Origin of the sequence: Glutamicibacter sp. AOP38-B1-38 (assembly GCF_052377485.1) — a bacterium.
GTDB lineage: Bacteria > Actinomycetota > Actinomycetes > Actinomycetales > Micrococcaceae > Glutamicibacter.
The window spans coordinates 1-53,918 of sequence record NZ_JBQSWU010000028.1; the positions used below are offsets into that span (position 1 = coordinate 1).

General features: G+C 61.1%; 55 protein-coding genes. 38 read left to right on the forward strand and 17 right to left on the reverse strand.

What is annotated here, in order from left to right:
- Positions 1-58 precede the first annotated feature (58 nt).
- Genes ACT3TP_RS15065 through ACT3TP_RS15075 form a run of 3 tightly spaced genes read right to left on the reverse strand, consistent with a single transcriptional unit; the run spans position 59 to position 2,870 of the window.
- The gene (locus tag ACT3TP_RS15065) at positions 59-922 is read right to left on the reverse strand and encodes a hypothetical protein (RefSeq protein WP_444615604.1); all 864 of its coding nucleotides are present in this window, start codon (positions 920-922) and stop codon (positions 59-61) included.
- Positions 919-1,608 carry a response regulator transcription factor gene (locus ACT3TP_RS15070; RefSeq protein WP_096286217.1) on the reverse strand — a complete coding sequence of 230 codons (690 nt, stop codon included), beginning with the start codon at positions 1,606-1,608 and terminating at the stop codon, positions 919-921. Before ACT3TP_RS15070 ends, ACT3TP_RS15065 begins: the two co-directional genes overlap by 4 nt.
- Complete coding sequence (locus ACT3TP_RS15075) at positions 1,596-2,870, reverse strand: sensor histidine kinase (RefSeq protein WP_096286219.1); 1,275 nt, start codon at positions 2,868-2,870, stop codon at positions 1,596-1,598. The genes ACT3TP_RS15070 and ACT3TP_RS15075 overlap by 13 nt, the downstream gene beginning before the upstream one ends.
- Before the next feature lie 122 nt (positions 2,871-2,992).
- Between ACT3TP_RS15075 and ACT3TP_RS15080 the strand changes: the two genes are divergently transcribed.
- Complete coding sequence (locus ACT3TP_RS15080; protein ID WP_444620903.1) at positions 2,993-3,610, forward strand: GNAT family N-acetyltransferase; 618 nt, start codon at positions 2,993-2,995, stop codon at positions 3,608-3,610.
- A 10-nt stretch (positions 3,611-3,620) separates the two neighbouring features.
- Here the strand turns inward: ACT3TP_RS15080 and ACT3TP_RS15085 are convergent, their stop codons facing one another.
- Positions 3,621-4,379, reverse strand: a complete 759-nt coding sequence (locus ACT3TP_RS15085; protein ID WP_444620905.1) for a FadR/GntR family transcriptional regulator — start codon at positions 4,377-4,379, stop codon at positions 3,621-3,623.
- 188 nt (positions 4,380-4,567) lie between these two features.
- Between ACT3TP_RS15085 and ACT3TP_RS15090 the strand changes: the two genes are divergently transcribed.
- From ACT3TP_RS15090 to ACT3TP_RS15110, 5 genes are read left to right on the forward strand one after another with little or no spacing between them, the layout of a single operon-like run.
- A complete protein-coding gene (locus ACT3TP_RS15090; protein WP_444620906.1) occupies positions 4,568-6,088 on the forward strand; it encodes an ABC transporter substrate-binding protein in 1,521 nt (506 codons plus the stop codon).
- A gap of 33 nt (positions 6,089-6,121) precedes the next feature.
- A complete protein-coding gene (locus tag ACT3TP_RS15095; protein ID WP_096286227.1) occupies positions 6,122-7,069 on the forward strand; it encodes an ABC transporter permease in 948 nt (315 codons plus the stop codon).
- Positions 7,069-7,920 carry an ABC transporter permease gene (locus ACT3TP_RS15100; protein ID WP_096286229.1) on the forward strand — a complete coding sequence of 284 codons (852 nt, stop codon included), beginning with the start codon at positions 7,069-7,071 and terminating at the stop codon, positions 7,918-7,920. The genes ACT3TP_RS15095 and ACT3TP_RS15100 overlap by 1 nt, the downstream gene beginning before the upstream one ends.
- On the forward strand, positions 7,920-9,662 hold the full coding sequence (locus ACT3TP_RS15105; RefSeq protein ID WP_096286231.1) for a dipeptide ABC transporter ATP-binding protein: 1,743 nt from the start codon (positions 7,920-7,922) through the stop codon (positions 9,660-9,662). Before ACT3TP_RS15100 ends, ACT3TP_RS15105 begins: the two co-directional genes overlap by 1 nt.
- A gap of 28 nt (positions 9,663-9,690) precedes the next feature.
- Complete coding sequence (locus tag ACT3TP_RS15110; RefSeq protein ID WP_096286233.1) at positions 9,691-11,106, forward strand: amidase; 1,416 nt, start codon at positions 9,691-9,693, stop codon at positions 11,104-11,106.
- A gap of 36 nt (positions 11,107-11,142) precedes the next feature.
- Here ACT3TP_RS15110 and ACT3TP_RS15115 read toward each other — a convergent pair whose 3' ends face one another.
- Genes ACT3TP_RS15115 through ACT3TP_RS15125 form a run of 3 tightly spaced genes read right to left on the reverse strand, consistent with a single transcriptional unit; the run spans position 11,143 to position 14,220 of the window.
- Entirely contained in the window at positions 11,143-11,922 is a 780-nt protein-coding gene (locus ACT3TP_RS15115; RefSeq protein WP_444620907.1) for a FadR/GntR family transcriptional regulator, read from the reverse strand.
- 50 nt (positions 11,923-11,972) lie between these two features.
- Positions 11,973-12,743 (reverse strand): SDR family NAD(P)-dependent oxidoreductase, encoded by a 771-nt coding sequence (locus ACT3TP_RS15120; RefSeq protein WP_096286237.1) that lies wholly within the window; start codon positions 12,741-12,743, stop codon positions 11,973-11,975.
- Positions 12,744-12,771: 28 nt separating this feature from the next.
- On the reverse strand, positions 12,772-14,220 hold the full coding sequence (locus ACT3TP_RS15125) for an aldehyde dehydrogenase family protein (RefSeq protein WP_444620908.1): 1,449 nt from the start codon (positions 14,218-14,220) through the stop codon (positions 12,772-12,774).
- A gap of 231 nt (positions 14,221-14,451) precedes the next feature.
- Between ACT3TP_RS15125 and ACT3TP_RS15130 the strand changes: the two genes are divergently transcribed.
- From ACT3TP_RS15130 to ACT3TP_RS15140, 3 genes are all read left to right on the forward strand, one after another.
- Positions 14,452-15,093, forward strand: a complete 642-nt coding sequence (locus tag ACT3TP_RS15130) for a GntR family transcriptional regulator (RefSeq protein ID WP_444620909.1) — start codon at positions 14,452-14,454, stop codon at positions 15,091-15,093.
- Positions 15,090-16,202 (forward strand): 3-isopropylmalate dehydrogenase, encoded by a 1,113-nt coding sequence (locus ACT3TP_RS15135; RefSeq protein WP_096286243.1) that lies wholly within the window; start codon positions 15,090-15,092, stop codon positions 16,200-16,202. The genes ACT3TP_RS15130 and ACT3TP_RS15135 overlap by 4 nt, the downstream gene beginning before the upstream one ends.
- A gap of 154 nt (positions 16,203-16,356) precedes the next feature.
- Positions 16,357-17,190 carry an SGNH/GDSL hydrolase family protein gene (locus tag ACT3TP_RS15140; protein WP_444620910.1) on the forward strand — a complete coding sequence of 278 codons (834 nt, stop codon included), beginning with the start codon at positions 16,357-16,359 and terminating at the stop codon, positions 17,188-17,190.
- A 74-nt stretch (positions 17,191-17,264) separates the two neighbouring features.
- Here the strand turns inward: ACT3TP_RS15140 and ACT3TP_RS15145 are convergent, their stop codons facing one another.
- On the reverse strand, positions 17,265-17,687 hold the full coding sequence (locus ACT3TP_RS15145; protein WP_105552733.1) for a VOC family protein: 423 nt from the start codon (positions 17,685-17,687) through the stop codon (positions 17,265-17,267).
- A gap of 209 nt (positions 17,688-17,896) precedes the next feature.
- Entirely contained in the window at positions 17,897-18,319 is a 423-nt protein-coding gene (locus ACT3TP_RS15150) for an acyl-CoA thioesterase (RefSeq protein ID WP_105552734.1), read from the reverse strand.
- Positions 18,320-18,560: 241 nt separating this feature from the next.
- Here ACT3TP_RS15150 and glsA point away from each other — a divergent pair, with 241 nt between their 5' ends.
- From glsA to ACT3TP_RS15185, 7 genes are all read left to right on the forward strand, one after another.
- Positions 18,561-19,589, forward strand: coding sequence for a glutaminase A (gene glsA, locus ACT3TP_RS15155; protein ID WP_105569547.1), 1,029 nt, complete (start codon positions 18,561-18,563; stop codon positions 19,587-19,589).
- Positions 19,590-19,927: 338 nt separating this feature from the next.
- Complete coding sequence (locus ACT3TP_RS15160; protein ID WP_096286253.1) at positions 19,928-20,482, forward strand: alternate-type signal peptide domain-containing protein; 555 nt, start codon at positions 19,928-19,930, stop codon at positions 20,480-20,482.
- A 25-nt stretch (positions 20,483-20,507) separates the two neighbouring features.
- Entirely contained in the window at positions 20,508-21,095 is a 588-nt protein-coding gene (locus tag ACT3TP_RS15165; RefSeq protein WP_096286255.1) for a SipW-dependent-type signal peptide-containing protein, read from the forward strand.
- On the forward strand, positions 21,092-21,661 hold the full coding sequence (locus tag ACT3TP_RS15170; protein ID WP_444620911.1) for a signal peptidase I: 570 nt from the start codon (positions 21,092-21,094) through the stop codon (positions 21,659-21,661). Before ACT3TP_RS15165 ends, ACT3TP_RS15170 begins: the two co-directional genes overlap by 4 nt.
- A 179-nt stretch (positions 21,662-21,840) precedes the next feature.
- Positions 21,841-22,335 (forward strand): hypothetical protein, encoded by a 495-nt coding sequence (locus ACT3TP_RS15175; RefSeq protein ID WP_444615614.1) that lies wholly within the window; start codon positions 21,841-21,843, stop codon positions 22,333-22,335.
- The gene (locus ACT3TP_RS15180; protein WP_444620912.1) at positions 22,332-22,907 is read left to right on the forward strand and encodes a hypothetical protein; all 576 of its coding nucleotides are present in this window, start codon (positions 22,332-22,334) and stop codon (positions 22,905-22,907) included. Before ACT3TP_RS15175 ends, ACT3TP_RS15180 begins: the two co-directional genes overlap by 4 nt.
- 1 nt (position 22,908) lies before the next feature.
- A complete protein-coding gene (locus ACT3TP_RS15185; protein ID WP_444620913.1) occupies positions 22,909-24,045 on the forward strand; it encodes a signal peptidase I in 1,137 nt (378 codons plus the stop codon).
- Positions 24,046-24,079: 34 nt separating this feature from the next.
- Here the strand turns inward: ACT3TP_RS15185 and ACT3TP_RS15190 are convergent, their stop codons facing one another.
- Entirely contained in the window at positions 24,080-24,685 is a 606-nt protein-coding gene (locus tag ACT3TP_RS15190) for a TetR/AcrR family transcriptional regulator C-terminal domain-containing protein (protein WP_105569554.1), read from the reverse strand.
- Between the two features lie 144 nt (positions 24,686-24,829).
- Between ACT3TP_RS15190 and ACT3TP_RS15195 the strand changes: the two genes are divergently transcribed.
- Both ACT3TP_RS15195 and ACT3TP_RS15200 read left to right on the forward strand, forming a co-directional pair.
- Positions 24,830-25,807, forward strand: coding sequence for a nitrilase-related carbon-nitrogen hydrolase (locus tag ACT3TP_RS15195; RefSeq protein WP_444620922.1), 978 nt, complete (start codon positions 24,830-24,832; stop codon positions 25,805-25,807).
- A gap of 7 nt (positions 25,808-25,814) precedes the next feature.
- A complete protein-coding gene (locus ACT3TP_RS15200; RefSeq protein ID WP_444620923.1) occupies positions 25,815-26,819 on the forward strand; it encodes an agmatine deiminase family protein in 1,005 nt (334 codons plus the stop codon).
- Between the two features lie 56 nt (positions 26,820-26,875).
- On the opposite strand, the gene ACT3TP_RS15205 is transcribed toward ACT3TP_RS15200, so the two are convergent.
- Positions 26,876-27,931 carry a DUF3039 domain-containing protein gene (locus tag ACT3TP_RS15205; RefSeq protein WP_096286271.1) on the reverse strand — a complete coding sequence of 352 codons (1,056 nt, stop codon included), beginning with the start codon at positions 27,929-27,931 and terminating at the stop codon, positions 26,876-26,878.
- A 193-nt stretch (positions 27,932-28,124) separates the two neighbouring features.
- Here ACT3TP_RS15205 and ACT3TP_RS15210 point away from each other — a divergent pair, with 193 nt between their 5' ends.
- A complete protein-coding gene (locus ACT3TP_RS15210) occupies positions 28,125-28,556 on the forward strand; it encodes a helix-turn-helix domain-containing protein (RefSeq protein WP_096286273.1) in 432 nt (143 codons plus the stop codon).
- 172 nt (positions 28,557-28,728) lie between these two features.
- Here the strand turns inward: ACT3TP_RS15210 and ACT3TP_RS15215 are convergent, their stop codons facing one another.
- Positions 28,729-29,904, reverse strand: a complete 1,176-nt coding sequence (locus ACT3TP_RS15215; RefSeq protein WP_096286335.1) for an FAD-dependent oxidoreductase — start codon at positions 29,902-29,904, stop codon at positions 28,729-28,731.
- A 118-nt stretch (positions 29,905-30,022) separates the two neighbouring features.
- On the opposite strand from ACT3TP_RS15215, the gene ACT3TP_RS15220 reads away from it, so the two are divergent.
- The 3 genes from ACT3TP_RS15220 to ACT3TP_RS15230 are packed head-to-tail and all read left to right on the forward strand — an operon-like array spanning position 30,023 to position 32,729.
- Positions 30,023-30,766 carry a sulfite exporter TauE/SafE family protein gene (locus ACT3TP_RS15220; RefSeq protein ID WP_141393529.1) on the forward strand — a complete coding sequence of 248 codons (744 nt, stop codon included), beginning with the start codon at positions 30,023-30,025 and terminating at the stop codon, positions 30,764-30,766.
- A 43-nt stretch (positions 30,767-30,809) separates the two neighbouring features.
- Positions 30,810-32,066 carry a hypothetical protein gene (locus tag ACT3TP_RS15225; protein WP_141393530.1) on the forward strand — a complete coding sequence of 419 codons (1,257 nt, stop codon included), beginning with the start codon at positions 30,810-30,812 and terminating at the stop codon, positions 32,064-32,066.
- Between the two features lie 9 nt (positions 32,067-32,075).
- Positions 32,076-32,729, forward strand: coding sequence for a GOLPH3/VPS74 family protein (locus ACT3TP_RS15230; protein ID WP_096286279.1), 654 nt, complete (start codon positions 32,076-32,078; stop codon positions 32,727-32,729).
- 11 nt (positions 32,730-32,740) lie between these two features.
- Here the strand turns inward: ACT3TP_RS15230 and ACT3TP_RS15235 are convergent, their stop codons facing one another.
- Entirely contained in the window at positions 32,741-33,409 is a 669-nt protein-coding gene (locus ACT3TP_RS15235; protein ID WP_444620915.1) for a GntR family transcriptional regulator, read from the reverse strand.
- Positions 33,410-33,567: 158 nt separating this feature from the next.
- Here ACT3TP_RS15235 and ACT3TP_RS15240 point away from each other — a divergent pair, with 158 nt between their 5' ends.
- From ACT3TP_RS15240 to ACT3TP_RS15270, 7 genes are all read left to right on the forward strand, one after another.
- Positions 33,568-34,689 (forward strand): type III polyketide synthase, encoded by a 1,122-nt coding sequence (locus ACT3TP_RS15240; RefSeq protein WP_444615617.1) that lies wholly within the window; start codon positions 33,568-33,570, stop codon positions 34,687-34,689.
- Complete coding sequence (locus ACT3TP_RS15245) at positions 34,686-35,399, forward strand: methyltransferase domain-containing protein (protein WP_096286285.1); 714 nt, start codon at positions 34,686-34,688, stop codon at positions 35,397-35,399. Before ACT3TP_RS15240 ends, ACT3TP_RS15245 begins: the two co-directional genes overlap by 4 nt.
- The gene (locus ACT3TP_RS15250; protein WP_176484173.1) at positions 35,392-36,519 is read left to right on the forward strand and encodes an FAD-dependent oxidoreductase; all 1,128 of its coding nucleotides are present in this window, start codon (positions 35,392-35,394) and stop codon (positions 36,517-36,519) included. Before ACT3TP_RS15245 ends, ACT3TP_RS15250 begins: the two co-directional genes overlap by 8 nt.
- Before the next feature lie 115 nt (positions 36,520-36,634).
- Positions 36,635-37,930: a 23S rRNA (adenine(2503)-C(2))-methyltransferase RlmN gene (gene rlmN / locus ACT3TP_RS15255; protein WP_255248436.1), complete on the forward strand. Its 1,296-nt coding sequence runs from the start codon at positions 36,635-36,637 to the stop codon at positions 37,928-37,930.
- Between the two features lie 212 nt (positions 37,931-38,142).
- Complete coding sequence (locus tag ACT3TP_RS15260; protein WP_096286289.1) at positions 38,143-38,631, forward strand: carboxymuconolactone decarboxylase family protein; 489 nt, start codon at positions 38,143-38,145, stop codon at positions 38,629-38,631.
- Positions 38,628-39,815, forward strand: a complete 1,188-nt coding sequence (locus ACT3TP_RS15265; protein ID WP_096286291.1) for a pyridoxal phosphate-dependent aminotransferase — start codon at positions 38,628-38,630, stop codon at positions 39,813-39,815. The genes ACT3TP_RS15260 and ACT3TP_RS15265 overlap by 4 nt, the downstream gene beginning before the upstream one ends.
- A 196-nt stretch (positions 39,816-40,011) precedes the next feature.
- A complete protein-coding gene (locus ACT3TP_RS15270; RefSeq protein WP_444620924.1) occupies positions 40,012-40,284 on the forward strand; it encodes a DUF2695 domain-containing protein in 273 nt (90 codons plus the stop codon).
- Here ACT3TP_RS15270 and ACT3TP_RS15275 read toward each other — a convergent pair.
- The gene (locus ACT3TP_RS15275; RefSeq protein WP_176484179.1) at positions 40,281-40,976 is read right to left on the reverse strand and encodes a DedA family protein; all 696 of its coding nucleotides are present in this window, start codon (positions 40,974-40,976) and stop codon (positions 40,281-40,283) included. The two genes, ACT3TP_RS15270 and ACT3TP_RS15275, sit on opposite strands and share 4 nt — an antisense overlap.
- 322 nt (positions 40,977-41,298) lie before the next feature.
- Here ACT3TP_RS15275 and ACT3TP_RS15280 point away from each other — a divergent pair, with 322 nt between their 5' ends.
- The 4 genes from ACT3TP_RS15280 to ACT3TP_RS15295 are packed head-to-tail and all read left to right on the forward strand — an operon-like array spanning position 41,299 to position 44,691.
- Positions 41,299-42,216: an ABC transporter ATP-binding protein gene (locus tag ACT3TP_RS15280; RefSeq protein WP_096286297.1), complete on the forward strand. Its 918-nt coding sequence runs from the start codon at positions 41,299-41,301 to the stop codon at positions 42,214-42,216.
- Complete coding sequence (locus ACT3TP_RS15285; protein WP_096286299.1) at positions 42,213-42,968, forward strand: ABC transporter permease; 756 nt, start codon at positions 42,213-42,215, stop codon at positions 42,966-42,968. The genes ACT3TP_RS15280 and ACT3TP_RS15285 overlap by 4 nt, the downstream gene beginning before the upstream one ends.
- Complete coding sequence (locus ACT3TP_RS15290) at positions 42,965-44,089, forward strand: sensor histidine kinase (protein WP_176484175.1); 1,125 nt, start codon at positions 42,965-42,967, stop codon at positions 44,087-44,089. The genes ACT3TP_RS15285 and ACT3TP_RS15290 overlap by 4 nt, the downstream gene beginning before the upstream one ends.
- Positions 44,086-44,691, forward strand: coding sequence for a response regulator transcription factor (locus tag ACT3TP_RS15295; RefSeq protein ID WP_096286303.1), 606 nt, complete (start codon positions 44,086-44,088; stop codon positions 44,689-44,691). Before ACT3TP_RS15290 ends, ACT3TP_RS15295 begins: the two co-directional genes overlap by 4 nt.
- Here ACT3TP_RS15295 and ACT3TP_RS15300 read toward each other — a convergent pair.
- Positions 44,688-45,188, reverse strand: coding sequence for a DUF456 domain-containing protein (locus tag ACT3TP_RS15300; protein WP_096286305.1), 501 nt, complete (start codon positions 45,186-45,188; stop codon positions 44,688-44,690). The genes ACT3TP_RS15295 and ACT3TP_RS15300 overlap by 4 nt on opposite strands.
- A gap of 66 nt (positions 45,189-45,254) precedes the next feature.
- Here ACT3TP_RS15300 and ACT3TP_RS15305 point away from each other — a divergent pair, with 66 nt between their 5' ends.
- Positions 45,255-46,067 carry an enoyl-CoA hydratase/isomerase family protein gene (locus ACT3TP_RS15305; protein ID WP_096286307.1) on the forward strand — a complete coding sequence of 271 codons (813 nt, stop codon included), beginning with the start codon at positions 45,255-45,257 and terminating at the stop codon, positions 46,065-46,067.
- Between the two features lie 35 nt (positions 46,068-46,102).
- Here the strand turns inward: ACT3TP_RS15305 and ACT3TP_RS15310 are convergent, their stop codons facing one another.
- On the reverse strand, positions 46,103-47,650 hold the full coding sequence (locus tag ACT3TP_RS15310) for a long-chain-fatty-acid--CoA ligase (RefSeq protein ID WP_096286309.1): 1,548 nt from the start codon (positions 47,648-47,650) through the stop codon (positions 46,103-46,105).
- A gap of 268 nt (positions 47,651-47,918) precedes the next feature.
- Here ACT3TP_RS15310 and ACT3TP_RS15315 point away from each other — a divergent pair, with 268 nt between their 5' ends.
- Positions 47,919-48,641, forward strand: coding sequence for a VOC family protein (locus ACT3TP_RS15315; protein ID WP_444620917.1), 723 nt, complete (start codon positions 47,919-47,921; stop codon positions 48,639-48,641).
- Positions 48,642-48,779: 138 nt separating this feature from the next.
- Positions 48,780-49,769 (forward strand): aldo/keto reductase, encoded by a 990-nt coding sequence (locus tag ACT3TP_RS15320; RefSeq protein WP_444620919.1) that lies wholly within the window; start codon positions 48,780-48,782, stop codon positions 49,767-49,769.
- Positions 49,770-49,773: 4 nt separating this feature from the next.
- On the opposite strand, the gene nirB is transcribed toward ACT3TP_RS15320, so the two are convergent.
- Positions 49,774-52,383 carry a nitrite reductase large subunit NirB gene (gene nirB, locus ACT3TP_RS15325; RefSeq protein ID WP_444620920.1) on the reverse strand — a complete coding sequence of 870 codons (2,610 nt, stop codon included), beginning with the start codon at positions 52,381-52,383 and terminating at the stop codon, positions 49,774-49,776.
- A 360-nt stretch (positions 52,384-52,743) separates the two neighbouring features.
- Here nirB and nirD point away from each other — a divergent pair, with 360 nt between their 5' ends.
- Entirely contained in the window at positions 52,744-53,121 is a 378-nt protein-coding gene (gene nirD, locus ACT3TP_RS15330; RefSeq protein WP_096286317.1) for a nitrite reductase small subunit NirD, read from the forward strand.
- A gap of 571 nt (positions 53,122-53,692) precedes the next feature.
- Positions 53,693-53,918 (forward strand): hypothetical protein (locus ACT3TP_RS15335; RefSeq protein WP_444620921.1); only part of this gene is annotated, 226 nt, incomplete at its 3' end.

Consider the following 53,918-nt stretch of genomic DNA (forward strand, 5'->3'; position numbering starts at 1 on the left):
CCGGCCGGGCATACCCGCGGCGCCCCGAGGCCAGCTTCGTCCTACCGGAAGATAACGCCTATTTCGTTGGCGTTGTCGCTTCCGCCCCGGGGCGCAGGACCACGTTCCCGGCCGAGACCTCAACCTGAACCTGGTGCTCCGAGGCGGAGTTGACGCTCAGGCCGTTCTCCACGCCGCCGGCCGAAACATCCTGGAGCACGTTGTATTCGGTATCCGGCAGGGTCAGTTGCAGCATCCCCGCGCTGACTTCTGCCTGGACGCTGCGCGGCGCGCTGCCGGTGAAGGTGCTGTCGATGCGGCCGGCGGAAACATCGAAGTTCGCGCTCTGCACGTCAGCCATGTCGATATCGGTTTTCCCGGCGCCCAGTTCCACGCTCAAGCCCTTGGCCGAGCCGGTAGCATCCAGGGTGCCGCCGCTCATCTCCATGACCAGGTCGTTGAAGTTGCCATTGACCGAAAATTCTCCGGCGGACATCTTCAGGTCCGCATCGAGCGTGCCTTCGTTGAGCGAACTAGGCAGCGTCAGCGTGACCTCGTTTTCATCCCAGTCGCAACCGGTGAAGCACCAGTCGCCCCAGTCGTTGGGCGAACTGACCAGCAAGGTGCCGGCGTCGCGGCGGAGTTTCCATTCGCCGCTGCGTGCGCTGCGCACTTCCAGCGTTGCCTCGGGAACGTTGGCGAAGAGCACGGTGAACCTTCCGGCATCCGCGTCTACCTCCAGTGCGGTGACGCCAGCGGCGCCGACGCTCTGCGAGCTGCTGGAGTTGGCGAGGCTGTGTGAAGCACGCCAAGCCGAGGTGGCGATCACCCCGAGGATGACCAGTGCGCCGATGAGGCCCAGCACCAGGGTCAAGGTTTTCTTCGAACCGGCGGGTTGCGGATTCTGCGGTGCAACCGGCGCGTTGATGGTTGGGGAGTTCATGGGTTTGTCCTGTCGCTGCGAGTGGTGCCCAAAGTTTGGATATGAGCCAGGGCGGCGAGCACACGCCGGTTTCCCGTCCCATCTGCCTCGAGTCCAAGCTTCTGGAAGATCGAGGTAATGTACTTTTCAACGCTTGCCTCCGAAAGGAACAGCAAGGCGGCAATGGCCTGATTCGATTTGCCTTCGGCCAGCGCCGTCAGCACGCTGCGTTCCCTATCGGTCAACCGCTGCATCCGGTCATCGTGATTGCGTCTGGTCAACAGCTGTGCCACCACCTCTTGGTCGAGTACCGTGCCGCCGTCCGCGATCTGCTCCAGGGAAGCAATGAATTCGGTGACATCCGCAACGCGGTCCTTGAGCAGGTAGCCCAGGCTTCCGGACTGCATGGAGATCAGCTCCGAGGCGTAGCGTTCCTCCACATACTGGGAGAGCACCAGCAAGGGCAGCTGCGGGTAGTTCTTGCGTACTTCAAGCGCGGCGCGGATTCCCTCGTCGGTGTAGGTCGGAGGCAGCCGCACATCCAGGATGCAGATCTGCGGGAATGCCGAGGCCTCGGCTTGGGCCAGGAAATCCATAAGTCCGCCGGTGTCGGGCAGGTCCGCGACCACTTGATGCCCGGAGTGGTCCAGCAGCCTGACCAGGCCTTCGCGCAGGAGCACCGAGTCTTCGCAGATCAGGACGCGCATGGCACGTTCACCTCCACCGCGGTCGGGCCGCCTTGCGGGCTGTCCAGGCGCAGTGTGCCCCCGGCAGCCAGGACGCGGTTGTTGATCCCATCCAGTCCGCCGCCGGGCAGGATCTGTGCCCCGCCCACCCCGTTGTCCTCGATGCGCGCGAAGAGCCAGCGCCTGCCGGCCTCCTCGCGTTCGCGCACCGTCACGCGGCAGGTCGCCGCCCGGGAATGCTTGGTCGAGTTGGTCAGCGCCTCGGCAATCGCGAAGTACACCGCCGATTCGCTGTCCCGCGGGTAGCGTCCGGAAAGCTGCACATCGAGTTGCACCGGAATATGGCTGCGTCCGGCCACCGCGGACAGGGCCGCATCCAATCCGCGGTCATCGAGCACCGAGGCGTAGATCCCGCGGGTGAGCTGGCGCAGCTCGGTGATCGCCGACTTGGTCGAGGCATGCGCCTCGGCGATCAGCTCCTTGGCCTGCGCCGGGTCCTTGTCGATCTGCTGATGGGCCAGGCCCAGGGTCATGCCCACCGAAACCAGCCGGGGCTGGACCCCGTCGTGCAGGTCGCGCTCGATGCGGGTGCGTTCTACCTCTGCGGCACGCACCGCGCCTTCGCGCTGGACCGAACTGGTCCGCACCCGTTCGGTCATGGCCGATTCACGGGCAATCGCGCCGATGATGGCGCAGGTGACCGCTCGGTGCAAGAAGGCCAGGCCGACTATCACCGCCGCACCCAAGAGAGTGAAGAGGAACAGCCAGGGGGCCTGGGAGGCCGGAACCAAGAGTCCGAAGGGACCGGATACGGTGTCGGCATCGCTCAGCGGAGCGAAGCCGACGATGGCGGTATGCACCGTCCACTGCAACGCGCCGATCATCAGCGAGCCGAAGATGCAGGAGAGCACGAAGCTGCCAAAGGAGGCCCACATGCGTCCGCTGGCGAGGTTGCGCCCCAGCGAGCGGAGATATTCGCCGAAACCTTCGCGGCGTCGTGGACGCCAGGATAAGGTGGCGACGTTCAGGTCATAGAGCCCGGAGACGCGCTGTATTTCGAGCCAGGAGAGCCCGAAGAGCGCGTAGAGCAAGCCGATGAGCACGATGATGCCGAATCCCAGCAGGAATATCAGCGCGGCACCTGCTGCGAGCCAGCCGAGCAAGAGCCAGGAGATGGCGGTGCCGACGCTGCCCAGAACTGCCAGGTGAAGAATCGTCAGTCCGATTCTCAACGGTGGCCGGACGGTGTTCTCGTCCGGGAGAAGCTTTGGTGATGAAGTCATAGCTCAACAGTATGCTGACGTGGCTTCCGGCAACATCGAGAGATCCGGAGAAGAAGAGTAGGGAAAACCCGAATGATTCTCTTGGGGTATCGCCAAAGCACTCGGGGGTGCAGGATGGATTCATGGAAGCCAAGTCGCAGAGTCCGGCAGCAGGCAAGGCCAACTGGGAAGTGCTGCCGCTGACCGCGGATCGTTTTGCGGATTTCGCCGCAGTGGTCAATCCCGGCGGACGCGAGAAGCATTGCTGGTGCCTTTCGCATCGCCTGGGAGCCAAGGAAATTGAGCTGCTCGGTGCCGGGGACCGGGCAGCGGCGATGCGCGCCCTGAGCGCCGAACCCATCGCGCCGGGAGTGCTGGCTTACCGGGATTCGGTACCGGTGGGCTGGTGCAGTATTTCCCCGCGCTCGCAGATCCCGCTGCTGGAGCGTTCCAAGCTCATTCGACCGGTGGATGACGTAAAGGTGTGGAGCATCATCTGCGTGGTGGTCCGCAGCGGCTACCGCCGGCAGGGGGTGAGCACCGAAATGCTAACCGGCGCCCTGCGCTACGCCCAGGCGCTCGGCGCGCCCGCGGTGGAAGCCTACCCGGTGGATCCCGCGGGGCGCATGGATCTGACCATGGCGTTTGTGGGGACGCGGAAAATGTTCGAACGCGTGGGATTTGAGCTGATCGGGAGCACGGATGCGGTGGCCAGTCGAATGCCGCGGCTGATCATGCGAAAAGACCTCACCGCGCACTGAGCCCCACCTGCTAGGCGGGGTTGACCAGCGCCTGCAGACCGCGCAGGCCCTCTTCATCCAGGCTGTGCTTGAAGTAGGAGGAGATGGCCGTCTTGGCCGCGTTCCCCGCGGCGGCGGGCTCGCCGGCGGCGATGGCCTCGAAGATGGCGCGGTCCAAGGCCACGACCTTCTTCATTTCACGCCGCTCATTGTCCGAATGGCTCATTTGCTCATTCATGACGTTGAGGATGGCTCCCGATACCGCCTCGCCGCAGATCCGCAGCAGCGCGTTGCCGCTGGCTTCCCAGACGGCCGCGTGGAAATCCAGGTCGGCCCGGTTGAAGGAATCCGATCCGGTTCCCGCTTCCACCTCCATCCGTTCGATGGCGTCGCGCATCGCGGCCAGCTGCTCGGCATTGTGCATGACCGCCGCCAATTGGCAGGCCGAGCTTTCCAGCACGATGCGGAACTGGACCAGTTCGGAAAGCGACAAGGAGGCAATGCGCGCCATATTGGCAAAGGAGCGTCCGAGATTATCCGGGGATACCGGCAGCACGATCGGGCCGCTGCGGCTGCCGGGCCGAGAGGCGATAAGCCCTTGGCTTTGCAATACGCGCAGTGCTTCGCGCACCGTTGGCCGGCTCACGGAGAATTGCACCATCAGCTCGCGTTCGCTGGGAAGGTGCTGCCCGGGTTCGATTTCCTTGGAAAGAATCGCCTCTTCGATTTGCTGCACAACTCGCTCGTAGGTCAATGTCGGCACGGCCGGCGTGAAAGTCAGCTTGCTCATGTGGAGCCTTCCTTTGATTGCGAGGATGAGTGCGTTATGGACAAAGCTAGCGCAGCTGCCCCGGCCGCGCGGTCTCCACCAAATATGTCGTTTACTGGTAAGACCAGAAAACTTAGTAGAAATATCAGCATATATGGTGTTGTATGGATCACATCACTCAGTTGTCACTTTGACCCGATGGAGATCTCATGAGCGCGAAAAAGAACTACTGCCGATTGGCTGCGGCCGTCATGGTCGGTTCCCTGGCCCTGACCGCCTGCTCGGCGGGATCCGGCGGATCTTCTTCGGAGGGCTCGGCGGAAAACACCTCGGTCACGGTGGCGTTGACCGGCGAACCGGTCAACCTCGACTTCACCACCACCGCAGGCGCCGCCATCCCGCAGGCCCTGATGTCCAACGTGTATGAAGGCCTGGTCGAGATCGACCAGGCAGGCAAGATCCAGCCGCTGCTCGCCGAATCCTGGGAGCTGAGCAACGGCAACAAGACCTACACCTTCAAGCTTCGCGAGGGCGCAACCTTCTCCAACGGCGAGGCCTTCACCGCCGAGGACGTCAAGTTCAGCATCGAACGCGTCCAGTCCGACGCCTGGGTCTCCAGCCTGAAGAAGAAGATGGATATCGTCGACTCGGTGGAGGTCAACAGCGACACCGAGGTCGCCATCACCCTCAAGCAGCCAAGCAATGCCTGGCTGTTCGATATGGGAACCCTGGTCGGCGCCATTTTCGATCCGAGCGGAGTCGATGACCTGGCGGGGACCGCCATCGGCACCGGCCCCTACGCGATCGACGCATGGAATCGCGGCCAGTCCATCGAGTTCGCGACCCGCGAGGACTACTGGGGCGAAGCTCCTGCAGTGGAGAACGTCTCGCTGCGCTACTTCGCCGATGCGGTGGCCACTACCAACGCGCTGCAGTCCGGAGACGTGGATGTCGTCTACAACATGCAGTCCCCGGAGCTGCTCTCCAGCTTCGAGTCCGATGGCAAGTACCAGGTCCTCGACGGCACCTCAAACGGTGAAATCGTGCTGTCGATGAACAACAACATGGCCCCCTTCGACGACGTGCGGGTGCGCCAGGCGGTGATGCATGCCATCGACCGCCAGGCCGTGGTGGACACCGCCTGGAACGGCTACGGCACGGTGGTCGGCGGCCCGGTCCCGACCACCGACCCGTACTACGAAGATCTCAACGACGTCTACCCCTACGATCCGGCCAAGGCCGAGTCCCTGCTGGCGGAAGCCGGCGCCCAGGACCTGGACATCACCTTCACCGTCCCGACCCGCCCCTATGCCACGGCGGTCTCCGAAATTGTCGTCTCCCAGCTGGCAGACGTGGGAATCAACGCGAAAATCGAATCGGCGGAATTCCCTGCCGTCTGGCTGGACGAGGTCTTCACCAAGCAGGACTACCAGATGTCCGTGGTGCTGGCCGTGGAAAGCCGGGACGTGCTGGCCATGTTCAACAACCCGGACTACTACCTCGGCTATGACAACTCGAAGATCAAGGACCTCGCCGCCGAGGCCGACGCCGCCGATGAAGCCGGCTACGTGGACGGGATGAAGCAGGTGGTGCGCACCATCGTCGATGACGCGGCGGCAAACACCCTGTTCATCTTCCCGAACATCGTCGTTGCCAAGGCGGAGGTCAGCGGAATCCCTGCGAACTCCGTCACCGAGGCGCTGGATCTGACCAACCTCGGCTGGAAGTAATCCGCAGCAGCGCTTCGGCAGAGAGGAACGCACTTGGGTATCCGATTACTGACTAACCTTGTGAGATTTGCTGTCACCTACGTGATTGCGACTGTCGCGGTGTTCTTCTTCATGCGCGCAATTCCCGGGGACCCGGCGCAGATCGCCTTGGGCGTGAACGCCAGCCCGGAACTGCTGGCCAAGACGCGAGCCGAGTTCGGCACCGACCGTCCGCTGATTGTGCAGTACTTCGACTGGGCGCTCGGGTTGCCGGCGGGGAACTTCGGCACCTCCTACGTCACCCGGCAGGATATCAGCCCGCTGATCATCGACCGGGTCCAGGTGAGCCTGATCCTCGTGGTGCTGGCGATGCTTGTCGCGCTGCTGATCGCCGTGCCTTTTGGCACCTATGCGGCGGTCAAGCACCGCAACCCCAGCGGCATCATCATCAGCGGGGTCAGCCAGCTTGGCGTCGCGATTCCCAACTTCCTTGCGGGCATCTTGCTGGTGGTCGTCTTCGCCGTCGGGCTCGGCTGGCTGCCGGCCAACGGCTGGACGCCGCCGGGCGAGGACTTCGGCGATTTCCTGGCCCGCGTGCTCCTGCCCGTGCTCGCCCTGGCCTCGGTGCAGGGCGCGATCCTGACCCGCTACGTCCGCTCGGCGGTGATGGAGGTGATGAGCGAAGACTACCTGCGCACCGCACGGTCCAAGGGGCTGGGCAAGCTCGAATCACTGGTCAAGCATGGCTTGCGCAATGCCTCCATCCCGGTGCTGACGGTGACCAGCGTGCAGCTGGCCGCGCTGATCATCGGCGCCGTGGTGATCGAACGGGTCTTTGTCATCCCCGGATTGGGATCGATGCTGCTGGACGCGGTAGGCAACCGCGACCTGCTCACGGTCCAGTCGGTGGTGATGGTGCTGGTGGCCATCACGCTGATCATCAACCTGGTGGTGGACGTGCTCTATACGATCCTGGATCCCCGCATTCGAAAGGGAGCGTAATGGCTGCCGAACAAGTATTAGTGGAGAAAACCCGCCGCAAGCTCTCGCTCACGCTCATCGTGGGCGGATCATTGGTGGCAGTTGTGGTGCTCGCCGCCCTCGTCTCATTCTTCTGGACCCCCTACAACCCGGTCCAGGCATTTCCCGCGGACCGCTTGCAAGGTTCCAGCGCCGCGCACCTGATGGGCACCGACCGCTACGGCCGGGATGTGTTCTCCGGGGTGCTCTACGGGGCGCGCATCACCTTGCTGGTCGGGCTGGTGGCCGTTGGCATCGCGCTGGTCATCGGCACGCCGCTGGGGATCCTCGCCGGCATGCGCGGCGGGATCACCGAAGAGGTGACCATGCGCGGCGCGGATATCCTGCTGGCCTTCCCCGCCCTGCTGGTGGCCATCATGTTCGGCGCGGTCTTCGGCGCCAGCACGCTCACCGCGATGCTCGCCATCGGCATCGGCTCGATCCCCGGGTTCGCCCGCGTGGCCCGCAGCGGAACCCTGCAGGTGATGAGCACCGAATACATCATGGCCGCCAAGGCCGCCAGCCAGAGCGGCTGGAGAATTGCCCGGCGCCACGTGATGCCCAATATCGTGGGCATGGTGGTGGTGCAGTGCTCGGTTTCCTTCGCCATCGCGGTGCTGGCCGAGGCGGCCTTGTCATTCCTCGGCTTGGGCACCCCGCCACCGGTGCCCTCCTGGGGGCGCATGCTGCAAGAATCCCAGCAGTTCCTAGGCACCTTCCCGATGCTGGCCGTCTGGCCCGGTGCCGCGATCGCCGTCGCGGTGCTCGGCTTCACCCTGCTCGGCGACGGGCTACGCGACCGCTTTGACCCGAAACTGAACGGAGAGCGCTGATGATGGCGAAGCATGCAGAGGCCGCCAAATTGCTGGAGGTCAAAAACCTGTCCATCGGCACCAAGACGCGCACCCTGGTCAGCGACTTCAACCTGAGCATGGCGCCCGGAGACCGGGTGGGCCTGATCGGGGAGTCCGGCTCGGGCAAGTCCATAACCACCTCGGCGCTGATGGGATTGCTCCCCGAAGGGGTCACCGCGCAAGGCTCAATTCACCTCGCGGGCTACGCGGGAAACCTCCTCGAGGCCAGCGACCGGGAATTGCAGAAGATCCGCGGCAAAGACATGGCCATGGTCTTCCAGGAGCCATTGACCGCGTTGAATCCATTGATGAAGGTCGGCCCGCAGGTCGCCGAGATCATGAGCAGCCATAGGACCGTGCCTTCAAAGGCCGCGGCCCGCGCGCGGGCGGTGCAGATGCTGGAATCGGTGAAGCTCCCGGACCCGGAACGTGCGGCGCGCTCCTATCCGCATCAGCTCTCCGGCGGCCAGCGCCAGCGCGCCATGCTGGCGATGGCGCTGGCCAACAACCCGGGCCTGCTGCTCTGCGACGAACCGACCACCGCCTTGGACGTCACCGTGCAACGCCAAGTGCTTGACCTGATCCTGGAATCGGTGACCGAGCGCGGCACCGGGCTGCTGTTCATCACCCACGACCTGTCGGTGGTGGCCAACGTCTGCGACCGGGTCCTGGTCATGAACGACGGACGGGTGGTGGAGGAAGGAAGCACCGAAGAGGTCTTCAGCAATCCGCAGCACCCCTACACCCGGGGACTTCTTGCCGCCTCCGATCTGGACGCCACCGACGCCCAGGGGCGTCTGTACACCGTGGCCTCGGCCGCCGCCTATGTGCCGCCGAACGTGCGGGAGGAGCCGGCCCCGGCGGAAGCTGCCCAAGTAGCGCCAGAGCCTGCCGCCCAGGAGAAGCCTGCCGAAAAACCGGTGATCAGCGTTAAGGACCTGCATCGGATCTACCCGGTGAGCCGTTCCACCCTCTTCGGCAAGCCCTCCGAGGTCCACGCCCTGCGCGGAGTGTCCTTCGAGGTGGCCGCCGGCCAGCGCTTCGGGGTAGTGGGCGAATCTGGATCGGGCAAGTCGACGCTGCTTCGCATTCTGGCGGGCCTTGACCAGCCTTCCTCCGGTAGCGTGCAGGTCGCGGGAAACCAGGTCTCCGGTGCGAAAGAACGCGATCTGCTGCAATTGCGCCAGCAGCTGCAGATCGTTTTCCAGGACCCCATGGGATCCCTGGATCCGCGGATGCGGGTCCGCGACATCATCGCCGAGCCGCTGCTCGCCCCGGGGCAAAAGGTGGACAGCGCCAAGCTGCGCAAACAGGTGGCCGAAATGCTCGGAGCCGTGGGGCTGCCGGCCGACGCGGCCGAACGCTTCCCGCACCAATTCTCCGGCGGGCAGCGCCAGCGCATTTCGATTGCCCGCGCGCTGATCTGCGAACCGCGGGTGCTCGTGGCCGACGAACCGGTCAGCGCCCTTGACGTCTCGGTTCGGGCGCAGGTGCTGAACCTGCTCTCCGACCTGGTGGATGACTACCAGCTCACCCTGGTCTTCGTCTCCCACGATTTGGGGGTGGTGCGTTATATCTGCGACAACGTGGTGGTGATGAACGAGGGGCAGATTGTCGAAAGCGGCACTACCGAGCAGATCTACGACAACCCGCAGCATGACTACACCCGGACATTGGTGAACTCCTCGATGTCCCTCCAAAACGAGCTGGCACTGCGCTAGAAGCGCTTGTGCTTTTTGAAAGGTCCAGATGTCTCAGCTATCGAACCGCACCACAGCGCTGCACCAGCTCTCCGCCCGCGAGCTCGGCCAGGGGTATGCGGCCAAGGAGTTCTCCCCGGTCGACGTCGCCCAGGCGGTGATCACCCGGATCCAAGAACGCGAACCGGTGCTGAATGCCATGTATCAGTTCGATCCGGAAGACATTCGCTCCCAGGCCCGGTTGAGTGAAAAACGCTGGGCAACCGGGCGGCAACGCGGTGCCCTGGATGGGGTGCCGGCCACGGTGAAGGAGAACGTGGCCCGCGCGGGAATTCCCATGCCTTCGGGGACCGCACTGGCCAACCCGAAGGTTCCGCGCGCCAACGCGCCGATCACCGACCGAATACTGGAAGCCGGATCGGTGATCCTCGGATCCACCACAATGCCGGATTGGGGCATGCTCTCCTCGGGAGTCTCCAGCCTGCACGGCATTTCGCGCAGCGCCTGGAATCCGGCCTGGACCACCGGCGGCTCCAGCGCCGGGGCCGGGTCGGCGGCCGCGGCCGGGTACGGTCCGCTCCATGTGGGAACGGATATTGGCGGCTCGATTCGGCTGCCCGGCGGCTGGCAGGGGCTAGCCACGCTCAAGCCGAGCGCCGGACTGATTCCGCTGGATGCCCCGTACATCGGACGGGCCGCGGGACCTATGGCGCGCACGGTGGATGACCTCGCGGCGTTCATGGCCATTCTCGGCCGGCCGGATATCCGCGATTATTCCGCGCGGCCCTATGCGCCCATGGACTTCGAAACCGCGCGGGATAACGTGCGGGGGTTGAAGGTCGGGCTGCATACCGAGGCGAACGCGGGAGCCGAGGTCGATCCCGAGGTTCTTGCGGCCGTGCAAGCGGTCGCGGAGACCTTTGCGGAAGCCGGGGCCAACGTGCAGCGGCTGGATCCGTTTATCGATCAGGGAATGCTGGACCGGCTGGACAGGTTCTGGCGCACCCGCTCCTGGGCCGACTACCGCGAGCTTTCCGAAGCAGAGCAGGGGAAGGTCCTGGACTACATCGTGCGCTGGTGCGCCGGCGGCTCCGGATTTGATGGTGCGGACACCATTCGGAACTTCGGCGCGATCGACCAGATGCAACGAGCCACGATCGCCGCAACCGCGGGCTTCGACCTGGTGATCTCCCCGGTCTCGCCGATGGCCGCCTTCCCCGCAGAGCTGCCGATGCCGGTGGCGGATCCGGATGAGACCATGAGCCATATCGCCTTCACCGTTCCATACAACATGTCTGGCCAACCTGCGGCCACGGTCAATTGCGGGTTCACCGCCAACGGGCGGCCCATCGGGGTACAGCTCTCCGGCCGGGTCGGCGCCGATGCCGACCTGCTGCGCGCGGCCCGCTGGTATGAGGGGCACCGCCCGGCGCAGGCAACGCCGAATTGGCTGGCCCTGGACTAAGCCCAGCGGGCAAGGCGGAGCCTTCCTGAGGTTGTCTCAAGGCACACTTGGGCTGCCGAAGGACGCCAAGGCCGCCAAGGCTTCGCGCTCTTCGGTGCCCAGCAGGTGCCCGTAGTATTCGAACAGGCTGCTGCGCGCCAGATGCTCCGCCAGGTGGGCATCCTGGTTCTGGATGGCCGCGAATACCTCGGCGTGATGATCGATAGTGCGCAGCATGAGCGCATGGTCATCCGAGCTTTGCTCGATGCGCGAGGCGATGAGCTGTTCAATAGACTGCCTTACGGCTTCACCGGAGATCTGCAAGAGCGCGTGGCCGCTGGCCTTGGCGACCACATCATGGAAATCGAGGTCAGCTTGGCTGAAGGCCGTTTGGCCTTGCAGGCGTGCGGCCCGCATGCGCGCCATCGCCTTTTCCAGCTGCAAGAGGTCGGCATCCGTGCGCCTGGTCGCGGCGAGCGAGTTCGCCGAGGACTCCAGGGTCATGCGGTAGATGAGCAGATCTGCGAGGCTGGAGGCGGAGGTATGGGTGAGCCTGGTGATCATTTTGCGCAGCGGCGTGGCCGTAGGGGACAGCACCACCGCTCCGCGGGGATCACCCGGGCGGGAGGCGATCATGCCGCTGCTTTCAAGCACCCGCATGGCTTCGCGCACCGAGGAGCGGCTGACCTGAAATTGGCCAACCAGTTCGCGCTCGCCGGGCAGATGGTCGCCGATTTTCAGCTCGCCGGCAAGCACCTGATTTTCGATATGGCTGACAATCGCCTCGAAGGCGCGGGTTTTCACCGCCACCGGCGCTTCGGGTGTCTGCGGCATCATGAATTCCTTTCCCGGAGAGCATTCAATGCTCAATTCGTTTTGGGTGGAGCTTAGTTTGGCGGGGTGAAGCGTCCGTCGATCGCGGTCCAACCACCGTCGACCGTCAGCACCGAGCCGGTGACAAAACTCGAGGCCGCCGAGGCCAGATATACGATAGCCCCGGCCATTTCCTCGGGTTTGGCCCAGCGCCCCAGTGCGCTCTTCTCGGAATAGGCGTTGTACCACTGTTCATTCGCCTTGATCTGGCTGGTCAACGGGGTCTCCACGACCCCGGGGGCAATGACGTTAACGCGCACCGACTGAGCGCCGAACTCGGCCGCGGCGGTGCGCACCAGCTGGACCAGCGCCGCCTTGGTGGCCGCGTAGACGCTCTGCCCGGGCTCGACGACCGTGGCACGGATGGAGGCGATGCCGATAATCGATCCACCCCCGTTGTCCGCCATCCGCGGTGCGAAGGCCTGGAGCAGCGCGAAGGAGGCGCGCATATTCAGATTCACCACGCGATCAAATTCCTCCATGGAGTAGTCCACGATCCGCTTGCGAACGTTGGTGGCTGCGGTGAAAACCAGCGCGCTGATGTCGCTGTATTCGGCGGCCGCCGCCCGTACTGCCTCGAAATCCAGGACATCGAGTTCCACCGCGGAAGCGTTCGCGCCGAGTTCGCTGGCGGTGACCTGGACCGCGGCCAGATCACGATCGGCGCAGATGACGGTGGCGCCATGAGCGCCGAGGGCCAGTGCGGCCTCGCGGCCAATGCCGCTGCCGGCGCCAATCACCAGGACGCGGCGGCCGGAGAACTGAAACAACTGCGTGTAATCCATCGGTAAATCTTTCTCTGCTAACGGTTGGTTACGGCCTGATAATGGCCATGCGGGTGACGGTGAATTCCTCCATGGCGAAGCGCGGACCCTCGCGGCCAATGCCGGAATCCTTGACCCCGCCATAGGGCATGATGTCTGAACGGAAGCCAGGAATTTCATTGACCACCACTCCGCCGACTTCCAGCTCCTCGATTGCCCGGAACGCGGTCTTCAGGCTGGTGCTGTAGATCGCCGCCTGCAGGCCATAGCGCGAGTCATTGACCAGTTCGAAGGCGGTGTCCAGATCCGGGACAGTGCGCAGGCAGATCACCGGCCCGAAAATTTCCTCGCACCACAGCTGCGCATCGGTGGGCACGCCGCTGAGCACCGTGGGCAGGATGGCCCCGTCGCGCACCTCGCCGCCGCTAAGCACCTGCGCGCCGCGTTCGACGGCGGCGTTGATCCAATCCATGATGCGTTCGGTGGAGGCTTCGTTGATCACCGGCGCCACCCGGGTGTCGGCCGAGCGGGGGTCGCCCACGATGACCTCACAGATGCGGGCGAGCAGTTGCCGTTCAAACTCCTTGGCGATTTTCTGATCGAGGAGCACGCGCTGCACCGAGATGCAGGCCTGCCCATTGGCGTAAAAGCCACCGCGAAGCACCGCATCCACCGCGTCCGGGATCACCGCGTCTTCGGCCACAATGAAGCCGGTGTTGGAGCCCAGTTCGAGCACCGCCTTGCGTGGTGCCGCGTTTTTGGCGATCTGGTGGCCCACCGCGGCCGAGCCGGTGAAAGAAACGACGGCCGAGCGCGGGTCGCCGACGAGTATCTCCCCGACGTCAACCCCACCGGTGACCAGCTGCACCGCCGCGGCACTGACCCGATGCTCGGCAAGCGCCTCGCGGATCAGATGGACCGCCGACAAAGTGGCCAAAGGGGTGTTGGGAGCGGGCTTGAGAATGATGGGGCAGCCGGCCGCGAGGGCCGGGGCCAGTTTGTGGCTTGCCAGCAGCAGCGGGTAGTTGAATCCGGCGATGCCAATGACAATTCCTGCCGGCTTGCGGGTCCAATAGCCAATCATTCCCGCACCGGATGGCTGAAGATCTAGGGGAACCGTTTCGCCATGGGCGTGGGCGACCTCTTCGGCCGCCGCAGCCCAGGTCGTCAGCGTCCTTGCGACCTCAACGCGGCAATCGACCAGCGGCTTGCCGGTTTCCAGTACCAGCAGATTTTCCAGCTCTTCGCGATGGGCGGCAAGTTTCTCGTGGACCGCAAGCAGAATCGCCCGTCGGATTCCGGTGCTCAGCCGCGCGACTTCCTTGGCGACTGCTTGCGCCGCATCGAGTGCTCGGCTCGCATGCTCGGCGGTGCCCACAGGTGCCTGGGCAACGAGCGATGAATCGTAAGGGAAGACGACTGGTGCGGAGCTTTCGCACGGAACCCACGCATCACCAATGGGCAAGCCATCCGGGAAGGCCTTTGAATAAGTGGACACCGTTCCTGCTTTCGCGTCGTCGATTATCAGAAGCTCTACTGGTCTGACCAGTAGATGACCAAAGCTAATCAGTGATCTACCTCGCAGTCAATGGATTTTTCCTAAAAGGCACCAACTATTGCGAAAACTGCTGAATTCATTGACATGTGGTGGTGCACCGGGAACAGTGATTCTCACCAAATAACTTCTGGATACCAAAATTGCGGGGGACCGCCGGAGTGCGAGGCGGTGATGATGACGTCCGACTGGCGGAGCAATGTCTCCCTGGCCCGGGAAACCGCGGGAGTAATCAGCGAACGCGTATTCTCCGGACGCTACCTCCCCGGACAGGTTCTTGCGCAGAGCAAATTGTCCCAGGAGCTGGGCTTGAGCCGCACTCCATTGCGGGAAGCCTTGAGCCTGCTTGAGCGCGAGGGAATCATCTGCATCGACGCTGCCGGGCGCGCAATGGTGCGGATGATGGCCGGAAGCCAACTCCGCGAGGCGCTGGTCTTTCGCGAAGCGCTCGAGTCGGCGGCGTGCAAATTGCTGTGCGGCCAGCTGCCCGAAACGGTGCTGGATGAACTTCAGCGGCTGATTCAACAAGCCCGCACCGGTGATCAACGCTCGATGTCCAGATTCCATCTGGTGCTTCTCGATGCTTCGAACAACAGCTACCTGCAAAGCTTTTCAGGCTTGGTGCGGATGACCGAAGAGGTTATCCTGCCCGGCCACGGACGGCGTGGGCAGGCACTTCAAAATTCGCTAATCGACTTAACGGAGCTTGTCCTCGCTCTACGCGAGGGTGCTAGCGGCAAGGCTCTGCAGCATCTCTCCGAGTACTTCGATAAACAACTAGCTCTCCTGGACAATCCTGAAAGGCATTCCTTATGAAAACCTACAATATTGCAGCGATTCCCGGTGATGGCATCGGTCCCGAGGTCATGGACGGGTCGTTGAAGGTATTGGCGGCGGCTCAGCAGGCGTTTGGGTTTGCGCTAGAGCTGACCAAATATGAGGCGGGGGCACAGCATTACCTGCAGACCGGAGAATTGTGGGGCCCTGAACTTGCCGAACAACTTCGCGGTCACGAGGCAATTCTTTTCGGCGCCATGGGTGACCCCGCGGTGGAACCCGGGATCCTTGAGCGCGGCTTCATCTTGGCTATGCGCCAGGAATTCGAGCAAGCTGTGAACCTGCGTCCGGTCAAGCTCTATCCGGGTGTGGCAACGCCCATTGCGGGGCTGACTCCCGAACGCTGCGATCTGGTGATCGTCCGGGAGAACACCGAGGGCGCCTACGTAGGCCAGGGGTCCACCATTCATGCAAACACCGAGCACACCGTGGCAGTGCAAGAATCGGTCAATACCCGTGCAGGCATCACCCGAGTCGTCGAATACTCATTCAAACTAGCCGCCAGCCGGCGCGGAAAACTCACCCTGTGCCACAAGAAAAATATCCTGATCGAAGCCGGCAAGCTGTGGCAGGAAGTGGTCACTCAGGTCGGTGCACGCTACCCGCAGGTCGAAGTGGACTATGTGCATGTAGACGCAATGTGCTTCCACCTGCCGGTATCCCCGGAACGATTCGACGTGGTGGTCACGGATAACCTGTTCGGCGATATCATTACCGACTTGGGCGCGGTGATCCAGGGCGGACTCGGTGTGGCAGCCAGCGCGAATCTCAACCTCGACGGATCCGCCCCAAGCATGTTCGAAGCCATCCACGGTTCGGCCCCGGACATCGCTGGCAAGGGGTGGGCTAATCCCGTCGGCGCAATTTTATCCGCCGCTATGCTGTTGGCCCATCTGGGCGAAACTCAAGCGGCACTGGCCATCGAATCCGCCGCGGTGCGCGTGCTCGGACAGCTCCCGGTGCTCGCCGGCCCGGATATGGGAATGGATACCACAGGGATCGCCGAGGCGATTGCGCTTCAGGTATCGCAGGACTTCGAGCAGGTGGGCGGCCAGTCGGTGATGAAATGTTTGGCCGAGGTGCGCTGAACGAGCTGTGCGGACCCGCGCTGTTCACCCGCCCGGAACGGGCCTGCTTGGCGATTCCCGCGCACCAAGGTGAGCCCGAACGACATGTGGCGGTAAGGATTCGTTTGCCGCTAAGTCATTGGCTGGTCAATTGCCGAGAGTAGCGTAGCCAGTCATGAGTCGGCTATTTGTAGCAATCGGGGATTCGTTCACCGAGGGTGTGGGGGACTGGGAACCTCGCCTGCCCAACGGTGTGCGTGGCTGGGCGGATCGCGTGGCCAAGCAGCTCTCCAAAGAAGATCCCGGGTGGCGCTACGCCAATCTTGCTATCCGCAGCCGCCGGCTGGACCGGATCATCGAAGAGCAGATCGAACCTGCCCTTGCCATGAACCCGGATGTCATCAGCTTCTATGCCGGTGGAAACGACATTCTGGAGTTCCGCAAGGACCTGGATGTGGTGTTGGCAAATTACACGGCCGCGGTCGAGCGGCTGGCAACCTCTGGCGCCCAAATTTTGCTTTTTACCGGCTTCGATATCCCGGTGCACCCGATGCTTGCTCCGTTTAAGCGGCGTAACTGGAAATTCAACGATCGTGTCCGGGAACTAGCACGTCAGCACGGGGATACGGTCACGTTGGTGGACTACTGGGAATGGGAGGTCTACAGCGATCGGCGCATGTGGGACGTCGACAAGCTGCATATGAACCGGGCCGGGCATCGTTACATGGCCATCAGGGTGCTAGAGATCCTAGGGGCCAATCACCAGCTTGCATTCGAAGACTTCGGCGATATCGAGCGGGTATCTCCGGTGCAGGCGGTGCGCCGCGACGTGGAGTGGCTGCGCCAGTGGGTCCTGCCAATGTTCGGTCGCAGGCTTCGTGGGGTGACCTTGGGTGATGAGCTCGAACCGAGATGGCAGCAGCCGATACGTCCGGCGGACGGCATGAAGAAGCTATACCGCAAGGGGCTGCAGAAAAAGGCCAGGCGGCACGCCAAAACGCCGGATTAGCCAGATAAGCAAGCAGGGGTCCCGCCGCCGCCCCAACGGACCAGCGGCAGAACCCCTGCTTGCTGATTATTGAACTAGCCGCCAGGATTCTCCATGGCTTCTGGGCTCATCCATGCGATTTCCCAGACGTGGCCGTCGGGATCTTTCACGGCCGCTTGGTACATTCCCGGGAACGGCTCGTCAGCCGCGCGGTAGATGCTCCCGCCGCCGGTCTGGGCATTGACTACGAACTCGTCCACGCCCTCCCGGGTGTCAGCCGAGATGGCGTTGAGCGTCTCGCGGTGCGGTGCGCCCAGTGCGGGCACATCTCCATCGACCAGGAAGCTGGCAAAGAATTCCTGGACCAGCACCATCACGGTGATGTTATCGCTGATCATCCAGGAGGAAGCGTTCTCGTCAGAGAAGACCGGGTTCTTCTCGAACCCCAACGAAGCGTAGAAAGTGTCCGCCTTGGCTAGGTCAGCGGTGGGTAAATTGACGAAGATCATCCGGCTCATACTCAATACCTCGTTCGGTTGGGGGAAAGGCGCTTAATGCGCCCGGCACTTACTTTGCCCTACCAAGTCACGCGGAACAAGAGGTAATGTATGCAAATTTTCGGGACGCAAATTGAGCCTTGATGCGAAACGGCCCCGATCCTCGTCACGAGGATCGGGGCCGTTTCCACACCGCCAACCGGGTAATGGCTGAAGGCATCCGCCGGAAGTTAGATAAGAGCCTTGGTGATTTCCAGGGGAATACGGTCACGGGTGTAGGTGATGTGGTCATAGCCGTGTGGTTCTGGCTTGCCGTCTTCGCCGATGTTCACGAACACAATCTTCTCGATGGTCAGGATGGATTCCTGGGTGAAGATGTTGCGTACCTCGGCACGCAGCGTGACCGAGGTGCGACCGAAGTCGATGGCGGTCAGGCCCATCTCAATGAGGTCGCCTTCCTTGGCGGAAGCGATGAAGTTGATTTCGGACATGAATTTGGTGACCACGTGCTTGTTGCCAAGCTGGATGATCGAGTAGATGGCCGCCTCTTCGTCGATCCAACGCAGCAAGCTTCCGCCGAACAGCGTGCCATTTGCGTTGAGGTCTTCGGGGCGAACCCATTTGCGCGTATGAAAAGTAATACCCTTAGCCATACTGAAAATACTAGGTCAGAATGGGAGTTAACGCTGTAAGGCCGTGCACATTGTCACCGAAAACACACTTTGCTCCACGGTAGGAGCCGCAGCAGCCCCACCGCGGAATCGATCAGCTGGCATCGTTGAAGCTGCGCGGCCAGTCGCACTCCGAATTGAAAGATGCCAGCTGAGGTCGCTGTTGGTAGTCTCAAAACAGGTAGCAGGAAACTAATGGCGCCATAGGCAAAGGCAGGTGAAGATGAACTATCCTTCGGAGGGGAATAACGAGACTATTCCTACCGACTTTGACGACGTCGAACAGCAGGTATCCACCGGTGCCCTAGAGCATCAACGCATCGACGAGCTTCTCAAAGAGGCCCATGAACGCTATGCCGATGCGGATGACGGTCTGCTGGCCCACTACATCCCAATCCTCGGCCAAGCCGATCCGAACCTGTTTGGCATTGCCATGTCCCACGTTCGCGGATCCGTGCATGAAGTTGGCGACTGCCGGCATCTCTTTTCCATCCAGTCAATCTCCAAGATGTTCGTCTACGCCTTGGTCGTGCAGGAGCATGGGCGCGAACTCGTGCGCGAACGCATCGGGGTGAACAACACCGGGATGTCCTTCAACTCGGTGATGGCCGTTGAGCTGAATAATGGGCACCCGATGAATCCGATGGTGAACGCCGGAGCGATTGCCACCACCGAAATGATTCCCGGCAAGACCGCAGCGAAGAAGTGGGAGAACGTCAGGGAAGGGCTCTCGGCCTTCGCCGGCCGCGCGCTATCCCTGGATGACGAGGTCTACCACTCAGAGTCGCTGGCCAACGAACGAAACAAGGCTTTGGGCCGTTTGCTCAAGAGCTACGGGCGTCTCGAGGGGGACCCTTTGGACGCCGTTGATACCTATACCAAGCAGTGCTCATTGAATGTCACCGCCTACGACCTTGCCGTCATGGGCGCGACGCTGGCCGACGGCGGGGTTAACCCGGTGACCGGAAAACAGGTAGTTGATGCGGATGTCTGCCGTGACACCTTGGCCGCTGTGGCGTCCAATGGCCTCTACGAACGTTCGGGCGAATGGCTCTTTGAAATCGGCATACCGGCCAAATCCGGAGTTTCCGGAGGCATCGTGGCTGTAGCGCCCGGCAAAGGCGCCATCGGCGCATTTTCGCCGCCCTTGGATATGGCTGGCAACTCGGTTCGAGCGCAGCTGGCCATTGGACAGCTTTCGCGCGCCATGGGCTTGAACCTCTTTGCTTCTGCGCCGAATCTGGAACGCTGACTTTAATTATTCAACGCGATGGTAGCTCTATGTGGAGTTGTCTACTCGTCTAATAATTTTTAGACGATCGGTTCAAGACAGCCAGGCAATAGTCGGCGAATGGAGCTTGACGATAAAAGTTGCTATTTCGATATCCGCTAAATGCGCTACTCAGCACCGAATAAAACGAAAATAATTGTTCGTGATTCAGGAGGCGGCAGAAAACCTCACGAGAAATCTTCGATCTCGACCGAAGCCAAGAAGTCCTCGCGCTAAAGGCAGGTTGAATTTGCTCCTAAATACGCTTTACTGAAAGTAGGTGCCATCACAGGCACTCTTATTTTGAGGATGCGGAGCATATGAAGAAAGTAACTAAGGCGACGATAGCGGCCGTTGCCGCGGGTGCCCTATTGCTCGGCGGTGCCAGTACGGTGGCCCGCTGGCAATCACAGCAGACGGTAGACGCAGGCGTGGTTGAGACCGGCCATCTGAACCTGACCCTGGGCGCCGACGGCGTTTGGCAAGACATCAGCAACACGGAAGCGCCGGAGCCATTCGATCCTGAAACGCAGCAGCTTGTACCCGGGGATACGGTGACCTATGGCCAAACCGTCGCTATTGACGCCGAGGGCAAGAACATTGCCGGTGTCTTGAGCATTGCCGAAGCCGAGACCGTGCTGGGCGCTTTGGATGGTTACGTGACGGTGGGGCTTGAAGTTGACGCCTCGGCTGCTGGTATTACGGAAGAACCAGACGGCACGCTGAGTTTTGCCGAGCCAGGCACCTACAATGTTCCGGTGTTGATTACCGTTGCCTTTGCTGAAGGCGCCGTAGGCGACACCCCGCCATCGACCTATGACCAGCCTCTTGACTTGGGCGACCTGACCTTGACTTTGGATCAAGTCCGCTCCTAGGTAACGAACGCGGGATAGCCCCTATATGCCCAAGCCTCTGAAGTTTGCGTTGATAGCGGCCGTGCTTTTGGCGCTCGGACTGGGCGCCCAAGGTACGGTCGCTTCGTGGCGCGCAGAAAGCAGCGTGGATCCCGGAACGCTTCAGACCGGTTCCTTGATGTTGCTTGCCGGCGATGGCGAAAACGCTACGCAGCATTTCCAGTTCTTGGAGCTCGGCAGCGACAACCTTGTCCCGGGGCAATTCACGCAGGCGCCACTGGTTATCAGCAATGGCGGCACCAGCGATCTGGGCTATCGGCTGGACGGAGCGGTCAACGCGGCAACCTCACCAACTGCCGCCGATATTGCCTTGTCCGAAGCAAGCCAGCTGCGCATTCACGCCGGCATGTCTGCCTCCGCTTGCGAAGCTGGGCAGCCGCTCGCTGGCGAGCAACTCTATGCAGGTTCGCTAGGGGATGCCGCGGAGTTTGCAGCGCCCAGGGCGTTGCCAGCCGAAGGCGCTGGGGGCGAAGAAACACTATGCGTGCGAGTCTCGCTTCCTGCTGGCGCCTCCCAGGCAGCAGCCGGCGGAAAGCTGGAACTCAGGCTGGGCTTTGTCGGGCAGCAGCGATGACCGCGCAAACACGAGCGGAACTCAAAAAAGAACGTGAAAAGACGGGCCTGTTGTGGTGGAGCGGGCAAGTTGCATCTTGGCTTGCCCTCTTCGTTGTGCTGGCTTTGATCGCCGTCATGATCGTAATTCCAAAACTTGGCGGTGCCACGGCCTATACCGTGTTGACAGGTTCCATGAGGCCAGAGTTCCCTCCGGGATCGTTAATCGTAGTGCGGCCTGCAGATATGGAAGAGATCCGGATTGGCGATGTGGTGACCTACCAGCTGACGTCCGGTGAGCCTGAGGTAGTTACCCACCGGGTCGCCGCCGTTAGCTCTACCTTGTCGGGTGAAACGCAATTCACGTTGCGCGGGGATGCAAACAACACCGATGACGATCCGGTAAGGCCAGAGCAGATCAGGGGCAAACTCTGGTATTCAATGCCATTGCTCGGTTTCATCAATTCGGCCATTTCCGGCCAGCAACGCACTTGGCTGACCTGGGCTGCTGCAGGGAGCCTCCTGGTCTACTCGATGATCATGTTCGCCGGAGCTTGGCGTGAGAAGCAACGAAAGGAACGGACATGACTCTTCGTCTTCACCCGGTCCTTTTGAAGGCCTCGGCCGCTGCACTCATTGCATGTCTGAGTGCAGCTCCCGTCCATGCTCGGGGTGATCAAGATATTGCCGCTGGCTTGAGCTATAGCAGTGATGGCAGGAATTTTTCACAGGCCCCACCGCCGTTGTTCAGCGGGGAGCCCGTTCTGGTGCCAGGCGATGAAATCATTGGCGCGCTGTGGATTCGAAACGACCGCGGCCAAGAGGTTGAAGTTAGCGTGCGACCCAAGGCATCAGCAGCGCACACCCAGATCTATTTCGAGACCATCGGCTTGTCGCGCTTCCGTCTGGAACCGGAGGAAACGGTCAAAGTGGGACTGCGCATGGGGCTGCCGGGGTCCGCGACGAACGGGTCGCAAGATCAGGAAAAGCGTTCCCTGCAGGTGCAGATCAACGCGGTCGAAACCGGCATAGGCAAGACACCGGAGCCCGAACCGTCGCAACCACCACGAGAAACCCACGCGCCCCCAGAAGATTCCCCCGAAAACGAAACGCCGGATCAGCGGGATCAGCTCAGTGATACCGGGTTCAGCGGAGGGGTAATCGTCTTGGGGATCGGTGCATTGGTAGTTGGATGCGCGGCCGTCATGCTCTCGTGGAGACAGAATCGAACTGAAGTAACAAAGGCTGGTGGCAAACGATGAGCACCCGATCTATTCGTATCAAGGCGATCCTGTCCATGGGAATCCTTGTGGGCTTTGGCGCGGTTTCTACGTTGGCTGCGTGGACAGGCACCGCCACCGCGACCTCCAATATCAGTTCCGCGACCGTGGCGCTTGGAGTCGGCGCAACGGCAGGTGCAGCCAATGCAACTACCTATCAGATGCCCATTACGGGCAATAATCTATATCCGGGCACCAGCTCCGCGTCTACGGTGGTTGTGAAAAATACGGGAACCATATCGGCTCCGTACACGGTTCAGGGAAAGATCACCGAATCAGGTGCTTCGACCTTGGGCGCGGGTCTGAACATCTCCGTAAAGATCGGCGCAACCGTTAGCGGCAGCGGCTCCAACGTCACGTGTTCAGGTGGAACGACCATAATCTCCAAGAGCGCCGGTGCGCAGTTCATCGGCTCATCGACTCCGCGCACTTTAGAATCTGGTGCCTCAGAGTCGCTTTGCATCCAATATGCTTTGCCGACAACAGCTGCCAACTCCCTGCAGGGCGCAACGACAAGCATTGGCCTGACCTTCACCTCAACGGTTGGTTCCTAGCATGGGGAATCATAAGTCCAAAAGGAATCGGGGCACGGGCCTCTCAGCATTCCAGCGGATCGTATTGAACGTAGGGGCGGCACTGGGTTCCCTATGCCTGATCATGACGGTCGCAACCATGATTTTTGGTCTAAAGCCCTTGATTTTTGCTTCCGGCTCCATGGAGCCGTCGATTCCGACGGGTTCCTTAGGGATCGCAGTGCCCACTGCTATCCACGAGATCAACCAGGACGAAATTGTCTCGGTGATAAATAGCGAAAATCAACGCATAACGCATCGGGTCGTCGAGAACTCAGATGCCGGTCTGGTGCTCAAGGGAGATTCCAACCCCATCCCAGATCTCGAAATGTACCACGCGAGCACCGTCGATAAGCTTCTTCTCAGCATTCCTGTATTGGGCTATGCCGTTTCTTGGCTCAGCCAGCCTTGGGCATTTTTCCTCGGGGGACTGCTCTGTGCCTATCTGCTCTACATAGCCTTCGTTAGAAGCACCAACGATCGTGGAAGTGATCCTGGCAATACGAGTGAAGCAAGAAAGAACGCGTCCGAGATGCATGCCTCGGTCGAAGACGCAACCGGGTCGGCTCACAGATGGTCGAAACGCAAATCGATACGTGGGATCGCGGGCCTTGGTGCTCTTCTGCTCGTCAGCACGCTGATTGTCGGCACACCGAAGATCGAAATGACTCAGGCCGCCTTCGCGGGCAATGCGACGTCTACGTCATCGCCCGTTGCCGCCAGCGTGCCAGCGATCCCCGGCGCCCTGACCTGCACGACGGTTGGCGGCGTGCTGGGTGCCGCTACCAGTGCTGACGTGTCCTGGCCCGCGCCGGCTATGCCTGGTGGTGCTAAATATGCGGTTCGGGTGCAGTCCAACTCCGGTGAGGTTCGTTTTCTAAACGTCAACGCTGGCACTACTTCGGTGAGGTTCAGCGCCGGGCTGAGTCTGCTCGGAGCAATCCTCGGCACTGCCCAGACATTTGAAGTCAAGGTGCTCGTCGTGACAACAACTGATGGAGCTGCGGTCACCGAAATGGGCAGCAACATCGGATGGTCCTCGCCGGTGGCTACGGCGCCGAAAACGACAATTCGATACCGGCCGGGAATTTTGCTGATCAACGATTTCTCGTGCGCGTAGTCCGCCCAAACGCCACCCATGGGAAATCGGCGAACTACACGAACTTTCGCTCAAACCCGGATAGCACGATTTCCAATCCGGCAGAGAAGGCCTTCGCCGGCCTGCCTTCTACATTCAAGCCGGCGTCCAAGGCGTCGCTAAATGCAGTAGATGCTTCGCTGCTCACTAGCCAGACTTCCTTGGGCGCGGCGGCATCCAACGCGGAGCCCAGGACAAACGAATCAATGATGGTGATCGCTTGCAGGCGTTCCTTGGGTGCAAATCCAGCCATGGCAAACGCTTCAGCCAGCGCTTCATAGACTCGCAGCGTCGTTTGGTCGCGGACCGTGTGGCTGGTGAAGAGCGGAATCAATTTTGGGTGCTTGGCGTAGGAGGCCCAATACTCCGTGGCGATCTGCCGAACTGCCTCCTGCCAATCAACCCGGTCCAGATCGGGTAGTTGAATTTCGGACATCGCGCGCCCGCGCATCAGCTCAATGATCCCGGCCTTGCCATCTACGTGGTTGTAGAGCGAAGATGCAGTCACCGAGAGTGCTTTGGCCAGATGCGGCAGGGTGAACTCACCATGTGCGTCGACAAGCTTGAGCGCGGCGTCGGCAATCGCAATTGCGCTGAGCTTTGGTTTCGACGGCCTAGCCATGCGGGCTTCCTTTGCTTCGAGACTCTTTGACTAGAGCATACACAGATTAAACGAAAATCATTCGTTAAACTCCTTGATTTTGGATATGACTCAGGTCTAACCTGAAAACGAATAGCATTCGTTAAACATCCTGAGGTGACCCAAATGCAAGAAGTCCTCGCCCTGAATCCACCGGTCTCTCCGGCGCGTGCCGGAGAAAAAGTGCGTGGCGACATCACCGTTGCCCTAGTGCAGCACCGCTGGCATGAAGACCGCCAAGCCCTGGAAGCGGAGCTTGAAGATGGGATCCGGCGAGCGGCGAGCCATGGCGCACAAATCGTATTCCTGCCGGAACTGACGCTGAGCAAATACCCGGCTTTCAAAGTCCCGGATACGGCTGCCGCCGATGCGTCTGCCGAAGAGCTGCTGACCGGTCCAACTTTTACCTTCGCCGCGCAGATGGCCACCAAGCACCAGATCAACGTGCATATCTCCTTGTACCGCAAGGCGCCATCGCACGATGGCCTGGGGCTGAACACCGCGATTGTCGTGTCGCCGGAGGGCGAACTGGTGGCGACCACGAATAAGCTGCATATTCCGCGTACCGCCGGATACTACGAGGATAAATACTTCCGCGAAGGCCCCAACGAGGAGCCCTATCCGGTGCACCGCATCTCGGGCCTGAAAGACCTGGCCATGGGACTGCCTACCTGCTGGGACGAGTGGTTCAGCGAACCGCCGCGCATCTACTCGCTGGCCGGGGCCGACCTGCTGGCCTATCCCACAGCCATCGGATCCGAACCGGACCACCCGGATTTTGATACCGAACCGCTGTGGCGCCAAACCATTCTCGGCAATGGCATCGCCAACGGACTGTTCATGGTCGTCCCGAACCGCTGGGGCGACGAAGGAGCGTTGACCTTCTACGGCTCCTCTTTCATCTCCGACCCCTATGGCCGGATTCTGGCCCGCGCCCCACGCAACGACTCAGCGGTGCTGGTCGCCAGGCTGGACCTCGATGCCCGCCGGGACTGGCTGACGCTGTTCCCATTCCTGCGCACACGCCGCCCGGAAACCTACGCAGCCCTGACCGAAGCGCGCGTTGAGAGTGAACTCGGGGAAGAGGAGCAGACCAGTGCCTAACTACTTCATGCCCGCCGAAACCGCAGCCCACGAGCGGATCTTCATGGCTTTTCCAAGCGGAGGATACACCTTGGGGCAGAGCGAGGCGGAGGCGGAAGCCGCTCGCACCGCATGGTCCAACGTGGCCCGCGCGGTTGCCCGGTTTACCCCGGTGACGATGATCGTTGATCCAAGCGCACTTGCCGAAGTCCACCGCCATCTCGGGGAATCCGTGGACTTCGCGGTACGCGAGTTGGATGATGCCTGGATGCGCGATATCGGTCCAACCTTCGTACGTGATGCCGCGGGTGAACTCTTTGCGGTGAACTGGAATTTCAACGGTTGGGGCGCCCAAGCATGGGCAAACTGGGGAAAGGACAGCAAAATCGCCAGCGAAGTTGCTGCCCTGACCGAAACCAAGGTGCTAAGAGCGCTGATCACCAATGAAGGCGGCGGCATTCACGTGGATGGGGAGGGCACCGTTTTGGCAACCCGCAGCGTGCAGCTGGACCCGGGACGCAATCCGGGGAAAGCGGAAGCCGATATTGAAACGGAATTTGCCCGGCTGCTCGGTGCCACGAAGACCATCTGGCTGGAACGGGGATTGACCCGCGACAACGAAGAATTCGGAACCCGCGGACACGTAGATATCGTGGCCTGTTTTGCCGCACCCGGTGTGGTGCTCTTCCACGACCAGCAAAACCCCGAGCACCCCGACTTTGAGGTATCCGGGCAGGTGCGCCAGCAGCTTGAATCTGCAGTTGACGCCAAGGGGCGCAAACTCACGCTCATACCGGTACCGGCCCCGACGGTGCTCACGGACACCGAGGGATGGGTTGATTACTCCTACATCAACCATCTGGTCACCAACGCCGGAGTCATCGCCTGCACCTTTGGCGATCCGATGGATGCCCAGGCCTTGCAGATTTTGGCGGAGGCGTACCCCGGGCGGGAAGTGGTGGGGGTTGATGCCCGGGAGCTATTTGCGCGCGGTGGTGGAATCCACTGCATCACTCAGCAGCTGCCAACTTAAGGTGGCGTGCTGGACGCAGAGAGTTCGGGTAAGTCGCAACGCAATTGCAGGAAAGACTATGTTGCGTAGGCTTCATATATTCTCTCGCAGTCCGGACAAATTTTCATATCTGATACGTCTTGCGATGGAACGAAGTTGAATCCGCAAATAGCTTGGCTGACTATTCCATAGACGTATGCGTCAGTGAGAATTCTCTGCCTAGCATAGTGCGCGTAGTGTGTGCGCGGCACTTCGGGTTTGTGCGTGTACGTGTCGATCGATGCGTTAGCTAAAGTTTCAGCAGCGAGGAGTTGTTGAATCTTCACTTCGGTGGTCTGAACAAGGTAGACCATATCTTTGCCGTTGTGTTCAATTATCTCCCAGTGTTCTTGAACTGGATCAATAAGACCAATCATGATGGGAACGACAACATCACGAAGCGTCGAGTCGGACCAATTTTTAGTATGGACGGTTAAAAATATGTCTGCGGGCAGCTCGTGTGGTGCCTGTTGATCTTCGACGCGTTCCACGTGGAAATCAACCACTAGCTCAGCGCCCTTGTGCGAGGGGTGGAGTGGGAGCGTAACTTCGACCTTATGATTTAAAGTAATCGACTTGCTGACTGAAGAGAGTATGGAAGCGGCGCAGCTGGCCTCCCAAGCTTTCTCCGTGGCATTTGCAACTTCAAGTTTTTGGAGTGTGTAGTCATCTGACGTCGGGTAAAGCGCTAAGAGAGCATGCCGTTTCATCAAATCTAGTTTTCGGTAAACGTTCGACTCGTCGCCTGCACGGCGAAGTCCAGCGAACAGTATCCACCATTGGGCATCCTGCTTGGGTTGAGTCACGAGTCCTCGCCATTGACCAGGTTTTAGCTCGCGCCAAGGAGTTGGCATTCCACAGGTAACTGCATGTTTGTAAACTATGTGCGAGTTGGCACATTCTGGATCACTTGTTGCCCAGTTTCCTGACTGGATAACGGGATGCTGGAGTTGGGAGAGTGGGCCGGCGTCTTTGAAGCGACCTTGTTTGACGGCTCTATATTGCTCCGGGTTTGCCCAATCATCTGGGGCCGATAGGCATTCATGCAGTACATACAGCGTTGGTCGAACCCCGACGAGTTGTGCATTCATCATGGCTTTATCCTACGTAGAGCGTCGAGTTTTGTTTAGTGACCATTTTGGTAATTCCAACGCCGAGTGTTGAGAGGCATTGTTCACAGCCGGTAGCTTCTCTCTTGCGGAAGCCGCGTTGGCCGAGATAAGCTAGTTTCAGTTGAGTCACTTGTGCTACCTAAGTTAGTTAGTATGGAATTCTGAAGGGCACGAAATGTCACTTATTGAGCTACCTCTAGCACCAAAAGACAAGACTCAAGATGTTCGTGCCGTTTTAGAGACTCTTGCCGATAACGAATTAGCTGACATGCTGATGCAGGTAGTTGGTCTTGTTGAAGAGGGCAAGAGCCTTGTCGTCAGGCGATCGCCTGACGCGGAGGTCTCTCCGAAAGAAGCATCTGAAATGGTGAACATGAGTCGAACTTTTATATGCCGCTTATTGGACCAGGGGGTCATCCCTGAACAACCACGGGTTGGTACACATAGAAGAATCCTCGTAAGTGATTTGGAGGAATTCATGAAAAACCGTGGCCGCGCATCACGCCATTTCGCTAAGTCGTTGGCGCATGCAGAGGATTCCAAAGCGCAACTTGTGCGCGACATTGCTGGGGTTTCCCGTGAGGAAGCTAGTAAGTTTGGCTATTAGTTCTATGACGTATTAGACGACGAAAATGATCTATTGGTATCGCTAGGAGAACTAGCGCCAATGCTGGTGTTTTGGTGAATCCGAACGAATCGGATTCACCAAAACGCGTTTAATGGGCCAACAGCGCGTTTGGCTGCAATACCCAGCAGCAGCCGGACCCCTGACAGGAGAGCTAGTCCAGCCCGACCTGACGGCGCCGCTCCAGAAATACAGGACGGGTGATCCTGCGGTTCGCGGCGAAAATCGGCTCGGTGCTGCAGGCTCCGGTGGCCAGATCGGCCAGATGCTCGCCGATGGCCGGCACAAACTTAAACCCATGCCCGCTAAATCCAGCACCCACGGTGATCGGTCCGAAACGGTCCAAAATGAAGTTCTCGTCTTCGGTATTGGAATAGGTGCAGGAGACCGTCTCAAAACGTTCGGGGTCAACACCAGGCAACCAGCGTGCGGCATAAGCCTGCAACGCCCGAATTTGTTCGTCCACGAGCTCATGCGGGCGGGCATTCGGGTCAACTATGCGGCCCGAGCCGTGCCAGCCGACCTTGATTCCCTCGCCCGGAGTGTGCATTCCATAAATCGGGCCGTAGACCGGGGAACCGGTATCACGTGCGGGGTCCAAGCAGTGATTGAACCCGGGCCACCGAGCAGGAAGCGGGGTTTGCGTGAAATGAACCGGGTGCTCTTCGGTGACATGGATCCGTGGAAGGCTGATGGCTTCCCCGAGGAGCGACCGGCTCCATGCCCCGGCGGCCACGATGACATGGCGTGCTCGCAGGGTTGTGCTCCCCGCAGGCTCCTCCAGCTGGATGCTGACAAGTTCCTCGGAGATCACTTCCAGGGCCGACACACGCCGATTGTGGTGAATCGCGGCCCCGGAGTTCAGCGCCAGGCGTTGCAGCGTCGAAACGGCAAGATCGGCATTGATCTGGGCTCCTGCGGGAATATACAGAGCCTCGGTCTCAAATTTCATCCCGGCAAAACGTTCTTCGGCTTCTGCCATGCTCAGGGACTCGCAGTCGAATCCGGCCGCGCCGAGACTGCGTTGGATCCGGCGTTGCCCGACTGGATCGCCGTGGTTCACCAACCCGGTGCGGTTCAGCAGCTTGGTGCCACCGGACAGGGCAACCTCGTCCCACAGGAGGTTCGCGCGTTGCAGCAACCGCACATAGGGGGCTTCCGCGTAGGCCGGATTGAAGTTGCGGGTCGCCCCATGCGAGGCACCGTGCAGATGGCCCGGCGCATATTGCTCGACCATGAGCACTTCGCGGCCGCGTGCGGCTAATGCGTGGGCGGCGGCCGAGCCCATGGCTCCGCCGCCAATGATCAGATAATCAACGTCGATACTCACGAGACCAGCGTAGAACGAGGCAGCGCGGAATTCGTATTCTGAGGTCGCGCCCGGGTGCACTAACGTAAAGCAATAGGGCGCGACTGCGTTCGGCGCAGGAACTGGAAGGCAGCAACTATTGGATACGCTACAACTCGGCGCATTGCTCGGATTGTCCGCGGCCGTTTTTGTGGGGGCTTCTACACAGCGAATCTCCGGAATGGGATTCGCGCTGGTTGCTTCACCATTTCTGGTGATGGTTCTCGGGCCTCACCACGGGGTCATGGTGGTCAACTTCCTCGGAGCCTGCAGCAGCTTTTTGATTCTGATCCAGGTATTCAGGGACGTTGAGTATAAGAAGATCTTGCTGATGCTCATTCCTGCGGTCATCATGACTCTTCCCGGCGCCTGGGTTGCCGCGCGTTTGGGCGGCCCGTGGCTCACCATCGGGATTGCCTTGATGGTCATCCTTGCCCTGGGCTCGAGCTTCCTGGTGCGCAATCTTCGTACCGCGCAAAGCAAGGGGCTGGCAATCGGGGCAGGTGCCGTTTCCGGATTCATGTCTGTTACCGCCGGAGTGTCAGGTCCGGCCATTGCTGGGTACGCGGTGGCCAGCCGTTGGCCGCAGGCGAAATTCGCCATTTCGGTGCAACTGTACTTCTTTGTTCTGGCCGTCGCTTCGCTGCTGGCCAAGGGCGGAGTTCCCGAACTACATTGGACGCAGTGGGTGAGCTGCCTGATGGCGATGGTTGGGGGAATACTGCTGGGCAACTTCCTCGCTCCCAAGATTCCGGAGAGGTTTAGCCGCTTGTTCGTTATTCTCGTCGCGTTTGCCGGGGCCGTGACGCTGCTGGTCAACGGGCTAACCCAGGCGCTGGCGTAGGCAGAAACTGGCTAAAAAGTCTATCAGTGAGATAATTGCTACCGTGCGGACCGATCAGAGCATTCAAAACCATGGCAAACCGGCCACAGAACTAGACGTTGAACGGCAGGCATTGTGGGCAGGCTTTATCTGTTCAATCCTAGGATTAATAGTCGGGCTCATCCTGTTCGCAGGTAATCGCCCGGCTCTGGCCGGTGGGCTATCCGTAGGTGCCGTCGCCGCTTCAACCGGAGCGGTGGCAGCAGCACTGGCCAGTGCGGTGGCCTTTCGGCGGTTGCTGCTATCACGCGAGCCGTGGCTCGGGCGGATCCCCAGGTGGCGTCAGGCAGTCGCCCTGAGTGGGCTGGTTTTAGTCCATGCAGCGAGCACGGTGATGATCTTGATGGTGGCTTTCCACCTGATGCAGCAGGCGTTTTTTGGACTGCGCGTGGATATGCTTGCCGGCTCCTTGCTTGTCAGCGGCGCGACGGGGGTCAGCGCCTATCTGTGCTTGGTTGCCACGGCTCGGACAAATGCCGAAACTCTGTCGGTGGTTCTGGGTATCTTCATGGCCTCGGGAGTCGTCATCAGCATGCTGCTCGCCGAGGACCGAGGCTGGTGGCAGTCGATGTTCTCTTCCCTCGGTACCTATGACGCGGGGATTGGTTCCTTCTGGACATTCAACACGACGTTGGTGGTCTCCGGGCTCGTGCTGATGGCCTTTACCGAATTTATGACCAGAGATCTTGCAAAGCTCTCACGGACCTATAGGTGCCGCCCGAGCTTGGAGAAATACCGGATTGCAAAGCATCTGCGCCCGCGTCCCGGCGTTGTCCGCTGGTGCCTTTTGGCGGTGGCCCTTGGTGTTATTTTGATCGGGGTAGTTCCGGTAAATGTTGCCCCCGAGGTGCATGCTGCTTTTGTCCGGTTGGCGGCGGCCGGGATGATGCTGCTCCTGACGGGGACCACGGTGCTTCTTCCGGGATATCCGGTGGTTTTCCATCTGATGTCGCTGACGGCACTAGGAGCTTTATGGCTGGCCTTCTTGCTGTGGCAGGAATGGAACTACTACAACCTCACCGGATTTGAACTTGCCGTGGTCGCAATTCTCTTCACCTGGATCTCGGTGTTCATCCGAACAACTTCGGCATTGATCCACGACAAGCAACAGCAACTTCGCAAGGAAAAGCGGACGCGCAGGCGTGCGCAGCGTGAACAGCTGGCCGGTGCGCAAGATCCGGCGGCCGCAAATATCGATCCGCATTCAAGCCACGGCGAAATCCGCCGTAATGGGGAGGACGCAGGTTTCCAGAGTCGATAGCCTTGAAATATGTTGATCTCCGAAAAGCTGTATTTGCTACTGACCAAGGACGACGGCCGCCCAGAGACGGTGATGAGCTCCTATGGGTACGGAATGAACGCCGCGGTCATTGCTGACCTGATCTTGGGTGGACGAGTAGGCCTTACCGAAGACTCGAATCCGCGCATCACCATCATCGGAGCGGGGCCGATCGGGGACCCGGTATTGGCGCACTCCCTGGAAAAGCTCGAGGGCAAAGACGGCACAAGCCTGGATTCGGCCGTTGCGATCAACCGACTGTGCAATATTCGCCTAGTGACGGATTCTTTAGCCAAGCAAGGACTTGTGGAACACGGGGAACGCAGCTTCTTTGGTCTGGGCAAGGGGAATGTGAAAGTACTGAACGGGCAACTGGAACGCCAATTCCGTTTCGGGCTGCGGTCGGTGCTTCAGGGGCAGCGGGAGGCCGAAACCCACGAGGCAACGCTGCTATCCATCTTGCAAGGCATGGGCGTAGTGCCTAATGTCCTAGCCGAGGAGATCGAACCGCTGAGCGCTGCAGAGTCCAAGCATCGGATCAAGGAAGTCGCCACGGACTCCCGCGCCGGGGACGCGGTTCGCAAAGCAGTGGCAACGATGAACAGCGCGGTCGCCACGACCACCATCCTTCCGGGGTCTCGCTGAGAAGCTTGCAGCTATGCGGGCTGCTCGACTAAACCGGCTTGCATCACGACGTCAACCGTGGCCTGGAAGTGCTTGCGCAGCAGCGCGCCGAGTTTCTGCGCATCGCGAGCAAGGGCCGCATCGAGAATATCTGCGTGCTCCTGCTCGACATCGCGCGCCACCGCCACTTGTGACGGCGCGGCCCACCGGCGATAGAGCTCCGTGAAATTTGCCAAGTCGGTGGAGAGCTTCAGCATCGGTTGGCACTCGCACGGAGCCAAAAGCTGATGATGAAATTCGCGGTGCGCAGCCGACCAGAGTGGGTTCACCCGATCCGGATCTTCGGGTAGACGGCGTGGGGTTCGTGAAAGTTTATGGTGCGCGGCGATGAGCCCGGATTCCCAGGCTACGGTTCCACGTTCCACGGCCAGCCGTGCCGCGAGCGCCTCGGTGGCGCAGCGAAGCTCGGTAATGTCTGCCAATTCTCCAAGGTTGAGATCTGGAACAAAAAATCCGCGATTGGGGCGGATGGCAACAAGGTTTTCACCGGCTAAACGGGTCAAGGACTCGCGAATGACGGTGGTGCTGGTGCTGAATTGCTCGGCTAACGTGGTGGGCTGCAAGCGATCTCCCGGTGACCAGAAGCCGTCCAGAATGGTGCGGCGAATTCCTTCGAGCGAATGCATAGATGCCTTTGCCACGCGGGCCTCTTTCTTATTGGTGAAACCTTGAGCGCAAAATCCAAGATAATCATATTATGTCCGACTACTCAGAGTATTGAGCGATTTCATTTCTTCGTGTTCGTCCTGTGTTTCGCTGCACCCTTTACGTAGCGTGGCGGTAGGCCTAGGCTCGGCTCATGCCAGTGATGCTGCGTACTATCCAGACCGCCGTACCAGAAACGCTCCTTCGCCAGGATGAAGTCCGTGATGTCTTTGCACTGCAACCGGGGCTGTCCCGGTTGGGTCAGCGGCTGATCGCCACCTCCTTCGATTCCTCGGCGATCAACACCCGCTACAGTTGCGTCAAAGACTTCGATGCCCACCACCCGCCGGCCAGCGCGTTGTTCTACGACGCGGGCACGCAGCAACTGCACTCTCCGAGCACCGCCACCCGCAACCGCGAATATGCCGCCCACGCCCCGGCACTCTTTATCGGAGCCGCGCAGAAAGCCCTGGACGACTGCCCGGATCTGACACCTGCGGACATCACCCACGTCATTACGGTCTCCTGCACCGGTTTTTATAACCCAGGACCGGACTACCAGATTGTGCGCGCGCTGGGTCTGAAGCCCAATACCGTGCGGCACCATCTGGGCTTTATGGGTTGCTATGCGGCTTTCCCTGCACTTCGTGCGGCTAGGGATTTTTGCCTCGCGGATCCGCAAGCAACGGTGCTGGTGGCCTGCGCGGAACTTTGCACCCTGCATGTGCACAGCTCGAACGACCCGGACACCATCATGGGTTCTGCGCTCTTTGCCGACGGAGCCGCGGCGGCAATCGTCACCGCACACGGCGATAGCGGATTGAGCATGGACGCCTTTGAAACGGTGCTCACCCCGGTCGGCGAGGAGGCCATGGCATGGAATATCGGGGACGAAGGCTTTGAGATGGTGCTCGGAACCTATGTTCCGCACATCATTGATGAGCATATTAGCGGCGCCTTGGAACCGCTCTTCGCGAAGGCTTCCATCCCGGAAACGACCTTCGCCCAGATCAAGCATTGGGGGATACACCCCGGTGGCCGAGCGATCCTGGACCGCGTCCAGAATCGCCTCGAACTCAGTGATGCCCAATTAGCCCCTGCCCGAAAGGTCTTGGCCGAATACGGAAACATGTCCAGCGCGACGGTCCTGTTCGTGCTCAAGGAAATCATGGATGATCGGCAAGCCAGCTCGGGCGAACGCGTCTGCGCCATGGCTTTCGGTCCCGGACTGACCGTGGAAACCGGGCTCTTCACCCTGCACGGGACGGCTGAATGACGGGTCTGCGGCGCAGCATCGGAGCCAGCGAGGAAATGGATCGACCGGATTGCGACCCTGCATTGCTACGCCGGACCTACGCGCAGTTTCCGCTGGTAAATCGGGTTGTCGCCGGATGGCGCGGAAACTACGCGCGCTTCATCCGTCCCGTGCTGCGCCGCCGGCCCGGAACAAGAATTCTGGATGTGGGCTGCGGGGGCGGCGACATCGCAATGAATCTGGCCCGCTGGGCGCTCGCCGATGGGTTTTCGACTCAGATTCTCGGGATAGATCCGGATCCGCGCGCCATCGACTACGCCCGCCGGGCTCTGCGCCAGGCGGCTCTGCCGGAGGGCGTGGTGCAATTCCGTGAGACTACCAGTGTGCTGCTTGCCGCCGCCGGGGCGCAGTTTGACGTGGTGCTCTCCAACCACCTGCTGCACCACCTGGAAGCGGGCGAATTGCAGCAGCTGCAGGTGGACACCGAGCGGCTGTGCGCCGGGATCGGCCTGCATAGCGATATTCGCCGCGCCAGAGCGGCATTGCTGTTGTTCGGCACGGCAACGCTGCCGTTGGCCGGTACCTCGCTGATCCGCCGCGACGGGCTGGTCTCCATCCGGCGCAGCTACACGCCAGCGGAACTGGCTGCTTTGGCCAGGTCTGGCTGGGAGGTGCAAGCACAACGGACTTACCGCAATGTGCTGCTCTGGAAGTCAACCGGCAGTGGATGAGGTAGCGATCATCGGAGCCGGGCCGGTGGGATTGACCCTGGCGATCCTGTTGGCCCAACGAGGACGGAAAGCCACGGTATACGAGAAGCGAACCGAACTAGCCGGGCATTCACGAGCGATCGGCCTGCATCCGCCGGCCCAGCAGATCCTTGAACTGGCGGGGGTAGGCCCGCAGGCGCAGGAATGCGGAGTCCCGATCCGCCGCGGCATCGGAGTTTCGGCGGGCCGCATCATTGGCATCATGGACTTCGCGGTGATCGGCGGGGGCTACCCCTACGTCTTGTCATTGCCCCAACAGGTCACCGAGACGCTGCTGCGCGAACGCTTGGCGGAGCTTGCTCCGGGCACACTGGTCTCCGGGGCCGAGTTCACCGGCCTTCGGTCGCAGTCGCCGGACGGGGTGGAATTCACCGCCGGCGGTACCTCGCACCGAGCCCGATGGCTGGTCGCAGCCGACGGAGTGAACTCGTCGGTGCGCAGGAGCCTGGCAGTGCCATTCGGCGGCAGAGCTTTGCCCGACGCCTACCTGATGGGAGATTTTCCGGATACCACGCAGCTGACCCACACCGCCGCCCTGTTTTTGCACCCGGCGGGGATAGTGGAATCTTTCCCCTTGCCTGGTTCCCTGCGTCGTTGGGTCCTGCGTGTGGACGGCCAGAGCTCCGGCAGCTCGGCCGCCGACGTGGTTGATGCCCTCTGCCAGCGGGTGGGATTTGTGCTTGACGCCGCGAGCTGCACCATGCACAGCCGGTTCGCTACCGCCAACCGGCAGGTTGCCTCGATGGTCCATGGGCGGGTGGTATTGCTCGGGGATGCCGCGCACCAGATCAGTCCCATTGGGGGACAGGGACTCAGCCTGGGATTTGCCGACGCGCTGGAGCTGGCTGGGCGGTTGGCTTCCAATGCATCCTTGGCCGGTTTCTCCGAAACCCGATTGCAGGCCGCGCGCAAGGCGGGTTCGCGCGCGCAGCTGAATATGATGCTGGGCCGGCCGTTGCCATGGTGGCTGGCATCGGGGCGCGATGCCCTGATTTCACGCCTGGCAGCGAGCCAACGCCTCCATGACGGTGCAGCCCGCAGCTTTACGATGACCCCTCGTGGAGGTCCGGGAAGCAGCTGATGTCCAGCAGAGGGCCGCTGGTTCTCTCCGAGGTGGAGGGCGCTGGAGGCCTCGGTGCCATGCGTGCCCAAACTCACCGCCAACTTCCAGTGGATACGTGAAACAATAGGTAGTAATGACTTCCAGCGACTCCACCACACTTTCCGCCGTTGAACGCAAGGCCCTGCGCACCGAGCAGGCCGCTGCCCAGCGCGCCCAGCAGCTGCGCATCTCCAAGTCCCGAGCCGAGGCCGAAGGCCGCGCCCAGGTCGTGCCAACGGCCGAAGGATGGAAACAGGAGATGGGCGCCGATGGCCGTCCAGAACTGCAGTTCGCCACCAAGCGCCGCGTCGCCCAGCCGCCAACGCACCTGGCGGACCTGAGCCTTGCCGAACGCCAAGCGAAGCTGAAGGAACTAGGCCTTCCGGCCTTCCGCGCCAAGCAGCTTTCGACGCACTACTTCACGCACTACACCACCGACCCGGAGAAGATGAGCGATCTTCCCAAGGAGCGCCGTGCGGAACTGGCCGAGGCCATGTTCCCGAAGCTGCTCACCGAGGTCAAGCGACTGACCACCGATGACGGCAAGACCATCAAGTTCCTCTGGCGCCTGTTCGACGGTTCGCTGGTCGAGTCCGTGCTCATGCGCTACCCGGGCCGCATCACCCTATGCATCTCTTCGCAGTGCGGCTGCGGCATGAACTGCCCATTCTGCGCCACCGGACAGGCGGGGCTGACCCGCAACATGTCCACCGCGGAAATCCTGGACCAGATTGTCCAGGCGAACCGGGTGATCGCCGAAGGCGGCCTCGGTGGCCAGAAGCATCCGGACGAACGCGTGGGCAACATCGTGTTCATGGGCATGGGCGAGCCGCTGGCGAACTACAAGCGCGTGATGAACGCGGTGCACCGCATGGTTGCCGACGCCCCCGAAGGCCTGGGCATGAGCGCCCGCGGCATCACCATTTCCACCGTGGGTCTGGTGCCTGCCATCCGCAAGCTGACCGAAGAGAATGTGCCGGTCACCTTCGCGCTGTCGCTGCATGCCCCGGACGATGAGCTGCGCGATGAGCTGATCCCGGTGAACTCACGCTGGAAGGTCGACGAGGCGCTGGACGCCGCGTTTGACTACTATGTGAAGACCGGACGCCGCGTCTCCATCGAGTACGCGCTGATCAAGGACATGAACGACCATGAGTGGCGTGCCGAGCTGCTGGCGAAGAAGCTCAACGCCCGCGGTCGCGGCTGGGTCCATGTGAATCCGATTCCATTAAATCCGGTACCGGGCTCCATCTGGACCCGCAGCGAGAAGGACATCACCAGCAAGTTCGTGCGCCGCCTGGACAGCCTCGGCGTACCCACCACGCTGCGCGATACGCGCGGCAAAGAAATCGACGGCGCCTGCGGGCAGCTCGCAGCCGACGAAGACTAAACATCTGTGACTAGGGCCTTTGCTTCACGTGAAACACGTGGAGCAAGGGCCCTTTTCGCGTTTAGGGGTGCCGGCAATCTGGCGCGCGGCCTGTCCGGAGACGCTATTTCTGGGTTCGCCGGTCGGGGCGGGCTCCGCGAACACCGGCAGCCGCCAAGACACAGGCGCCGGCTCAGCAAGAGCAACCGCGGCCAAACCGGTAGGGTTCAGATATGGCCGTTTCAGACCCACTCTTTTTAGACAAGACCAATCCCGAGTTGTGGAACTCCATGGGGAAGTTCTCCAACCAGCTTGCCAAGACCTACCGGGCAGCCGGCATCAGCGACCGGACAGCCGAACTGATCAACCTTCGGGTCTCGCAGATCAACGGCTGCGCCTACTGCCTCGACATGCACACGCGCAAGGCGCTGGAAGCCGGAGAGCGCATGCAGCGCATCGTATTGCTCAGCACGTGGGATGAATGCGGCGGACAGTTTGACGAGCTCGAATGCGCGGCCCTTGCCATCGCCGAGGCTGCCACGGATCTGCCCTGCCCGGAGGAACGCATCGCCGCCGTAGCTTCGGCGCGACTGCTGCTCACCGATGAACAGGTTGCCGCGATCCAGTGGATCGCGATTTCGATGAACGCTTTTAATAGAATTTCCATTCTGTCCCGCCACCCGGTCAAGGAACGGGCGCTTGGAGCGGAGAACGCCCAGTGAAGGTATCTGCTCGCGGACAGGTGCCGCCCTTTGAAGTAATGCAGATTGTTGATTCGGTGGCCACCATGCGCACCGCCGGACATGATGTGATCTCGCTCTGCGTCGGCGAACCCGGTGGCGGGGCACCGGCCGCGGTTAATGAATTGGCTTCGAAGCTCCACGCCGAACATGCGGATTTCGGGTACACCTCCACCACTGGCTTAGCCGCAACAAGGCAGGTGCTAGCCGAGCACTACCGCCTGACCTACGGGATAGAGATTCCCGCGAGGAACTTCGTCATGACTGCAGGTTCCTCGGGCGCATTCCAGCTCGCGTTCTTGGCGGCCTTTGATCAGGGAGATATCGTCGCATTGGCGCGGCCTGGGTACCCGGCCTACGCAAATATTCTGCAAGCCCTTGGGCTGCAAGTTGTTGACCTGCCCACCGGACCCGAGCAGCGTTTCCAGCCGACGGTGGAACTTCTCGAGGCGGCGAAGGCGCAACACGGACGCCTCGACGGGCTGGTGATAGCTTCGCCGAACAACCCCACCGGAACCATGTTCAGCGCCGAGGAGCTTGAACGCCTCGCCTGCTGGTGCGAAGCAAACGGAGTGCGGCTGATCAGTGACGAGATCTATCACGGAATCGAGTTTGTGCCCGAACGCAGGGGCCATACCTCCTGGGAATACTCCCAGACAAGCATTGTCGTTTCGTCATTTTCCAAATACTGGGGAATGACCGGCTGGCGTTTGGGTTGGATGATCGTCCCCGACGACATGCTCGCCGTGGTGGATGGCTTAGCCTCCAACCTTGCCCTATGCGCGCCGGCGCCCGCGCAACGCGCCGTGCTGGCCGCCTTCGAACCAGCGAGTCTGGAAGAAGCCGAGGGCCGGGTAACCGAATTCGCTCGCACCCGGGAGTTGGTGCTCGGCAGCATAGAGAAGCTTGGCATCTCGCAGGCTGCCCCTGCCGATGGCGCATTCTATCTCTACGGAAAACTGCGCCCGGCGGTGCTCGAAAAGTTTGGTTCGGCCACCGGGTTCTGTGCCGCGGTCTTGGAAGAAACTCATGTGGCGCTGACCCCCGGCGGGGACTTCGACCCATTTGAGGGGCATCTGTTTATCCGGCTTTCTTTCGCTGCGGGCTACCATCGTGTCGCCGAAGCGCTGGACCGAATCGATGTATTCCTGAAGAGGAATATTTAGCATAGGGAGTTTATGCACAGTTCGCCGTTGCGGAGCTATGCGTTGAACAAGCCTGCCCGAAGCTGGGATGAAGCAAAGTCCACCACCCAGCTTGGAGTCCACCATGCGCGATCTTCCGCTACCCGTCGAACACGAATGCCTTGCCTGCTACCTCTATCGGGTAGCCGAGGACGTGCCCTGCGAAGGTTCGCTTCGCATGCTCAAATGTTACCGAGACCATGCGGCACCCCGGGCCACCGCGCTGGAACGCAAGATCAAGCTGCTCGGCGGATACTGCGATTGCGAGGTTCTCATGAACGCACTGCGGCCGGCTACCACCGAGGCTGTCAGAGCCATGGACCATGGAGCCGATTTGGTCTGCAAAGGGGTACGCCGCGGCTGTATTCAACCCTGCGAGCAGTGGTTGATACGCCGCGGCGTGCAATGGGCTGGCGGACAATTCCGCAGCCGGGGTGCCAAAAGTTCTTAGTCTTCGATCGCGTCGGACCGATTCGCAGCCTTCTTCTTGGACGCCATACGGGCCTTGAGAAGTTCCACGAAGATCGGGATGACCGAAATCAGCACGATCAAGATGAAGATGATGTCTACGTTTTCTTCGATCCAGCTAATCTGGCCCAACCAGTAGCCCAGCAGGGTTACGCCAACGCCCCAGAGCAGCGCGCCGGCAAGATTGTAGAAAACGAAGGTCTTGTGGTTCATTTTGGCGACGCCGGCAATCACCGGAACGAAGGTGCGAACCACCGGGACGAAGCGTGCAAGAATCACCGCGCGCCCACCGAATCTCTCGAAGAATTCGTGGGCACGTTCCACGTTTGCCTGGGAGAAGAAACGAGAATCGGGCTTCTTGAAGATCGCGGGGCCAGATTTTTTACCGATGATGTAGCCCGTTTGGTCTCCGGCGAAGGCGCAAACGAAGATTGCGAGGGCAAAAAGCCACAGCGAGATATCCAGGGTTCCCGAAGCGATCAACAGCCCCACGGTAAAGAGCATTGAATCCCCTGGCAGGAAGAACCCGACAAGCAGTCCGGTCTCTGCAAAGACGATGCCGCACACCAGCAGCATGACCCATGGGCCCAAGGCTGGGTCGCGGAGGAAGACGTTGGGGTTCAACCAGTCGGGGAGAAACGCAGCTCCCATGGTTGGTGTCCCGAACTCGGTCATAAGCGAGAGGAAAGGAGAAAGATCTAGCACGGTAAAAGACTACGGGAAATCACTGGGAGTTTCCCTGTACGTTAATGCAGATCACAGACCGAAAGTGCTTGGATAATCACCCAAACTACTGGCTGACAGGTGCTTACCGAACCTTTGCGGTTGCTGGCACAAAGCTGGTGTGTGGCGGCACCATGCCAGAGCCTATCGGCAAGATCACAGCCACTTCGATCGCCTGGCGTTTGACGGGCGAGCGTGACCCATGACAACAGTCATGGGCGGGACATGACTTTCTACTCTGTGCACAGCACCGGAAATTTAGAAAACTAAGAGTATGAAAACGCTGAACCGAACCGACGCTGTCACGCTGACGGGGCTTCACAAGACTTTCACGACACCCCGTACCAAGGTCGAAGCCGTTAAAGGAATCGATCTAACCATTCACACCGGACAAATCGTCGCCCTGCTGGGGCCGAACGGTGCAGGCAAGACCACCACCGTGGACATGATCCTCGGGCTGACCACGCCAACCGCAGGAACCGCCCAGGTGCTTGGCCTCGACCCGCACAAGGCGGTGTCCAGCGGACGGGTCTCCGCAGTACTGCAAACCGGCGGCCTGCTTCGAGACATGACCGTCTACGAAACGATCAAGGTCATCGCCTCCATGCACCAAGTTCATGGACGAATCGACGAAGTCATGGAGCGAACTGGGCTAACGCCGATCGCCAAGCGCCGCGTCGGCAAATGCTCCGGTGGTGAACAGCAACGCATCAAATTCGCCCTCGCGCTCTTGCCCAACCCAGATGTGCTGATCCTGGATGAACCCACCGCGGGGATGGATGTAATGGCTCGCCGCGAATTCTGGAACACCATGCGCAACGAAGCCATCGACGGGCGAACCATCATCTTCGCAACCCACTACCTCGAAGAAGCGCAAAACTTCGCCGAACGCACCGTGCTGATCAGCCGCGGCGCGGTGGTCGCGGACGGGGCAACAGAGCAATTACGGCAAATGATCTCCGGACGAAAGATCGTCGCGACCATGCCGGACACGCGAAGCATCGACCAGCTCCTGAGCGAAGAAACCAAGCCCGAGATCGAAGAGCAGTCAGGGATGCGGGTGACCTTCCGCTGCCAGGACTCGGACGGGCTGGCACGAACACTTCTGACCCGGTATGGCGCCTATGACCTGGAGATCTCCGCGCCAAGCCTCGAAGACGCTTTTGTTCAGTTGACGGAGGACGCATCATGAATCCCACATATGTCGGTGTCGAGTTCACCCGAAACATTCGAGATGGCTACAACCTGTTCTTCTCCCTGTTGATGCCTTCGGCAATGTATCTGCTCTTCGGCAGCATCCCCAGTTATGGCGAGGAAGTCCTCGGGCTGGGAAACGTGAAGTTCTACATCATGGCTTCGATGGCAGCGTACGGGGCCGCGATCTCGACGGTTTCCATCGCCGGTACCGTTGCTACCGAATCCATGCAGGGCTGGGGGCGCCAGATCGCCTTGACGAGAATGTCGCCGGCAACCTTCGTCTCCTCGAAGATGTTCGTGGCGACCACCATCGCGGCGATCTCCGCGGCTCTGGTCTACGCACTGGGTGCTGCGACGGGCGCCACCACCACAGAATGGTGGCTGTGGATCGCGGCCTTTGGCATCACGATAGTTGGTTCGCTGATGTTCGCTTGCTACGGCATCGGCGTAGGCATGCTCTTCAAATCCGAATCCGCGCTGGGCCTGGCCTCGGGATTGATGGTGTTCTTCGCGTTCTTCGGCAACGTGTTCATGCCGCTGAGCGGCTTGATGCTGGATATCGCCCGCTTTACCCCGATGTACGGCTATGTCGCGCTGGTACGTTTCCTGCAATTGCAAGATGTTCCGGCAGAAACCGGGTTCGCTCCCGATGCATTGTGGATCCCAGTGACTAATGTGGTGCTATGGGCAGCGTTCTTCGCAATCTTCGCCCTGATCGCAACGCGAAAGGCACGGGCACGGCAGTGACCGAACGTAGTCAGGCACAGGCCGACGTAGACCGGTTCTGGAGCAGATTCGGCTGGTGGGTATCGGGAGTGTGGATTATTTTCCTCATCTACCCGACACTCACCCTGCTCCAGGGGGACTTCCCGGTGGCGTTGCGGGTCCTCGGGTTGAGCCTGATTCTCGTGTACGCGGCCGCTTACCTTCGCGGCTACGGACGGTTCTCCTGGACGGTGGGCCACGGCGGCAGCGGCTCTTTCGAGGTATATGCCTATTTCGGCATTATGGCAGCGATCATGTTTGCGAGTATTCCGATCCTGCACGACGGCGCGTTGGGGCTGCTGCCATTCCTGACCTCATATTCGGCCTTTCTGCTCAAGCGCAAGGTCATGTACGTGACCTACGCGGTGGCACTGGTCCTGAGCTTCGGCCTTCCGCTGGCTTACGGCGTGTTCCTGCAACAGCTCTTCCTCACCGGGTTGAACGTGATGCTCATGGTGATTTACTTTGTCACCTCCGGGACGATCCGCCGGGCAGTGGCGGCAGACATGATCAAGGATGAATTCCTGGTACTCAGCGAGCAAGAACGGATGGCTCGCGACGTGCATGACGGGGTTGGCCATTCGTTGACCGCGCTGAATCTCAAGGCGCAGCTGGCGCTGCGGCTACTGGACGAAGGCGAAGTCCAGAAAGCTCGAAGCGAGGTTGAGCAGCTCAGCGAACTGGCGCTCACGGCACTCGATTCCGTGCGCACCACCGTGCATGGAATGGCCCGTGCGGATCTCGAAGGGGAACTTCAGGCCTTGGCGCAGGTGTGCGCCGATAGCGGCATTGAGTTTAATGTCGTGGGCCGGGCAGAAGCCATCCCGCAGGCGCTGCGTTCCCACGTTTCGTGGATCGTGCGGGAGTCACTGACCAATGTGTTGCGCCATGCGCACGCCAGCGGGGTCTGGGTTGGCCTATCTGAGCAAATGCTCAGTATCGATGACGACGGAGATGGCCTGCAGAATGCCAAGGAAGGCCACGGGCTACGCGGCATGCGTGAACGGGCCCGGCTTTTCGGAGCCAGTTGCACAGTGGGGGAGTCGAAGCTAGGCGGAACCAGCATTCGAATCGATTTCGGGGCTACGGGAGCAGATGCATGATCAAGGTGTTGATTGCCGATGACCAGCACCTGGTCCGCGGCGCGCTGGTGGCGCTGCTGAACATGGAAAATGACCTCGAGGTGGTTGCCGAATGCTCCGACGGAGACGAGGTGCTGGCCGCGGTGGCCGCTCACGCCCCGGACGTGGTGCTGCTGGATGTGCAGATGCCGCGCATGGATGGCCTCACGGCCGCCGGACTGGTTCGCGCGAAGCATCCGCAGATCAAGGTGCTGATCGTGACCACCTTCGACCGTCCGGGATATTTCAGGCAGGCATTCGAGGTCGGAGCCCATGGATTCCTCGTCAAGGACGCCTCGCCCGCCGAACTAGCCGACGCCGTGCGCCGGGTGCAGGCCGGCGGCAAGGTCATCGACCCGCAGCTTGCGATGCTGTCGGTTGAATCCGCGAGCAATCCGCTGACCGATCGGGAACGCGAGATCCTGGGGCTCGCGGCGGCCGGGAGCCCGGTCTCCAGGATTGCACAGGAAATACATCTGTCGGTGGGTACGGTGCGCAACCACCTGTCGAATGCGATCGGCAAGACCGATGGGTCGAATCGGATCGAGGCCGCGCGCATTGCCCAGGAACGCGGTTGGATCTAGCGGGTCGCGAAGTGGGTGATCAGGCCGATGACCCAGATGGAAGTGGCCAGCAGGACGCAGCCGAACTCTACAATGATTCCGATACCCATGGCCTTCAACGTCGCCCAGGAAGAGGCCAAGGCGCCACCGAACTTGCGGTGGCGAGCGGCCTCACCGAGGAACAGACCCACCGCAAAGCCGAGGAACAAGCCCACGACCGGAATGAGGATGGCGCCGGCGATCGCACCGAGCAACCCCCAGAAGATCGATCCTTTGGGGATCTGATGCTGTTTGAGCTTGCGCCCGGTCAGCACCGCGGAGGCCGACCAGCCTAAGGCGGCGATCAGCATGCCGAGTCCCGCCGCCCACCAGGAAGCGCCGGACCCCAGCAGCCAACCCCAGCCGAGAAGCGTCAAAATAGTGAGCAAGGAGCCGGGCAGGACCGGAATGATTGTTCCCAAGGCAGAGACGATCAGCAGTAATCCGGCAATAATGGTGTAAATAATCTGTGCATCCACACCCTTAGTGTGGCACGGTGAGCAGAGAATAACTTTTGGGCGCGTGCAGGATTTTTGAGGTGTTTGATGAGTCAGCAACAGCAGGGCCGCATCGGTGTCGAGATCAGCAACAACGTAGCCACGGTGAGCCTGGATAATTCGAAGCAGTACAACGCGCTGACCAAAGACATGTGTCTGCAACTCGTCGGCGCGTTTGCAGGGCTCTCTGCAAACCCCGAGGTCGCGGCCATCGTGGTGACCGGGGCCGGAGCGAACTTCAGCGCCGGCATCGCCATCGATCAAATGGATCTGGTGCTCTTTGACCAGCCCAGCGCAGATGGCCTGGTTAACCACTTTGATCTGGTGGACCACGCGATTACCAGCTGTCCCAAACCGACCATCGCGGTGGTGCGCGGCAATTGCTTCGGAGGTGCCTGGCAGCTGGCGGCCGCGTGCGACGTCCAACTGGCGGCGGACAATACCCGTCTTGCCATTACCCCGGCCAAGGTGGGGCTGGTGTTTCCCCGGCCCGGCATCGAACGCCTGGTGCAGAGGGTGGGCCAGAGCCGCGCGAAATACCTGCTGTTCAGCGGCGCCGGAATCAGCATGGAAGAAGCCTCCGAGTGGGGCCTGTTTACCCGGGTTGTACCGCTGGAGAAGCTGGATAGCGAGGCGGCGGCCCTGCTCTTCCAAATGTCAGCCAATTCGAACTTTTCGATTCAGCACACCAAGGAAGCCATCTCACTGACCGGCGAAGGAAAGCCGGAGCCACTGCTTGATGCCTACTGGGAAGAGCTGTGGCGGAAGAACGCGCGCAGTGAAGACCTCAAGGAGGGCCGAGCGGCTTTTGCCGCCAAGCGCCGCCCAGAATTCAGCTGGCGCTTCGAGGGAATCAACTAGCGGCGCAGCCCGCTGCCGGAGGCGTGCACCGGTACCTAGCCGCTGTGCTTGGCTACCAGCTCGCGTTTGAGAATCTTCCCGCTGGGACCCAGCGGGAATTCTTTCACGATCTCAATGTGCCTTGGATACTTGTAGGCGGCGATCTGTTCGCTGACCCATCGGCCGATACTTTCCGGGTTCAGGGTCGACCCGGGTTCCAGCGTGATCGAGGCCGCTACTTCCTGTCCGTGCTTTGCATGTGGAATGCCGTACACGGCCGCGTTGGAGATCTCCGGATGGCTGACCAGCACTTCCTCCACCTCGCGTGGGTATACGTTGTACCCGTTGCGCAGCACCATATCCTTGGTGCGGTCCATGATGCGCAGATAGTCTTCTGCATCTTTCGTGCCTAGGTCTCCGGTGCGGAACCACCCATCCACGACGGCCTCGGCGGTCGCATCCGGGCAGTTGAGATATCCGGAGAACAGGTTGTGTCCGCGGATCACCAGCTCTCCCAGCTCTCCGCGGGGAAGCAAACGGATTTCGTTCGGATAGGCAGGGTCGGCGATTTCCACTTCGACTCCCCAGATGGGGGTGCCGATAGTTCCGGGGCGAGGCTCGCGCCCCAAATGGTTGAAGGTGGCGGCCGGTGAGGTTTCGGTCAGTCCGTACGCCTCATGGATTCGAGCTCCGAAACGCGCCTCGAAGGCGTTCAGGACCGCTACCGGCAGCGACGCACCGCCGGAGACCGCATAGCGTAGCTTGGTTGGTTTATCGCTGCGTTGTTTGCCGGCTTCCAACAGTGCGACGTACATGGTGGGGACGCCAAAGAACAAGTCGATTTCCTGGTCCAAGACCAGGTCCAGGGCATCTTTCGCGGTGAATTTCGGAAGCAATACGAGTTCGGCACCGGCGCGGAATCCGGTGTTGAGCACGGCCGTTTGGCCGAAGGTATGGAACAGCGGCAAGCCGCCGAAGAGCTTATCGCCGGGGCGCATATCGATGGTTTCCAACAACAATGTGCTGGTCTGTTCGATCAACGCCAGGTGGGTGCCGAGGGCGCCCTTTGGCGTGCCGGTGGTGCCGGAGGTGTAGAGGATCGTGGCGATATTCTCCGGATGCTGTGGCTCATAGGTCCTGATGGGATCCGCGCTCGCCGCGCGGTCTTCCAAGCGGTCGGTTTCCAACTCCGGCGGTGCCAAGACGCTGAGGACTTTGGCGCCGGCCAGTTCGGCTCCGGCTGCGCCTTCGCCTAGCAGGGGAGCGGCACAAATCAGCAGCTTGGCGGCGGAATCTTCGAGTACGTAGGCGATCTCCTGCTTCTTCAGCAACGCGTGGATGGGCACTGCAATAGCTCCCAAGGAAAGGATGGCGTAGTACACCCGGGCGAAGTCGGTGACATTGGGAATGAGCACCGCCACGCGGTCTTCCTGTTGGATTCCGAGATCGCGCAAGGCTCCAGCGTAGGCGCGGGTCTCATCCCAAAGCTGGCTGTAAGTGGTGCTTTGGCCGCTCATGGTGATCGCGTTCTGATCCCCATAGCGCGCGGCGCTTTCGGCCAAGATGGCCGCCACCGACATGGTCAGGTTTGAGTTCGAACGCATCACGCAGGGCTCCTAGGATCAACAGCTAAAACTTAGTGAGGTGGATCACTCTACAAGCCTAGTGGAACTTCGTGTCAAATCAAGGTACTACGTTTCATTTTACGTTTTCCACTTTCTTAGAGAGGTCTTGACCCTTGCTGGTCGTAGCCATTGAATAGACTGCACGGTCGTTTTAGACTCAGCGTGTCATCACTGACAACTCGCAATCTAAGGGAGCACCATGTCGACGCCAGAATTTCCACCGGGATCTCCGTGTTGGATCGATTTATTGACCAAGGACATCGAGGCTGCCAAGACCTTCTATTCGCAACTCTTTGGATGGAGCTATGTCGTGGGGGAGGAGGAAACCTACGGTGGCTACACCACGGCCGCCATCGACGGGCTACCCGTCGCGGGGCTTATGAAAAACGATCCGGACAATGGCTTCCCGGACGTATGGAGCACTTACCTGCGTGTTGCGGACATCGACGCGGCGGTAGACCAAGTCCAAGCGCATCAGGGGCATGTCTACATGCCGCCTATGGAAGTGCCCGAACAGGGGAAAATGGCGATGATTGGCGACCCCTCGGGCCTCGGAGTGGGACTCTGGCAGGCCGGCGGCCATCCCGGCTATCAGAAGATGGGGGAGCAAGGCACCCCGGTGTGGCATGAGCTGAACACCACCAAATTCGAAACCTCAACAAAGTTCTATCGCGAAGCGCTGGATTGGGATCTGGAGGTGATGAGCGACAGCGACGAGTTCCGCTATCAGACGCTCGGCGCCGGAAGAGATGCAAAGGCCGGCGTGATGGACATTGCGCATTTCGAGGACCCGAAGCTCGCCGGTTGGAAGGTGTATTTTGCGGTGGAGGACACCGATCAAACGGTGGCCGACGCCATTGCCGCGGGCGGCGCGGAAGTCAGCCCGGCCATGGATTCGGACTTCGGCAGGCTCGCGGTCATCGCGGATCCCACCGGCGCCGAGTTCTATGTGATCCAGGCGAACGGCTAAGGGCGGACCAACTGCTCCGGATGCGGCGAAAATTTTCTTGCTGATTGCGTATCCGGGAAGCGCAGTCAGCCAACAAATCGGTTCGTGGCGTGTGGAAATGGTGCAATTTGGCGAGTCATTCCACGTAAGCTCGGGTACATGCAACAACGACTTCTTGGACGCACCAACCGCACCGTTTCCGTCATTGGCCTGGGCACCTGGCAGCTGGGCGCCGACTGGGGAGCGGTGGACGAAGCCGAAGCTCAGTCGGTGCTCGACGCCGCCTACGCCGAGGGTGTCAGCTTCTTCGACACCGCAGATGTCTACGGGGACGGACGCAGCGAGCAGCTCATCGGCCGCTGGCTGCGGGCCAACCCGCAGGCCGAAGTCACGGTGGCCACGAAGATGGGCCGCCGCGTGGAGCAGGTGCCCGAAGCCTATAACCTGGAAGCCTTCCGCGCGTGGAACGATCGTTCCCGCGCCAACCTGGGGGTGGACACCCTCGACCTGGTGCAGCTGCATTGCCCGCCTACGCCGGTGTACTCCACCGATGCGGTCTACGATGCGCTGGACACCATGGTGGCCGAGGGGCGGATGCGCTCCTACGGGGTCTCGGTGGAGACAGTTGATGAAGCGTTGAGCGCTATCGCCCGTCCGAATATCGCCACCGTGCAGATCATCGTTAATGCCTTCAGGCACAAACCGCTGGAGCAGGTGCTGCCCGCGGCCCGCAAAGCAGGAGTCGCCATCATTGCCCGCGTCCCGCTGGCCAGCGGGCTGCTGACCAACCGCTACACGCCGCAGACGAAGTTCGCCGCCGATGACCACCGCAACTTCAACCGCGACGGCTCGGCCTTTGACGTGGGCGAGACCTTCTCCGGGGTCGACTACGCCACCGGGCTGCAAGCCGCCGAGCAGTTCGCGCAGCTGGCCGCCGCCGAGGCGCCGCGGGCGACCAGCGCCCAGGTAGCCCTGGCTTGGCTGGCCGCCCAAGAAGGCATCAGCTCCATCATCCCCGGGGCCCGCAATGCGGACCAGGCCCGGGCCAATGCCGCCGCCGGGTCGCTGCAGCTCTCTGCGGGTTTCAACGCCGCGGTGCGCGAACTGTACGACACGAAGCTGCGCGCGCAGATCCACCCGCGCTGGTAGCAGCCTAGCTCGGTGCCCCGATGCCGATCGTGGCACCGAGGCGCACCGGCTCGGCCGGGCGGTGCTGCCCGCGCTCGGGGACGTAGCGCAGCTCCTCGTCCTTCTGGTCCGGGGCGTTGACGAAGGAGCGGAAGCGGCGCAGCTTCTCCGGATCCGCGAGCGTGGCCGCCCATTCGTCCTGGTAGTTGCCCACATGCGTTTCCATCGCGGCTTCAAGCTCCGCGCCCAGGCCAAGCGAGTCCTCGACCACCACGGCCTTGACGTGCTCGATGCCGCCGTCCAGATCCTGCATCCAATGCGCGGTGCGCTGCAGCCGGTCCGCGGTGCGGATGTAGTACATCAGGTAGCGGTCGATGTAGCGCAGCAGCGTGGCATCGTCGAGTCCACCGGTCAGCAGCTGGGCGTGGGCGGGGTTCGCTCCGCCGTTGCCGCCCACATACAGGTTCCAGCCCTCGGCGGTGGCGATCACTCCGACGTCCTTGGCCCTGGCCTCGGCGCATTCGCGCGCACAGCCCGAGACGCCCATCTTGAACTTGTGCGGGGCGCGCAGCCCGCGGTAGCGCAGCTCCATCTCGATGCCCATGGCCACAGAGTCCAGCATGCCGTAGCGGCACCAGGAGGAGCCGACGCAGGTTTTCACATTGCGCAGCGACTTGCCGTAGGCCTGGCCGGACTCGAATCCGGCGTCCACCAGCTCCTTCCAGATCTCCGGCAGCTGTTCCAGCCGGGCGCCGAACATGTCGATGCGCAGCCCGCCGGTGAGCTTGGTGTACAGGTTGTACTTCGCCGCCACGGCGGCGATGACGCCGAGCTTTTCCGGGGTGATTTCCCCGCCCGGGATGCGCGGGACCACCGAATAGGTGCCGTCCTTCTGCATATTGGCCATCACCCGGTCGTTGGTGTCCTGCGCGCCGGCCAGTCCCGCTTCCATCGGGTGGCCCGAGGTCTGGGAGGCGAGCACCGAGGCGATGACCGGTTTGCAGATGTCGCAGCCCGCACCTTTCCCGAAGCGCTCCATGATCTGCGGGTAGCTGGTCAGCCCGGCCAGGCGCACGGCCTCGAAGAGCTGGGCGCGGGACAGCTCGAAGTGCTCGCACATCGCCGCGGAGACCTCGGCGCCGTTCTTCAGCATCTCGGCTTCCATCAGCTTCTTGAGCATCGGCACGCAGGAACCGCACTGGGTGCCGGCGCGGGTGCAGCCCTTGAGCTCGGAAAGCTTGGTGACCGGCTCGCTGCCTTCGCAGCTTCCGCAGCCGCCCACGGCGTCGCGGATCGACCCGGCGCTGACATTGTTGCAGGAGCAGAGCACCGCCTCATCGGGCAGCTCGCCCTGCGGCGCCTCGCCGCCCAGCGCGCTGAGGTAGGCACCCGGTTCGCCGGGCAGCTCGCGGCCCAGCAGCGGGCGCAGCGACTGGTAGGGGGTGGCGTCGCCGACGAAAATGCCGCCGAGCAGCACCTTGGCATCGGAAGAGACCACGACCTTCTGGTAGAGCCCGCGCGGAGCATCAGCATAGACGACCTCCAGCGCGCCTTCGGTGCGGGCGAAGCCGTCGCCGAAGCTTGCCACGTCCACCCCGGAGAGCTTGAGTTTGGTGGCGGTATCGAAGCCGGCGAACTCGGCGGTTCCGCCCTGCAGCCTTTCGGCCACGACCTCGGCCATGGCGTTGGCCGGCGCCACCAGGCCGATGCACAGCCCCTCGAAGTTCGCGACCTCGCCGATGGCGTAGACGTTCGGGATCGCGGTGGCGCAGCCGGCGTCGATCTCGATGCCGCCGCGCGGGCCGATGCCGAAGCGCGGCTGGCTGCTTTCAAAAGCATCGAGCGCCGCGTTGTAGTTGCGCGCAATTTCATCGCGGGGCCGCACCCCGATGGACACGATGACCATATCCGCGTCGATGGTGCGCTCGTCGGCCATCAGCACCCCGGAGACCAGCCCGGTTTCTGCGCTGGTGAGAATCTGGCTGGGGAACACTCCGCCGTGCACGGTGAATCCGGTGTCGGCGATGAGCCGTCCCATGGCCTGGCCGGCGCCTTCGTCGAGCTGGGTGCCCATCAGCCATTTGCCGCCGTCGATCACCACGGCTTCGGCCCCCAGCGCCTGCGCGCCGGCGGCGGCTTCCAGGCCGAGCAGGCCGCCACCGATGGTGGCCACCACCGGGGCGCGGCCCAGGGACTCGGTCAGCTCGCGGACCTGCTCCGCAATGGCCCAGACATCCTCCAAGGTGCGGTAGACGTGGGTGTGCTCGGCTCCGGGAATGGGGAGGGTCGCGGCATTCGATCCGGTGGCCAGGACCAGCTCGTCGTATTCGAAGCTGCGCCCGTCGGCGGTGCGCACGGTTTGGTTGATGCCGTCCAGCTCGGTGACCGCCGCACCGGTTTCGAGGGTGACGTGAGCGCGTTCCCAGAGCTCGGCCTCACCGAGGGTCAGATCGACTCCGGGGTTGGTCAATGCCTGGGAGAGGGCCACTCGGTCGTAGGGAAGGTGTGTTTCTTCGGTGAGCACGGTGACGTGCACGTCGCTTGGCTCGCGGTTTGAGATGGCTTGCGTAAAGCGGTGCGCGGCGGGGCCACCGCCAACCACCACGATGCGGCGGGATCCATTTGCTGTGCCCATGATGAAACTCGACTTTCGCTCGAAAAGATCAGTGCTCGTTGGTGAATGATCCCAGCTTAGAAAGTTAGTTTTGCGCCGCAATTACCCTTATGTTTCGGGGGCCACAATTTTCTCCACCACCCAAAAAATAGCCGGTGAGAAGCGCGAAATATGTTGGAATCAAAACTGGTGCTCCGCACGGCGTTTCCTCGAAGAGTCGCGTAAAGATCCTTGATATTCCGGGAGGGATCGGGGGCTCACCTTGGTTGCGCTACGCGGTGAAGCAGGCTTTACCGAGGCGGAACAGCAGTACGCACGGCGCGAAACATTGGAGTTCTAAGCTCGAACTATCGAAGGCACCCAGTTGAAAGGAGCGCAGTGATGAGCGCTGTAGTCGAAGAGTATGTATTAGACATTCCAACCAACCTCGCGTCGGTCTGCCGACCGGAGGACCTGGAACCAGGGTGGGGAGAAAGCGCCCTGCTCGATGGCCGGCAAATCGCGTTGTTCCGCACCGAATCCGGGGACTTCTTCGCGGCCTCGCATCACTGCCCGAACAGCGGCGCGAAGGTGATGGCTCGCGGGATTCTCGGCGATACCATCATTGACGGCCAGCGCGTGCCGACGGTCGCCTGCCCGCTGCACAAGGAAATCTATCGATTGGATTCCGGGCAGTGCCTCAGCGCCGAGGAGACGCCGCTTCCGGTGTATCACCTGGTCGAACACGAAGGCCAGCTGTGGACGGGAGCACAGCGATGAGCGGCAACACGGAAGCTTCAGCCAGTATTGAACACGCAGCTTGGCAGGGCTGGCTCGAGACTGTCCCGGAATCGGGGATAGCAACTGCCACACCGATAATGGAGAAGGCGGCATAGCCGCCGGCAAGCCGTTGCCGAGGTCAGGAAACTGACCTCGGCAACGGCTTTTAAAGCTCCATCTAGTAGCAGTGCCCCTGAGCTTGGAGCATTCAGCGAATCAATCCGAAGGCGCAGAGCCCTCCTGCGGCCCGGGGAATCCGCGCTAGTGGCCAGCTCGGATCACGTCGGTTCGGGGAACTCGATCCTTTGGTTCTGTGGACGTTCGATCCGGCAATCTGCGCTGTAGCCTCGATGCGCCACGGTCGGTTCGCTGCCGCCTGTGCAAGTCGCTGTCCAAGATGGTGGAAACTTTCAGAGGGTCTTTGCCTTCGATGCGCGTACTTATCGAGTCGCAGCAAGGCGGACTAAGCTTGGCGGTATAAGCAAAGCTAAGGAAGCGGACCTTCATGGTGAAACCACCGCGAAGGGAAAGCCTCACCACCTCGTGACCGCATCGAATGCAGGTGGAGCGAATGAGTGAAGATCTTGCCAAACTGGTTGACCGCGGTGACATCGCTGCGGCCGTTCGCGCAGCTCAAGGATTAACACCGGAGCGTGTTAGGCCGCTGCTATTCAGCGGCGGCGGTTTCATGAAAGATTCGAAACCTTACGCTGAGTTCATTTCTCGTTGGTATCAGTCTTTGTCGAGTGCTAATCTCGCGCCGGAAATTTTCAAGTCAAGTGAGACCACTAAGTCTT

Coding starts and splice junctions, on each gene's coding strand:
- ACT3TP_RS15065 (WP_444615604.1), bottom strand. CDS start 922: ATGAACTCCCCAACCATCAACGCGCCGGTTGCACCGCAGAATCCGCAA.
- ACT3TP_RS15070 (WP_096286217.1), bottom strand. CDS start 1,608: ATGCGCGTCCTGATCTGCGAAGACTCGGTGCTCCTGCGCGAAGGCCTG.
- ACT3TP_RS15075 (WP_096286219.1), bottom strand. CDS start 2,870: ATGACTTCATCACCAAAGCTTCTCCCGGACGAGAACACCGTCCGGCCA.
- ACT3TP_RS15080 (WP_444620903.1), top strand. CDS start 2,993: ATGGAAGCCAAGTCGCAGAGTCCGGCAGCAGGCAAGGCCAACTGGGAA.
- ACT3TP_RS15085 (WP_444620905.1), bottom strand. CDS start 4,379: ATGAGCAAGCTGACTTTCACGCCGGCCGTGCCGACATTGACCTACGAG.
- ACT3TP_RS15090 (WP_444620906.1), top strand. CDS start 4,568: ATGAGCGCGAAAAAGAACTACTGCCGATTGGCTGCGGCCGTCATGGTC.
- ACT3TP_RS15100 (WP_096286229.1), top strand. CDS start 7,069: ATGGCTGCCGAACAAGTATTAGTGGAGAAAACCCGCCGCAAGCTCTCG.
- ACT3TP_RS15105 (WP_096286231.1), top strand. CDS start 7,920: ATGATGGCGAAGCATGCAGAGGCCGCCAAATTGCTGGAGGTCAAAAAC.
- ACT3TP_RS15110 (WP_096286233.1), top strand. CDS start 9,691: ATGTCTCAGCTATCGAACCGCACCACAGCGCTGCACCAGCTCTCCGCC.
- ACT3TP_RS15115 (WP_444620907.1), bottom strand. CDS start 11,922: ATGATGCCGCAGACACCCGAAGCGCCGGTGGCGGTGAAAACCCGCGCC.
- ACT3TP_RS15120 (WP_096286237.1), bottom strand. CDS start 12,743: ATGGATTACACGCAGTTGTTTCAGTTCTCCGGCCGCCGCGTCCTGGTG.
- ACT3TP_RS15130 (WP_444620909.1), top strand. CDS start 14,452: ATGATGACGTCCGACTGGCGGAGCAATGTCTCCCTGGCCCGGGAAACC.
- ACT3TP_RS15135 (WP_096286243.1), top strand. CDS start 15,090: ATGAAAACCTACAATATTGCAGCGATTCCCGGTGATGGCATCGGTCCC.
- ACT3TP_RS15140 (WP_444620910.1), top strand. CDS start 16,357: ATGAGTCGGCTATTTGTAGCAATCGGGGATTCGTTCACCGAGGGTGTG.
- ACT3TP_RS15145 (WP_105552733.1), bottom strand. CDS start 17,687: ATGAGCCGGATGATCTTCGTCAATTTACCCACCGCTGACCTAGCCAAG.
- ACT3TP_RS15150 (WP_105552734.1), bottom strand. CDS start 18,319: ATGGCTAAGGGTATTACTTTTCATACGCGCAAATGGGTTCGCCCCGAA.
- glsA (WP_105569547.1), top strand. CDS start 18,561: ATGAACTATCCTTCGGAGGGGAATAACGAGACTATTCCTACCGACTTT.
- ACT3TP_RS15160 (WP_096286253.1), top strand. CDS start 19,928: ATGAAGAAAGTAACTAAGGCGACGATAGCGGCCGTTGCCGCGGGTGCC.
- ACT3TP_RS15165 (WP_096286255.1), top strand. CDS start 20,508: ATGCCCAAGCCTCTGAAGTTTGCGTTGATAGCGGCCGTGCTTTTGGCG.
- ACT3TP_RS15170 (WP_444620911.1), top strand. CDS start 21,092: ATGACCGCGCAAACACGAGCGGAACTCAAAAAAGAACGTGAAAAGACG.
- ACT3TP_RS15180 (WP_444620912.1), top strand. CDS start 22,332: ATGAGCACCCGATCTATTCGTATCAAGGCGATCCTGTCCATGGGAATC.
- ACT3TP_RS15185 (WP_444620913.1), top strand. CDS start 22,909: ATGGGGAATCATAAGTCCAAAAGGAATCGGGGCACGGGCCTCTCAGCA.
- ACT3TP_RS15190 (WP_105569554.1), bottom strand. CDS start 24,685: ATGGCTAGGCCGTCGAAACCAAAGCTCAGCGCAATTGCGATTGCCGAC.
- ACT3TP_RS15195 (WP_444620922.1), top strand. CDS start 24,830: ATGCAAGAAGTCCTCGCCCTGAATCCACCGGTCTCTCCGGCGCGTGCC.
- ACT3TP_RS15200 (WP_444620923.1), top strand. CDS start 25,815: ATGCCCGCCGAAACCGCAGCCCACGAGCGGATCTTCATGGCTTTTCCA.
- ACT3TP_RS15205 (WP_096286271.1), bottom strand. CDS start 27,931: ATGATGAATGCACAACTCGTCGGGGTTCGACCAACGCTGTATGTACTG.
- ACT3TP_RS15210 (WP_096286273.1), top strand. CDS start 28,125: ATGTCACTTATTGAGCTACCTCTAGCACCAAAAGACAAGACTCAAGAT.
- ACT3TP_RS15230 (WP_096286279.1), top strand. CDS start 32,076: ATGTTGATCTCCGAAAAGCTGTATTTGCTACTGACCAAGGACGACGGC.
- ACT3TP_RS15240 (WP_444615617.1), top strand. CDS start 33,568: ATGCCAGTGATGCTGCGTACTATCCAGACCGCCGTACCAGAAACGCTC.
- ACT3TP_RS15245 (WP_096286285.1), top strand. CDS start 34,686: ATGACGGGTCTGCGGCGCAGCATCGGAGCCAGCGAGGAAATGGATCGA.
- rlmN (WP_255248436.1), top strand. CDS start 36,635: ATGACTTCCAGCGACTCCACCACACTTTCCGCCGTTGAACGCAAGGCC.
- ACT3TP_RS15260 (WP_096286289.1), top strand. CDS start 38,143: ATGGCCGTTTCAGACCCACTCTTTTTAGACAAGACCAATCCCGAGTTG.
- ACT3TP_RS15270 (WP_444620924.1), top strand. CDS start 40,012: ATGCTCAAATGTTACCGAGACCATGCGGCACCCCGGGCCACCGCGCTG.
- ACT3TP_RS15275 (WP_176484179.1), bottom strand. CDS start 40,976: ATGACCGAGTTCGGGACACCAACCATGGGAGCTGCGTTTCTCCCCGAC.
- ACT3TP_RS15280 (WP_096286297.1), top strand. CDS start 41,299: ATGAAAACGCTGAACCGAACCGACGCTGTCACGCTGACGGGGCTTCAC.
- ACT3TP_RS15285 (WP_096286299.1), top strand. CDS start 42,213: ATGAATCCCACATATGTCGGTGTCGAGTTCACCCGAAACATTCGAGAT.
- ACT3TP_RS15295 (WP_096286303.1), top strand. CDS start 44,086: ATGATCAAGGTGTTGATTGCCGATGACCAGCACCTGGTCCGCGGCGCG.
- ACT3TP_RS15305 (WP_096286307.1), top strand. CDS start 45,255: ATGAGTCAGCAACAGCAGGGCCGCATCGGTGTCGAGATCAGCAACAAC.
- ACT3TP_RS15310 (WP_096286309.1), bottom strand. CDS start 47,650: ATGCGTTCGAACTCAAACCTGACCATGTCGGTGGCGGCCATCTTGGCC.
- ACT3TP_RS15320 (WP_444620919.1), top strand. CDS start 48,780: ATGCAACAACGACTTCTTGGACGCACCAACCGCACCGTTTCCGTCATT.
- nirB (WP_444620920.1), bottom strand. CDS start 52,383: ATGGGCACAGCAAATGGATCCCGCCGCATCGTGGTGGTTGGCGGTGGC.
- nirD (WP_096286317.1), top strand. CDS start 52,744: ATGAGCGCTGTAGTCGAAGAGTATGTATTAGACATTCCAACCAACCTC.